50 protein-coding genes and 1 pseudogene (1 of these 51 running past the window's edge) are annotated in these 57,671 nt (G+C 41.0%); 16 read left to right on the top strand and 35 right to left on the bottom strand.

Annotated features, from left to right (window positions below; genetic code table 11):
- On the bottom strand, positions 1–22 hold the beginning of the coding sequence (locus BQ7997_RS06930) for a trimeric intracellular cation channel family protein (protein WP_073344941.1). It extends 617 nt beyond the left edge of the window; the window shows 22 of its 639 coding nt (coding positions 1–22); its start codon is at positions 20–22; the stop codon falls past the left edge of the window.
- A gap of 92 nt (positions 23–114) precedes the next feature.
- On the opposite strand from BQ7997_RS06930, the gene wecB reads away from it, so the two are divergent.
- From wecB to BQ7997_RS06910, 4 genes are all read left to right on the top strand, one after another.
- Positions 115–1,200: a non-hydrolyzing UDP-N-acetylglucosamine 2-epimerase gene (gene wecB / locus BQ7997_RS06925; RefSeq protein ID WP_022140209.1), complete on the top strand. Its 1,086-nt coding sequence runs from the start codon at positions 115–117 to the stop codon at positions 1,198–1,200.
- Between the two features lie 354 nt (positions 1,201–1,554).
- Positions 1,555–4,131 carry a DUF5686 and carboxypeptidase-like regulatory domain-containing protein gene (locus BQ7997_RS06920; RefSeq protein WP_073346408.1) on the top strand — a complete coding sequence of 859 codons (2,577 nt, stop codon included), beginning with the start codon at positions 1,555–1,557 and terminating at the stop codon, positions 4,129–4,131.
- Between the two features lie 5 nt (positions 4,132–4,136).
- A complete protein-coding gene (locus BQ7997_RS06915; protein WP_022140207.1) occupies positions 4,137–5,408 on the top strand; it encodes a replication-associated recombination protein A in 1,272 nt (423 codons plus the stop codon).
- 160 nt (positions 5,409–5,568) lie between these two features.
- Complete coding sequence (locus tag BQ7997_RS06910) at positions 5,569–6,525, top strand: D-2-hydroxyacid dehydrogenase (protein WP_073344940.1); 957 nt, start codon at positions 5,569–5,571, stop codon at positions 6,523–6,525.
- Positions 6,526–6,744: 219 nt separating this feature from the next.
- Here BQ7997_RS06910 and cydB read toward each other — a convergent pair whose 3' ends face one another.
- The 3 genes from cydB to BQ7997_RS06895 are packed head-to-tail and all read right to left on the bottom strand — an operon-like array spanning position 6,745 to position 9,727.
- Positions 6,745–7,887: a cytochrome d ubiquinol oxidase subunit II gene (gene cydB, locus BQ7997_RS06905; protein ID WP_073344938.1), complete on the bottom strand. Its 1,143-nt coding sequence runs from the start codon at positions 7,885–7,887 to the stop codon at positions 6,745–6,747.
- Positions 7,888–7,898: 11 nt separating this feature from the next.
- Positions 7,899–9,470 (bottom strand): cytochrome ubiquinol oxidase subunit I, encoded by a 1,572-nt coding sequence (locus tag BQ7997_RS06900; RefSeq protein WP_022140204.1) that lies wholly within the window; start codon positions 9,468–9,470, stop codon positions 7,899–7,901.
- A 20-nt stretch (positions 9,471–9,490) separates the two neighbouring features.
- Positions 9,491–9,727, bottom strand: coding sequence for a DUF4492 domain-containing protein (locus BQ7997_RS06895; protein ID WP_022140203.1), 237 nt, complete (start codon positions 9,725–9,727; stop codon positions 9,491–9,493).
- Between the two features lie 218 nt (positions 9,728–9,945).
- On the opposite strand from BQ7997_RS06895, the gene BQ7997_RS06890 reads away from it, so the two are divergent.
- The 9 genes from BQ7997_RS06890 (at position 9,946) to BQ7997_RS06855 (ending at position 18,841) form a co-directional block, all read left to right on the top strand.
- Entirely contained in the window at positions 9,946–11,343 is a 1,398-nt protein-coding gene (locus BQ7997_RS06890; RefSeq protein ID WP_083589193.1) for a TolC family protein, read from the top strand.
- Between the two features lie 26 nt (positions 11,344–11,369).
- A complete protein-coding gene (locus BQ7997_RS06885) occupies positions 11,370–12,599 on the top strand; it encodes an efflux RND transporter periplasmic adaptor subunit (protein WP_073344936.1) in 1,230 nt (409 codons plus the stop codon).
- A gap of 5 nt (positions 12,600–12,604) precedes the next feature.
- The gene (locus BQ7997_RS06880; protein WP_022140200.1) at positions 12,605–13,348 is read left to right on the top strand and encodes an ABC transporter ATP-binding protein; all 744 of its coding nucleotides are present in this window, start codon (positions 12,605–12,607) and stop codon (positions 13,346–13,348) included.
- A gap of 104 nt (positions 13,349–13,452) precedes the next feature.
- Positions 13,453–14,673 carry an ABC transporter permease gene (locus BQ7997_RS06875; protein WP_073344933.1) on the top strand — a complete coding sequence of 407 codons (1,221 nt, stop codon included), beginning with the start codon at positions 13,453–13,455 and terminating at the stop codon, positions 14,671–14,673.
- 18 nt (positions 14,674–14,691) lie between these two features.
- Positions 14,692–15,753 (top strand): sensor histidine kinase, encoded by a 1,062-nt coding sequence (locus BQ7997_RS06870; protein ID WP_073344931.1) that lies wholly within the window; start codon positions 14,692–14,694, stop codon positions 15,751–15,753.
- A gap of 40 nt (positions 15,754–15,793) precedes the next feature.
- Entirely contained in the window at positions 15,794–16,492 is a 699-nt protein-coding gene (locus BQ7997_RS06865; protein WP_073344928.1) for a LytR/AlgR family response regulator transcription factor, read from the top strand.
- Positions 16,493–16,858: 366 nt separating this feature from the next.
- The gene (locus BQ7997_RS06860; RefSeq protein WP_073344925.1) at positions 16,859–18,082 is read left to right on the top strand and encodes a tyrosine-type recombinase/integrase; all 1,224 of its coding nucleotides are present in this window, start codon (positions 16,859–16,861) and stop codon (positions 18,080–18,082) included.
- A gap of 97 nt (positions 18,083–18,179) precedes the next feature.
- Positions 18,180–18,350 (top strand): hypothetical protein, encoded by a 171-nt coding sequence (locus BQ7997_RS25690; protein ID WP_004313367.1) that lies wholly within the window; start codon positions 18,180–18,182, stop codon positions 18,348–18,350.
- Between the two features lie 41 nt (positions 18,351–18,391).
- Positions 18,392–18,841 carry a DUF5053 domain-containing protein gene (locus BQ7997_RS06855; RefSeq protein ID WP_004311570.1) on the top strand — a complete coding sequence of 150 codons (450 nt, stop codon included), beginning with the start codon at positions 18,392–18,394 and terminating at the stop codon, positions 18,839–18,841.
- Between the two features lie 172 nt (positions 18,842–19,013).
- Here the strand turns inward: BQ7997_RS06855 and BQ7997_RS06850 are convergent, their stop codons facing one another.
- The 30 genes and pseudogenes from BQ7997_RS06850 to BQ7997_RS06710 form a co-directional block, all read right to left on the bottom strand.
- A complete protein-coding gene (locus BQ7997_RS06850) occupies positions 19,014–20,117 on the bottom strand; it encodes a putative phage abortive infection protein (protein ID WP_235817268.1) in 1,104 nt (367 codons plus the stop codon).
- A 366-nt stretch (positions 20,118–20,483) separates the two neighbouring features.
- Positions 20,484–20,978, bottom strand: a complete 495-nt coding sequence (locus BQ7997_RS06845; protein ID WP_073344921.1) for a hypothetical protein — start codon at positions 20,976–20,978, stop codon at positions 20,484–20,486.
- A 102-nt stretch (positions 20,979–21,080) separates the two neighbouring features.
- A complete protein-coding gene (locus tag BQ7997_RS06840) occupies positions 21,081–21,272 on the bottom strand; it encodes a hypothetical protein (protein WP_024987001.1) in 192 nt (63 codons plus the stop codon).
- A gap of 169 nt (positions 21,273–21,441) precedes the next feature.
- On the bottom strand, positions 21,442–21,960 hold the full coding sequence (locus BQ7997_RS06835; RefSeq protein WP_073344919.1) for a histidine kinase: 519 nt from the start codon (positions 21,958–21,960) through the stop codon (positions 21,442–21,444).
- Positions 21,957–22,535: an N-acetylmuramoyl-L-alanine amidase gene (locus tag BQ7997_RS06830; protein WP_008999356.1), complete on the bottom strand. Its 579-nt coding sequence runs from the start codon at positions 22,533–22,535 to the stop codon at positions 21,957–21,959. The genes BQ7997_RS06835 and BQ7997_RS06830 overlap by 4 nt, the downstream gene beginning before the upstream one ends.
- Positions 22,519–23,046, bottom strand: coding sequence for a hypothetical protein (locus BQ7997_RS06825; RefSeq protein ID WP_004311566.1), 528 nt, complete (start codon positions 23,044–23,046; stop codon positions 22,519–22,521). The genes BQ7997_RS06830 and BQ7997_RS06825 overlap by 17 nt, the downstream gene beginning before the upstream one ends.
- On the bottom strand, positions 23,043–23,330 hold the full coding sequence (locus BQ7997_RS06820; protein WP_004300312.1) for a hypothetical protein: 288 nt from the start codon (positions 23,328–23,330) through the stop codon (positions 23,043–23,045). The genes BQ7997_RS06825 and BQ7997_RS06820 overlap by 4 nt, the downstream gene beginning before the upstream one ends.
- 203 nt (positions 23,331–23,533) lie before the next feature.
- On the bottom strand, positions 23,534–23,812 hold the full coding sequence (locus BQ7997_RS06815; protein WP_004300310.1) for a hypothetical protein: 279 nt from the start codon (positions 23,810–23,812) through the stop codon (positions 23,534–23,536).
- Positions 23,775–25,196: an RNA-directed DNA polymerase gene (locus BQ7997_RS06810; protein WP_073344917.1), complete on the bottom strand. Its 1,422-nt coding sequence runs from the start codon at positions 25,194–25,196 to the stop codon at positions 23,775–23,777. Before BQ7997_RS06810 ends, BQ7997_RS06815 begins: the two co-directional genes overlap by 38 nt.
- A 14-nt stretch (positions 25,197–25,210) precedes the next feature.
- Positions 25,211–25,618: a four helix bundle protein gene (locus BQ7997_RS06805; RefSeq protein ID WP_004300306.1), complete on the bottom strand. Its 408-nt coding sequence runs from the start codon at positions 25,616–25,618 to the stop codon at positions 25,211–25,213.
- A 146-nt stretch (positions 25,619–25,764) separates the two neighbouring features.
- On the bottom strand, positions 25,765–26,574 hold the full coding sequence (locus BQ7997_RS06800) for an Lcl domain-containing protein (protein WP_073344914.1): 810 nt from the start codon (positions 26,572–26,574) through the stop codon (positions 25,765–25,767).
- 25 nt (positions 26,575–26,599) lie between these two features.
- Positions 26,600–27,388: an Lcl C-terminal domain-containing protein gene (locus BQ7997_RS06795; protein ID WP_073344912.1), complete on the bottom strand. Its 789-nt coding sequence runs from the start codon at positions 27,386–27,388 to the stop codon at positions 26,600–26,602.
- A 2-nt stretch (positions 27,389–27,390) separates the two neighbouring features.
- The gene (locus tag BQ7997_RS06790; RefSeq protein WP_073344909.1) at positions 27,391–33,564 is read right to left on the bottom strand and encodes a leucine-rich repeat domain-containing protein; all 6,174 of its coding nucleotides are present in this window, start codon (positions 33,562–33,564) and stop codon (positions 27,391–27,393) included.
- An 11-nt stretch (positions 33,565–33,575) separates the two neighbouring features.
- Entirely contained in the window at positions 33,576–34,892 is a 1,317-nt protein-coding gene (locus BQ7997_RS06785) for a hypothetical protein (protein ID WP_073344906.1), read from the bottom strand.
- 3 nt (positions 34,893–34,895) lie between these two features.
- Entirely contained in the window at positions 34,896–36,806 is a 1,911-nt protein-coding gene (locus BQ7997_RS06780) for a hypothetical protein (protein WP_073344904.1), read from the bottom strand.
- 154 nt (positions 36,807–36,960) lie between these two features.
- Positions 36,961–37,851, bottom strand: coding sequence for a hypothetical protein (locus BQ7997_RS06775; RefSeq protein WP_139260890.1), 891 nt, complete (start codon positions 37,849–37,851; stop codon positions 36,961–36,963).
- A gap of 59 nt (positions 37,852–37,910) precedes the next feature.
- On the bottom strand, positions 37,911–38,384 hold the full coding sequence (locus BQ7997_RS06770; protein ID WP_073344899.1) for an RNA polymerase sigma factor: 474 nt from the start codon (positions 38,382–38,384) through the stop codon (positions 37,911–37,913).
- A 385-nt stretch (positions 38,385–38,769) separates the two neighbouring features.
- On the bottom strand, positions 38,770–39,351 hold the full coding sequence (locus tag BQ7997_RS06760) for a hypothetical protein (protein ID WP_073344896.1): 582 nt from the start codon (positions 39,349–39,351) through the stop codon (positions 38,770–38,772).
- 2 nt (positions 39,352–39,353) lie between these two features.
- Entirely contained in the window at positions 39,354–43,280 is a 3,927-nt protein-coding gene (locus BQ7997_RS06755; protein WP_073344894.1) for a phage tail tape measure protein, read from the bottom strand.
- Between the two features lie 2 nt (positions 43,281–43,282).
- Positions 43,283–43,444: a hypothetical protein gene (locus BQ7997_RS25685; RefSeq protein WP_004311558.1), complete on the bottom strand. Its 162-nt coding sequence runs from the start codon at positions 43,442–43,444 to the stop codon at positions 43,283–43,285.
- 30 nt (positions 43,445–43,474) lie between these two features.
- Positions 43,475–43,996 (bottom strand): hypothetical protein, encoded by a 522-nt coding sequence (locus BQ7997_RS06750; RefSeq protein ID WP_004300282.1) that lies wholly within the window; start codon positions 43,994–43,996, stop codon positions 43,475–43,477.
- A 49-nt stretch (positions 43,997–44,045) separates the two neighbouring features.
- Positions 44,046–44,201: a hypothetical protein gene (locus tag BQ7997_RS25680; protein WP_004300280.1), complete on the bottom strand. Its 156-nt coding sequence runs from the start codon at positions 44,199–44,201 to the stop codon at positions 44,046–44,048.
- A complete protein-coding gene (locus BQ7997_RS06745; RefSeq protein WP_004300278.1) occupies positions 44,198–45,037 on the bottom strand; it encodes a hypothetical protein in 840 nt (279 codons plus the stop codon). Before BQ7997_RS06745 ends, BQ7997_RS25680 begins: the two co-directional genes overlap by 4 nt.
- Positions 45,034–45,606, bottom strand: a complete 573-nt coding sequence (locus BQ7997_RS06740) for a hypothetical protein (RefSeq protein WP_073344891.1) — start codon at positions 45,604–45,606, stop codon at positions 45,034–45,036. Before BQ7997_RS06740 ends, BQ7997_RS06745 begins: the two co-directional genes overlap by 4 nt.
- On the bottom strand, positions 45,603–46,145 hold the full coding sequence (locus BQ7997_RS06735; protein ID WP_073344888.1) for a hypothetical protein: 543 nt from the start codon (positions 46,143–46,145) through the stop codon (positions 45,603–45,605). Before BQ7997_RS06735 ends, BQ7997_RS06740 begins: the two co-directional genes overlap by 4 nt.
- An 8-nt stretch (positions 46,146–46,153) precedes the next feature.
- A complete protein-coding gene (locus tag BQ7997_RS06730; protein WP_073344885.1) occupies positions 46,154–46,576 on the bottom strand; it encodes a hypothetical protein in 423 nt (140 codons plus the stop codon).
- Between the two features lie 4 nt (positions 46,577–46,580).
- Entirely contained in the window at positions 46,581–48,158 is a 1,578-nt protein-coding gene (locus BQ7997_RS06725; protein WP_073344883.1) for a phage major capsid protein, read from the bottom strand.
- A 17-nt stretch (positions 48,159–48,175) separates the two neighbouring features.
- Positions 48,176–49,237, bottom strand: coding sequence for an HK97 family phage prohead protease (locus BQ7997_RS06720; RefSeq protein ID WP_073344880.1), 1,062 nt, complete (start codon positions 49,235–49,237; stop codon positions 48,176–48,178).
- On the bottom strand, positions 49,191–50,633 hold the full coding sequence (locus BQ7997_RS06715; RefSeq protein WP_073344877.1) for a phage portal protein: 1,443 nt from the start codon (positions 50,631–50,633) through the stop codon (positions 49,191–49,193). Before BQ7997_RS06715 ends, BQ7997_RS06720 begins: the two co-directional genes overlap by 47 nt.
- 127 nt (positions 50,634–50,760) lie before the next feature.
- Positions 50,761–52,218: pseudogene (locus BQ7997_RS06710) on the bottom strand (PBSX family phage terminase large subunit); the annotation flags it as partial.
- 70 nt (positions 52,219–52,288) lie between these two features.
- Between BQ7997_RS06710 and BQ7997_RS06705 the strand changes: the two are divergent.
- Positions 52,289–54,010 carry a recombinase family protein gene (locus BQ7997_RS06705; protein WP_055278967.1) on the top strand — a complete coding sequence of 574 codons (1,722 nt, stop codon included), beginning with the start codon at positions 52,289–52,291 and terminating at the stop codon, positions 54,008–54,010.
- Positions 54,011–54,307: 297 nt separating this feature from the next.
- Entirely contained in the window at positions 54,308–56,179 is a 1,872-nt protein-coding gene (locus tag BQ7997_RS06700) for a hypothetical protein (protein ID WP_073343501.1), read from the top strand.
- Positions 56,180–56,268: 89 nt separating this feature from the next.
- Here the strand turns inward: BQ7997_RS06700 and BQ7997_RS06695 are convergent, their stop codons facing one another.
- A complete protein-coding gene (locus tag BQ7997_RS06695; RefSeq protein WP_073343503.1) occupies positions 56,269–56,454 on the bottom strand; it encodes a hypothetical protein in 186 nt (61 codons plus the stop codon).
- 759 nt (positions 56,455–57,213) lie between these two features.
- Here BQ7997_RS06695 and BQ7997_RS06690 point away from each other — a divergent pair.
- A partial coding sequence (locus tag BQ7997_RS06690; protein WP_139260881.1) for a DUF3871 family protein occupies positions 57,214–57,671 on the top strand: 458 nt, incomplete at its 3' end.

Below are 57,671 nucleotides of genomic sequence, written 5' to 3'. Positions count from 1 at the left end.
GAATTTGAACGAATGTGGGCATATATTTGTTATTTTGTATGCAAAGTAACGAATAAATTCCGTAAGAAAATGTACATTTGCTTCACGAATTAAACCGAATATGATAGAAACAATATGAAAATAACAATTGTTGCCGGGGCACGCCCCAATTTCATGAAGATAGCTCCCATTACACGCGCTATTGAAGCCGCACGGGCGCTGGGTAAAAGTATCTCTTACCGACTGGTCTATACGGGCAGAAAAGAGGATACGAGTCTGGATGCTTCTCTCTTTTCGGATCTCGACATGAAAGCTCCCGATGTCTATCTGGGAGTGGAAAGCAGTAATCCAACGACTTTGACAGCAGGAATCATGGTAGCTTTCGAACAGGAGCTGACCGAAAACCCGGCACACGTTGTTCTTGTGGTAGACGACCTGACTGCAACCATGAGTTGCGCCATCGTTGCCAAAAAGCAAGGAATCAAGGTGGCACACCTCGTAGCCGGAACCCGTTCTTTCGACATGAAGATGCCAAAAGAAGTGAACCGCATGATTACGGACGGACTATCCGACTACCTGTTTACAGCCGGTATGGTTGCCAACCGCAACCTGAACCAGACAGGAACGGAAAGTGAAAACGTATATTATGTAGGCAATATCCTTATAGATGCCATCCGCTACAACCGCAACCGCTTGCTCAAACCGATATGGTTCTCCGTACTGGGATTGCAGGAAGGCAATTATCTCCTGCTCACCCTCAACCGCCGCGTATTGCTCAATGACAGAGAGAATCTGAAACGACTAATGGAAACAATCATTGAAAAGTCTGCCGGCATGCCTATCGTAGCACCGCTGCACACCTACGTGCGCAATGCCATCAAAGAACTGGGCATCGAAGCTCCGAATCTGCATATCATGCCGCCACAGAACTATCTTTTCTTCGGTTATCTGATTAATAAGGCAAAAGGAATTATTACCGACTCCGGAAACGTGGCGGAAGAAGCAACCTTCCTGGGCATTCCTTGTATCACCCTCAATACGTATGCCGAACACCCGGAAACGTGGCGCATGGGAACCAACGAACTTGTCGGAGAAGATCCGGCTCTACTTGCCAAAGCAATGGATACGCTGATGAAAGGCGAATGGAAGCGCGGCGAACTCCCCGAACGTTGGGACGGACGCACCGCAGAGCGTATCGTACAGATTCTATCAAGCAAATAACAACAACCTTACTTGCCCTATTCTGTCAAGCGTAGGGCAAGTAGTTTCAACACGCCTTGAAACTAAGTGTTTCATGCCTTGAAACTTTAGTTTCATACTGTTGAAACTCTAGTTTCTCACCGTTGAAACTTTAGTTTCTTGCCGATGAAACTCCGGTTTCAAGTAATGGAACAAATAGTTTCAACGGATGAAACTAAATCTGAAACTAGTTGTTAAATATATATGTCCGAGGCTGACTTATTTGAGCATCGGGTGATATATGCTTGTAAACAACCAAAAACGATGGGTAAAAAAAGTTATATATTCTCTCATCATGAGAGTTATTTGTTAACTTTGCGCCCTACTACGAACGTTATGAGACAACGATATAACAAAATACTTATACTGCTCTTACTTGTATTGGCAGCTTCAAATGCGTTTGCACAGCAAATAAAGGGGGTAGTTACTGATTCAGTGACACATGAACCGTTAATGTATATCTCTGTTTACTATCAGGAAAAAAGAGATATGGGTACTATCACCAATATTGACGGGGAATATAGTCTTGAAGCACGCAGAAATGGGGGAACACTTGTTTTCTCCGCCATTGGTTATGTCAGCAAAACTGTGAAAGTCAGTTATGGCAACCAAACAGTCAATGTCCAGTTAGCTCCGGACAATGTAATCCTGAATGAAGTCGTTGTAAAACCACAAAAAGAAAAATACTCCCGCAAGAACAATCCGGCAGTCGAATTCATGAAAAAGGTTATCGAGCACAAGAAGGCGCAAGTCCTCGAAGTGAACGACTACTATCAGTACGACAAGTACGAGAAGATGAAAATGTCTATCAACGACCTCACCCCGGAAAAACTCGAAAAAGGTATCTACAAGAAATATTCCTTCCTCAGAGACCAGGTGGAAGTATCAGAAACTACGAACAAGTTGATTCTCCCCATTTCCGTACAGGAGACGGCTTCGCAAACCATCTATCGTAAAAATCCCGAAAATAAGAAAACCATCATCAAAGGAAAGAATTCCAACGGTATCGAAGAATTCTTCTCAACGGGAGATATGCTCGGCACTGTTCTGAAAGACGTCTTTGCCGACATTAATATTTATGACGATGATATCCGCCTGCTCCAACAGCGTTTCGTAAGCCCTATCGGCAACAATGCCATTTCTTTCTATAAATATTATCTGATGGACACATTGATGGTGGACAAGCGCGAATGCGTACATCTGACTTTCGTTCCACAGAATTCGCAGGACTTCGGATTCACCGGACATTTGTATGTACTGAACGATTCTACATATGCCGTCCAGAAATGTACGATGAACCTGCCTAAGAAAACCGGAGTAAACTTTGTCAACCGCATGGATATCGTGCAGCAGTACGAACAGTTACCGAACGGCAACTGGGTATTGTCCGACGATAATATGACCGTAGACCTTTCATGGAGTTCCAACAAAACAGCAGGGGGATTGCAGGTGGAGAGAATCACAAAATACAGCGATTATAAATTCGACCCTATCGAGCAACGGCTTTTCCGGTTGAAAGGAAGCGTGATAAAGGAAGCGGATATGCTTTCGAAAAGTGATGAATACTGGGCGAGTGTCCGACAGGTGCCGCTGACGAAGAAAGAAAGTACAATGGACGTATTCGTCAACCGTCTCGAACAGATTCCGGGATTCAAATATATCATCTTCGGAGCGAAAGCCCTGATTGAGAACTTTGTGGAGACAGGAAGCAAAGGACATCCGAGCAAAGTGGATATCGGCCCTATCAACACCATGATTTCAAGCAACTACATTGACGGAACCCGTTTCCGGTTGAGCGGTATGACTACGGCTCATTTCGACAAACACTGGTTCTTGAGTGGCTACGGCGCCTACGGTCTGAAAGACGAGCGATGGAAATACAGCGGTACGCTGACTTATTCGTTCAATAAACGTGATTATGTGGTTTGGGAGTTCCCGAAACATTATATTTCGGCAACGTATAGTTATGATGTAATGTCGCCGATGGATAAGTTCCTGTTTACGGATAAGGACAATATCTTCCTGTCACTGAAAACGACGACGGTAGACCAAATGTCTTATATGCGTGACGCGACCGTCAACTACGAACTCGAAACGCTTACGGGATTTGGAGTGAAAGCGATGCTCCGCCACCGTAACGACGAACCTACCGGAAAATTGGAATATCTGCGTAACGACGCTGCGCAAACCCGTGTACATGACGTTACGACTACCGAAGCGAGCCTGACGCTGCGTTATGCGCCGGGCGAATCTTTCGTCAACTCCAAGCAACGCCGTGTGCCAGTATCGCTGGATGCCCCTATCTTTACGCTTACTCATGCAATGGGATTCAAAGGTGTATTGGGCGGAGAATACAACTTCAACCGCACAGAAGCAAGTGTGTGGAAACGCTTCTGGCTTCCCGCTTCCTGGGGTAAGATAGATTGCAGCCTGAAAGCAGGGGCGGAATGGAATACAGTTCCTTTCCCGCTGTTGATTCTGCCGGAAGCCAACTTATCGTACATCACGCAGCGAGAGACGTTCAACCTTATCAATAACATGGAATTCCTGAACGACCGTTTCGCTTCCGTGTCCTTGTCTTATGACATGAATGGGAAACTATTCAACCGTATTCCGCTCATCAAAAACTTGAAGTGGAGAGAGATGTTCCGTGTCCGTGCATTGTGGGGGACGTTGACAGATAAGAACAATCCGTTCAAGAGCAGCAATCCCGATTTGTTCCGTTTCCCGACACGCGACGGTAAATTTACCAGTTTCGTGATGGATCCGAAAGTGCCGTATGTCGAAGCAAGTGTCGGCATCTACAACATTTTCAAGTTGTTGCACGTTGAGTATGTACATCGTTTCACCTACCGTGACAATCCGGGTATCAACAAGAACGGTATTCGTTTCATGGTATTAATGGTATTTTAAGAATTATGCAACCTTTAGCAGAGCGGCTACGGCCGAAGACTTTAGACGATTATATTGGCCAGAAACATTTAGTCGGGCCGGGTGCTGTCTTGCGCAAGATGATTGATGCAGGACGCATCTCTTCTTTTATCCTTTGGGGCCCTCCCGGAGTGGGTAAAACAACGTTGGCACAAATCATTGCCAATAAACTGGAAACTCCGTTTTATACATTGAGCGCCGTAACTTCCGGTGTGAAGGATGTGCGCGAAGTGATAGACCGTGCCAAGAGTAACCGTTTCTTTTCACAGTCCAGCCCTATTCTGTTTATTGATGAAATTCATCGGTTCAGCAAGTCACAGCAGGATTCTTTGTTGGGAGCGGTAGAGAACGGAACTGTCACGCTGATTGGCGCGACAACGGAGAATCCGTCGTTCGAGGTTATCCGCCCTCTCCTGTCCCGTTGTCAGCTTTATGTGCTCAAGTCGTTGGAGAAGGAAGATTTATTGGAACTTCTGCAACGTGCCATCGCTACGGATACCGTACTGAAGGAACGCAAAATCGAATTGAAAGAAACAACAGCCATGTTGCGCTTCTCCGGTGGGGATGCCCGCAAATTACTTAATATACTGGAACTTGTCGTTCAGTCGGAAACCGAAGAAACGGTGGTTATCACCGATGAGATGGTGACTGAACGGTTGCAGCAGAATCCGTTGGCATACGATAAGGACGGGGAAATGCATTATGATATTATCTCTGCTTTTATCAAGTCGATTCGCGGAAGTGATCCGGACGGAGCTATTTACTGGCTTGCCCGCATGGTGGAAGGTGGCGAAGACCCTGCTTTCATTGCCCGCCGACTTGTCATTTCGGCTTCGGAAGATATCGGGCTAGCCAATCCGAATGCGTTACTTATTGCGAATGCCTGTTTTGACACGTTGATGAAAATCGGTTGGCCGGAAGGACGTATTCCTTTAGCGGAAGCTACGATTTATCTGGCAACGAGCCCTAAAAGCAATTCGGCATATAGTGCGATTAATGATGCGTTGGAGTTGGTTCGTTCTACCGGAAATCTGCCTGTTCCGTTGCATCTGCGCAATGCGCCTACAAAATTGATGAAACAATTAGGATACGGACAGGAATATAAGTATGCACATAGTTATGAGGGTAACTTTGTAAAGCAACAATTCCTGCCGGATGAATTGAAAGATAAACGGATATGGCAACCGCAAAATAATGCTGCGGAACAGAAACATGCCGAACGGATGATACAGTTGTGGGGAGACAAGTTCAAGAAATGATGTTTTTCAGGCACGGATTACACGGATTTCACGGTTTCTTAAAAAATGATTTTGCAAAAAGCAGCAACGTTATCCGTGTAATCCGTGCCTGAAAAATCAATATCTTGTTAAAGAAAGACGTATAACAGACGTACAACATATTATTAATATAAAAATTGAAATGAAGATTGTAGTTTTAGACGGTTTTGCCGCCAATCCCGGTGATTTGTCCTGGGAAGGTATAAAAGCTCTCGGAGAATGCACGATTTACGATCGTACCGCTCCTGAAGAAGTATTAGAACGTGCAGCCGGAGCAGAAGTGCTTCTGACTAATAAAGTAATCATCAACGCAGACCACATGGCTGCACTGCCCGAACTGAAATATATCGGCGTATTAGCTACCGGATACAATGTAGTCGACACTGCTGCCGCCAAAGAACGGGGAATCATCGTTACTAATATTCCTTCATACAGCACCGCCTCTGTTGCACAGATGGTATTTGCGCATATTCTGAATATCACTCAACAAGTACAACACCATTCTGAAGAAGTACACAAAGGCCGTTGGGCAAACAGCAAGGACTTCTGCTTTTGGGATACTCCGCTGATGGAACTCAGAGAAAAGAAAATCGGACTGGTCGGACTGGGAAATACCGGATATACGACTGCACGTGTCGCCATCGGTTTTGGAATGCAGGTATATGCATTGACTTCAAAGTCACACTTCCAGTTGCCACCGGAAATCAAAAAGATGGATTTAGACCAACTGTTCAGTGAATGTGATATTATCAGCTTGCATTGCCCGCTTACTCCCGAGACACGCGAAATGGTGAATGCCCGTCGCCTTGCTATGATGAAGCCGACTGCTATCTTAATCAATACCGGTCGTGGCCCGCTAATCAACGAACAGGATCTGGCGGATGCATTGAACAGCGGTAAGATTTATGCAGCCGGGGTGGATGTTCTTTCTACTGAACCTCCTTGTGCAGACAATCCACTGCTGACAGCAAAGAATTGCTATATCACTCCGCATATTGCATGGGCAACATTGGAAGCTCGTGAACGCTTGATGAATATTGCAATCGGCAACTTACAAGCATATGCTGCCGGAAAGCCGGAAAATGTAGTAAACAAATAAGAAGTAAGGACTAGCAATAAATAAGAAGAGGGTGTTTCAAAACTCTCATAAATTAAAAGAGGGTGTGTCAAAACCCTTATAAATAAAAAATCATCCTCGCCACAGATAGTTGTAGCGGGGATGATTTCGTTAAAAGGAGAGTTTGGGCACTTCCCCTCCATCTATTTTATTATTCCAGATTATTTTTATTATTCCCGATTCTCCATCTCCGGGATTCCTTTAGTACGAATGTCCGCCTTCGTCCATCTCTTTCTCCGTAATCTTGTGACGGTCGATGCTACGCCAAGCGTAGAATATATAAGCTATCACAAACGGGACGAGAATGGAAACATAAGCCATTGTCTTCAAAGTAAACTCACTGGAACAGCTATTGGCTAACGTCAATGAGCTTTGCAAGTCTGTATAAGACGGATAATAAGCGGTGTTATTATATCCTGCCACCAACAGTAAAGACAATACGGTCAGCACCGTACCGATTCCCGTAAACCAAATTCCTTTATCGAACGTCTTTTTGAGTAAAGTCTTTCCGATGCCGAAGAGAACCAAAACAACTCCTATCAGGAATAAGATAAGAATTATCGGCATTTCGATAAAGTTAGTGAAATACTTGAATGGCTGCATATAAATCTCCTGCGTATCCGGATTCACTGCAAAGCCGTCGGAAACTAACGTGCGGATGACAAATGACAAGAAGAATACCAGAAATAAGACTGTATTGTTCCGCACAGCTCGACGGCATTTATCTGTCAGTTCCCTATCCGCTATATTATTGATAAAATAAAGCGCACCCAGGACGCGGGCAAGGAAGAATACAGCCAATCCTAAAATCACATTCCAGATATTAGTCAACGCATCCAGTCCGTGCCATCCATTTCCCCAATGGCTGATAACCGGCATAATGGTATCCGTCATATTTGCCTTATTGATATAGAAATCAGAACCCGTGAAGAAAGTAGCTACCGCTCCGCCAAGCAACAACGGGCCTACTACCCCATTTATCACGAGGAAAGTCTGATACGTCTTCTTACCTAACAGATTTCCCGCTTTACTCTGAAACTCATAGCTGACAGCCTGCAACACAAAACTGAAAAGAATTATCATCCAAAGCCAATAAGCGCCACCGAAACTGGTACTATAAAATAACGGAAAGGAAGCAAAGAAAGCGCCACCAAAAGTAACTAACGTAGTAAACGTAAACTCCCACTTACGTCCGGTAGAATTCACCATCATTTTACGATGTTCTTCCGTCTTACCGAGACAGAACAACAATGAATTACCGCCCTGCACAAACAATAAAAACACAAGGATAGCTCCCAGCAAGGAAACGACAAGCCACCAATATTGTTGTAGAAATATATACATAGTCTTTACGATTAATGGTTAGTATTAGCATTATCTCCCGTATCCGGGCCTTTCCTGATGGCCTTTACCATGATTCCGGCACCTGCAATCAACATTACCGTAAACAAGAGCAGGAAGATAAAGAAAGTAATCTGCACGGAGCTTACATCCAGTTTGGAGATAGCGGCCGACGTAGGCAGCATGTCACGGATAGCCCACGGCTGACGGCCGCATTCGGCAACCACCCATCCGGCTTGTCCGGCAATGTATCCCAAAGGAATAGTCAATAAAGCAATCCAATGCATCCATTTCATTTTACTCAAATCCTTCTTATAGACAAAGAAAAGGACAACGATAAAGAACAAGATAAAATATCCACCCAGAATCACCATTATACGGAACGCGTAGAAGTTCAGGGGAACATTCGGAACCAATTGGTTCACATCTTTAATATATCCGTAACCGAAATAAGGAATATTCTCCTGTAATACTTTGTAAGCCACTTGCGCATCTTCTTCATTTCCTGCGCTCTTGGCGGCACGGTAGGCAGCCAAGGCACCGATAGCCGTTTTTCCCCGTTCTATTTTCTCGGCAGCCGAAAGGGCTTTTGTACCGTCTTTCATCTGATAACCGCCTTCGATGATATTCGCGATACCCGGAACGTAACCATCCACATCACGTTCGGCAAGGAAAGAAAGCATGCTCGGTATTTCAATGCGGAAAAGGAACGGGTCTTTTCCGTCGTTATAAGTTTTCTTTTCAGGATTCAGCATGCCGATTCCTACCAGTCCGACATTCGTCCCCCCTTCATACAAACCTTCCACGGCAGCCAACTTCATCGGTTGTGTCTGTGCAATCTGATAACCGGAGCCGTCGCCAGTCCAGGCAGACAATAAGGATGCCACTAATCCGAAGATAGCGCCAATCTTGATACTGGCAAGCGCAAACTCACGATTGCGTTTCTTCAGCAAGTACCAACAACTGATACCGACTACAAAGATAGCGCCGAGCACCCAACCGGATAATACGGTATGAAAGAATTTATTGACAGCAACGGGTGAAGTTGCCACTGCCCAGAAATCGACCATCTCATTACGAACGGTATCGGGATTGAATTCCATCCCCACCGGATGTTGCATCCATGCGTTGGCAACGAGAATCCACCAGGCAGAAATCGTTGCTCCCAATCCTGTGAGCCAGGTAGAAGCCAGATGGAAACGCTTACTTACTTTCCCCCAACCAAAGAACATCACGGCAATAAACGTGGCTTCCATAAAGAATGCCAAAATACCCTCGATAGCCAATGGCGCACCGAAAATATCTCCTACAAACCAGGAATAATTACTCCAGTTCGTGCCAAACTCAAACTCAAGAATCAAGCCGGTTGCCACCCCGATAGCGAAGTTGATACCGAATAGCTTCATCCAGAACATCGCGGTTTTCTTCCAGAATTCTTTGCCTGTTTTATAATACAGCGTCTCCATGATGCCCATCACCACTGCCAGTCCGAGTGTGAGGGGAACAAAAATCCAGTGGTACATTGCTGTCATCGCAAATTGGGCTCTCGACCAATCTATCAGCGAAGTGTCAATACTTTCAATCATAATCTTATGTAGTTTAAGAGTTAAAAATCAGTCGATTTCTCCGGAATGGCACGTTGTATCAGTTCGTTGCCCACATAGGTTCCCTTGTCGGCATCCGTAGGATGGTCGCCGAGGAAATCAGGAAAAAAGAATAATTTGAGGATGAAGAACATAACGAATAATTTCAGCAGGATAATAATCCACAGCGTACGACCGAGTGTCATACTACGGAAACCTTCCAGATAGAAGTTCCAAATAGAAAGCAGTGTATTCTTCATATGTTGGCGTTATAGTTTGTAATGAGTACAAATATACAATTTTTATAATTAAAACAAACAAATACCCCGAATTGTTGCAGGTTTTGTTGTGTTTTTCTAAAAAAATCTACCTATCGACAGAAAAAAAACATTTAACGGCAAAATTCCGTATTCCGTCTATCGCTTTTGCAGCTAATATAATATGTACGTACCTTCGTTACCAGTAAATCAATAGAAGTATGAATATGATAAATGTAAGAAGATTGACAGTGATGGCATTTCTTGGTGCAGGTATGCTTCCGGGCATATCCGCACAAGAATCTCCGCTGCAAGCCGATACGCTGAACGAAGCGAAGCTCCCTGCCCAATGGGATTTGCAATCGTGCATCGACTATGCTTTGGAACAGAATATTACTATCCGCAAAAACCGTGTGACGGCGGAAAGTACACAGATTGATGTAAAGACAGCTAAAGCTGCTTTGTTTCCCAGCCTTTCGTTTTCTACCAGTCAGCAGGTGGTGAATCGTCCGTATCAGGAGTCGAGCAGCCGGGTGAGCGGCAATGAGATTATCAGCAGTAACAGCAAGACAAGTTACAATGGTAATTATGGTCTGAACGCTTCGTGGACTCTATATAATGGTAACAAACGGCTGAAGACTATCAAGCAGGAACAACTGAACAACCATGTAGCCGAACTGGATGTGGCAACTTCCGAGAATACGATTCAGGAATCCATAGCCCAGGTTTATATTCAGATTCTTTATGCAGCCGAGTCTGTCAGAGTAAACGAAAATACATTGCAGGTTTCCATTGCGCAGCGGGATCGCGGGGAACAACTGCTGAATGCGGGAAGTATTGCAAAAAGTGATTTTGCGCAACTGGAAGCTCAGGTTAGTACCGACCGTTATCAACTTGTAACGGCGCAAGCCACTCTGCAAGATTACAAATTACAACTGAAACAACTGCTCGAACTGGACGGGGAGAATGAAATGGACGTCTATCTCCCCAACCTGTCCGACGAGAATGTGCTTGCCCCATTGCCTACCAAGAAAGATGTGTATGTGAGCGCCCTCGCCATTCGTCCGGAGATTGAGGCAAGCAAGCTCAATGTAGAGGCTTCCGAACTGGGGATTGATATTGCAAAATCCGGTTATTTTCCGACTATCAGCCTTAGTGCAGGTATCGGGACGAATCATACGAGCGGCAGCGACTTTACTTTCGGCGAACAGGTGAAGAACGGATGGAACAATTCCATCGGCCTGTCCGTCAGTGTGCCTATCTTCAATAACCGTCAGACAAAGAGTGCCGTACAAAAGGCTAAGTTGCAGCGCGAAACGAGTATGTTATCGCTGCTTGATGAACAAAAAGCTCTGTATAAGACAATTGAAGGTCTTTGGCTGGATGCCAACAGTGCACAGCAGCGCTATGCGGCAGCCAACGAGAAGCTGAGGAGTACACAAATCAGCTATGACCTGATTAGCGAACAATTCAACCTGGGAATGAAGAATACGATAGAACTTCTTACTGAGAAGAATAACTTACTGCAAGCTCAACAAGAACAACTTCAAGCTAAATATATGGCTATACTGAACACGCAGTTGCTGAAGTTCTATCAGGGGGATAAATTAGCATTATAATAAATAAGTAAAAGCATAATAAACGAATGAAAACGAAAAAGATTATCTTAATCGCCGTGGCAGTCGTTATGGTGGCAGGTGCAGGGATTTGGTTCTTTGCAGGGTCGCCCGCCAAACACAAAGTCACATATGCCACTGTTACCGTGAGCAAAGGCGATATCTCCAATTCGGTGACTGCTACCGGAACCATCGAACCGATGACGGAAGTAGAAGTCGGTACGCAAGTATCAGGTATCATCGACAAGATTTATGTAGACTATAACTCGACAGTTACCAAAGGGCAGTTGATTGCTGAAATGGATCGTGCCACTTTGCAAAGTGAACTGGCTTCCCAACAGGCAACTTACGATGGTGCCAAGGCCGAATATGAATATCAGAAGAAGAATTATGAACGCAGCAAAGGACTGCACGAGAAGTCTCTGATCAGTGATACGGATTTCGAACAGGCTCTTTATAATTATCAGAAGGCCAAAAGCAGTTATGACAGCAGCAAGGCGTCTTTGGCAAAAGCGGAACGTAACTTGTCTTATGCAACGATTACTTCGCCGATTGATGGAGTCGTTATCAGCCGCGATGTGGAAGCCGGACAAACGGTTGCTTCCGGATTCGAGACTCCGACGCTTTTCACCATTGCTGCGGATTTGACGCAGATGCAGGTGGTAGCCGATGTGGATGAAGCCGATATAGGCGGTGTGGAAGAAGGCCAACGTGCGAGCTTTACGGTAGACGCTTATCCGAATGATACGTTCGATGGTGTAGTGACGCAGATTCGTTTGGGAGATGCAAGCAGTACGAGCAGTACAAGTAGCAGCAGTAGCACGGTAGTTACTTATGAAGTAGTAATCTCCGCTCACAATCCCGACCAAAAACTGAAACCACGTCTTACAGCGAATGTTACGATCTATATTCTTGATAAAAAGGATGTATTGTCCGTTCCGAACAAAGCCCTGCGTTTCGTACCGGAAAAACCTCTGATCGGCGCTAATGACATCGTAAAAGATTGCGAAGGCGAACATAAACTCTGGACGCGTGAAGGAATGACATTCACCGCTCATCCGGTAGAAGTCGGAATCAGTAACGGTATATCTACGGAAATTATCAGTGGAATCGCTGAAGGCACGAAAGTGGTGTCCGAAGCTACTATAGGTGCATTGCCGGGCGAAAATATAGGGGGTGAGCCCAACAAAGAAAGTGGTGGCGAAAGAAGCCCGTTCATGCCGGGCCCTCCGGGCAGTAAGAAGAAAAACAATAAGTGAAAACCATGAAGAAAGTAATTGAAATACAAAATATCAAACGAGACTTTCAGGTGGGAGACGAAACCGTCCATGCGTTACGGGGCGTTTCGTTTACTATCAACGAAGGGGAGTTTGTCACCATCATGGGTACTTCCGGTTCGGGAAAGTCCACGCTGCTGAATATACTAGGCTGCCTGGATACTCCGACAAGTGGAGAATATCTGCTCGATGATATTCCCGTACGCACGATGAGCAAGCCTCAACGTGCGGTACTGAGAAATCGTAAGATTGGATTCGTGTTCCAAAGCTACAATCTGTTGCCTAAAACGACGGCTGTGGAGAATGTGGAACTACCGCTTATGTACAACTCGTCCGTCAGCGCATCCGAACGTCGCCGCCGGGCTGTGGAATCCTTGCAGGCCGTGGGACTGGGTGACCGTTTGGAACATAAATCCAATCAGATGTCCGGCGGACAGATGCAACGTGTTGCCATTGCGCGTGCGTTGGTGAACAATCCGGCTGTGATTCTTGCCGACGAAGCGACCGGAAATCTCGACACCCGTACCTCTTTCGAGATACTTGTCCTGTTTCAGAAGCTCCATGCCGAAGGACGTACAATTATCTTTGTAACGCATAATCCCGAAATCGCGCAATATAGCAGCCGGAATATCCGTCTACGTGACGGTCATGTCATTGAGGATACTACTAATCCGAAGATTCTGTCCGCCGCCGAAGCATTGGCTGCGTTGCCGAAAAATGACGAGGATTAATAATCATTCAATATGCCGATGTGCCAGTGCGCCCCATAGATTACGCAATCATAGGGCGGCAAACCGGCAAATCAGTATATTGACCAATTAGCAAATTATTTATTATGAATGGAACTAATTTATTCAAGATAGCTCTCCGGGCGTTGGCGAACAATAAGCTGCGTGCTTTTCTCACCATGCTTGGTATCATTATCGGTGTTGCTTCCGTCATCACGATGCTCGCCATCGGACAGGGTTCGAAGAAAAGCATCCAGCAGCAGATTTCCGAGATGGGATCGAACATGATTATGATTCATCCTGGAGCCGATATGCGTAGCGGCGTGCGGCAAGACCCGTCGGCCATGCAGACCTTGAAGCTTGCCGATTATGAAGCCTTGCGAGATGAGACAAGTTTCCTGTCTGCCATCAGTCCCAATGTATCCTCATCTGGACAGCTTATTGCCGGCAACAATAACTATCCGGCATCTGTGAATGGCGTGGGAACGGAATATCTCGACATTCGCCAGTTGACGGTGGAAAATGGGGAGATGTTTACGGAAGCCGACATACAGAGTTCGGCAAAAGTATGTGTGATAGGAAAGACGATAGTGGACAATCTTTTCCCGGACGGAAGTGATCCGGTAGGCAAGGTTATCCGTTTCAGCAAGATACCCTTCCGGGTGGTAGGTGTGCTCAAAGCAAAGGGATACAACTCTATGGGACAAGACCAGGATGCCGTAGTGCTTGCTCCCTACACTACCGTAATGAAACGTTTGCTTGCCGTTACGTACTTGCAGGGTGTGTTTGCCTCTGCTCTCACTGAAGATATGACGGAATATGCTACGGATGAAATCAGTACGATTCTTCGCCGCAACCATAAACTGAAGGAATCGGACAATGATGATTTCACCATCCGTACGCAACAGGAATTGAGTACGATGCTCAACTCCACTACCGATTTGATGACGACTCTGCTTGCCTGCATCGCAGGTATCTCACTGGTGGTAGGCGGTATCGGAATTATGAATATCATGTATGTATCTGTAACGGAACGTACCCGCGAAATCGGTCTGCGTATGTCAGTTGGCGCACGAGGGGTCGATATTCTGAGCCAGTTCCTCATTGAAGCCATCATGATTAGTATCACGGGTGGCATCATCGGCGTGATAATCGGCTGCGGAGCCAGTTGGATTGTGAAAAGCGTGGCGCATTGGCCTATCTATATCCAACCGTGGAGTGTGTTCCTTTCTTTTGCGGTATGTACCGTCACCGGAGTCTTCTTCGGATGGTATCCTGCCAAGAAAGCAGCAGATTTAGACCCGATAGAGGCCATCAGATACGAATAAAAAACTATCTTTGTCTTTATGAAACAAAACTTTACATCCGCACGTCGTCCCCTGGAGATACTGATACACATTATCGGCTGGGGGATTATGTTCGGTTTCCCGTTCTTTTTCGTTGAACGCGGGAACGGGAACATCAACTGGATGGCGTATATACGCCATCTTGCCGTACCACTTTCTTTTATGATTGTGTTCTACGTCAATTATTTCTTATTGGTTCCCCGCTATCTTTTCCAAAGTCAGGCTAAAAGATATGTTATCTATAATATTATCTTCCTATGCGTTGTCGGACTTTTACTTCATCTGTGGCAAAGCCTGACATTCGACCCGTCCTTCGCTCCCAGACCCAAACGACCGGGTATGCCGCCGGGATGGTTGTTCTTCCTCAGGGATATGTTGAGCCTTATCTTTACCATCGGACTGAGTGCCGCCATTCGTATGAGTGCCCGATGGACGCAGAACGAAGCTGCCCGCAAAGAAGCTGAACGAAGCCGTGCGGAAGCCGAACTGAAAAACCTGCGCAACCAACTGAATCCCCACTTCTTGCTGAATACGCTGAATAATATCTATGCTCTGATTGCGTTTGACTCGGACAAGGCACAGGAAGCGGTGCAGGAGTTGAGCAAACTTCTCCGATACGTATTGTATGATAATCAGCAGACGTATGTACCGCTTTGCAAGGAAGTGGATTTTATCCGCAACTATATTGAATTGATGCGTATCCGCCTGTCGGCCAATGTACGGATGACTACTCAATTCGACATTCAGCCGGATAGTCAGACGCTTATTGCGCCGCTTATCTTCATTTCGTTGATAGAGAATGCATTCAAGCATGGCATCTCTCCTACCAAACCGAGTTTTATCAGTATTCATATTTCAGAGAATGCCAAGGAAGTGGTTTGTGAAATCCGGAATAGCAATCATCCCAAGACAGTGGAAGATAAGAGTGGTTCGGGTGTCGGATTAGAGCAAGTGAGCCGGCGGTTGGAGATACTTTATCCGGGGGCTTACACTTGGTCGAAAGGCAGTTCAGAGGATGAGTCTGTCTATGAATCGAGATTGAGTATTAAAATCAAAGAGTAGGTGGAAAACGTTAAGTATAAAACTTTAGATATAGAATAATATGGTATTACGATGTGCAATTGTCGATGATGAGCCTTTAGCTCTCAGCTTGTTGGAAAGTTACGTGGACAAGACTCCGTTCCTGCAACTGGCGGGAAAGTATTCCAGCGCGGTCCAGGCAATGAAAGAGTTGCCGGATGAAGAGGTAGATCTTCTGTTTCTGGACATTCAGATGCCGGAGCTTAACGGACTGGAATTCTCGAAGATGGTGGATTCACGCACCCGCATCGTATTTACCACCGCTTTCGGTCAATACGCCATAGACGGTTATCGTGTCAATGCACTCGATTATCTGCTGAAACCTATCTCATATGTAGATTTCCTGCAAGCGGCCAACAAGGCGCTTCAATGGTTCGAACTGGTGCAGAAGCCGGAAGAGATAGACAGCATCTTTGTGAAAAGCGACTATAAGCTAGTGCAGGTAGACCTGAAGAAAATCATGTATATCGAAGGGTTGAAGGATTATATCAAAATTTATACAGAAGACGTTCCCAAGCCTATTCTGTCACTCATGAGCATGAAAGCGATGGAAGAGCTTTTACCTTCCAGTCGTTTCATACGTGTACACCGTTCCTTCATCGTGCAGAAAGATAAGATACGTGTAATCGACCGCGGCCGCATTGTTTTTGACAAAACATATATCCCTATCAGTGACAGTTACAAGCAAGTTTTTCAGACTTTCCTTGACGAACGGAGCTAATGTTGGTTATTTTATCGGTGAAAATGCGATTTTTGTCGATTATGCTTTGTCAAAAGCCGTTTTATCCCTACCTTTGCAGAGAACAGAAAGGGATTGTGAAATTCCGAGAATAGAATAGTTTAGTTAAGTCTAGTTTAGTTTTTGTGTTGATCGGAAGCCTGCGAGCGAGCATGAGCTTCCGATTTTTATTTTATTGATATACAGAATATTAAAAGCACAATCGAACTATTTTTCCTATCAATTAGTAGTCTATAATAGAGAGCAAAAACGTCACTTTTGACGCTATAAAATGGTCGGATTATGGTCGGAAAATTTCCGGTTTAGAATCTGATTATAAGTAAATTACAATAGGATGTTAAAAAAATAATGGTCGAAAACGCCATTTTTATAACAAAAACACAAATTATGGCTACATTAACATTGGTAATAGTTCCCGCAAAAAGGTTATCAGACGGGACACACAAAATAAGAATTCGAGTCGCACACAACTCTGAAACGAGATTCATCACCACGGATATAGTGGTAAGGGAAAACGAGTTTAAGAACGGTAAAATAGTACACCGTCCAGACAAGGATTTTCTCAATACAAAATTACAACAGCTATACAACCTTTATTTCAAGCGATACATGGAACTGGACTACCCTGATTCGCTCACGTGCACGCAATTAGTCAAAATGATAACTAACCCGTTAAACGGAGAAAAGCATCGTAAGTTCGAAGATGTCGTGGATGAATATCTGTCCCAAATAGATGAAGAAGAACGTACCAAGACATACAAGCTCTATCGGCTGGCCACAAACAAGTTTATGCAATTCATCGGGAACGGTTCTCTCATGGAACATATTACCCCTATCAGAATGAACCAGTACATATCATGGCTCAAAAAGACAAAACTGTCAAGCACCACAATCAACATCTACATAACCCTGCTAAAGGTTATCATTAACTATGCTATAAAGATGAGATACGTCACCTACGATATCGACCCTTTCATCACAGCCAGAATTCCATCAGCCCAAAAGAGGGAAACGCAAATCACCGTCGAAGAACTCAAGACAATCAGGGACGCCAATTTAGAGCATTACAATCTCAACGTCACACGGGACATTTTCATGCTTACTTATTATCTTGCCGGCATGAACCTAGTAGACATACTAGCATACGATTTCCGGACGGATGAAATAAACTACATCCGAAAAAAGACCAAAAACACCAAAGAGGGGGACTCCCTGATTTCCTTTTCCATTCCCGAAGAAGCAAAGCCCATTATAAAAAAGTATATGAAAAAGAATACAGGGAAAATCATATTCGGGAAATACAAGAACTATACCTCCTGCTATAACCTGCTGGCCAGGAAAATCAGTCAATTAGGCAAGGTGGCAGGAATCAGGCATAAATTCACCCTATATTCAGCCCGCAAATCTTTCGTCCAACATGGATATGACCTGGGAATTCCTCTTAGTACACTGGAATACTGTATCGGGCAGTCAATGAAAGAAGATAGACCAATCTTCAACTATGTCACAATAATGAGAAAACACGCTGATAAAGCAATCAGGGAAATACTTGACAACTTGAAAAATGAATAATCACATATAAAATAAATCACTAAGAATTTGCATAATAACCAAATGCTTATTATCTTTGTAGTGTCAAATAAGAGTTCTTAATTTTAATGTTTAACTGATGAAAGATGAAGAAAAAAAAGAATTAGAACAAGAGTATGAGAATTTAAAACTTCTCGCTTCATTTCACGAGGCCTATGGGGTTCCTGAAAATGCCAAAGAACGGGAAGCGCTTATAAATGACATACTCGATCGGATGAACGAAATCCAAGAGAAATTAAAAAAGTTGTAATTAACATCCCTCCCTTCGGGGAGGGACAAACATTAAAAGCTATGATAGATTGGAATGATTGCCTGCCAACAAAAGAAATGCAGGCTGACTTTGAAAGATTCAAAGAACTAAAAACCACAGAAGAAAAAGAAGCTTTCAAAAAGGAAATGCAGGATAAATATAATAAACTACCGGAAGCCCAAAAGGAAGCCTACAAAAAAGCATCTGAAGCTGGGCTAAAAGCAACGGTAAATGCCTGCAATGATTATATAGAAAGAGCGGAAGAAGCCATATTACGTGATAAACTTGGAGAATTGCCCGAAGCAATCTCATTCAGTTATATTGCAAAGAAATATTTTGGTAAAAGTAGAAACTGGCTATATCAGCGTATTAACGGGAATATAGTCAACGGGAAAAAGGCTCGCTTTACTGACAATGAACTCAAAACGTTCCTGAACGCTTTGAACGATGTTAGCGAAATGATTCATCAGACATCATTAAAAATCAGTTAAGCTCTTATTTGACACCATCCCTGCATTGAGCCGATGCAGGGATTTTTATTGTCTAATCGAAAAATAATTGTATCTTTGCAACATCAAGATAATACGGACATAATTCGGATTATTTTGGTTTGACTTTGGTGAGGGGGTGGTTCCCCTCACTTTTTTATTTCTACCGAACATTCTATAGTATATTATTTTCTGAAAGAATCACATTGTACAATTTTTCCAACAAATCACTAGACATATATTCGTTTTTGTTTGCCTTTTGAAACAAGACTGGTGGAAAATGTATATATTCCATTCGGCGGAATACAGATTCATCATTTATCCCCTCTTTCAATCGCACATCTTTCAACTCAAGGTTATTGAACAAATCGGCATTCAAGTATAACCTTCGTGTCTCAATTGTTGATAATGAACTAAATGAGTTAAAAAACAACAACACAAGTTCATACTTTGACAGTTGCGCTCGAAATATATTCGAATATTTTAGGGGCGAAGTGAATTCCGAAGTCATTTCCAAAATATAATAAGCATTCCTAAAATATGTGCCAAGTTGATTTTTATATGGGGCAAAACAATGATCAGCGGCTTTAGCACAAGCTTCAGCTATGGGCTTGAAATTATTCTGTTCAAAATAGATCTTAATCGCACTTAAACAGAGGTAATCATAAGTGTTTATATGTACAGGATAAATATTAATCTTTCCTTTATGTATTCCAAATTCATGCTCTGAATAAATGTTGTTAATGGCAGCATTCAATTGACCATATATAAACATCCATTGCTCTTTAGACATATTTTTGGGAATAACCCTCCTTACAAATTCCTCTTTGGAAAAATTTTCAGGAATACCTCTTCTTATTTCCAAATAGAAAGTATGGTATAACTCTACATAAATCTGTCGATAAGTTTTATCTGGTGTACAAAACTCATTGTAAGGAGTTATTTTCCATTCAGATTGTTTTTCATCATATACCCAATCTATTCTTTTCACTTGCAAGGCATCCCGATATGAAATAAAAATCCTAAGCAACTCAAAAAAGACAGCTCTATCCTCGCTATTCAAGAATTGCTGTTTATTCTGTCTTAATGTAAATAAAACTCCGACGAATGCTATTAATCCTGCAATCGCTCCTAATAGACTTCCAAACTCACCCCAGTCGGTCTGTTTATCCGCAAACTTACCTTTGGTCTGAATAAAATAGAAAGCTAAAATGACTATTATAATTAATATGAGGATGACAGTTCCCCAAACGAGCCAACCTTTTACATTTCTTTTCATTCTTATCATAAATCAAAATCTAATAAGTTTTAAAACAATATTATCAATTCAAATATAATCATGATTTTGATAAATAAAAAATATTTCCAGAAATAATAGATTCCAAAGGTACTAAAGTTTGTTCTTATTTATCACAGCAAACAATATAATATAAGTGCTCACCAATTATAGCTATACTTGACTTAAAAGAAAAGTGCTCACTTTTTTATATCCTTACCGAACTTTTCAATTATATATTAGTACTATCTTATGTAACCCTTCTGGAGAGTTTGTTGATTCATGTGTTGTTGATTAGAAGGATTACAAAATAAAAGAGGTAGCCAAATTGTGGCTACCTCTCATTTTTTCTTGTACAATAATGAATTATTAATCAGTTTCTAAAATAACCGCATCTATTAATTTTTGCATATCTTCGATAAGATACAGAGGAACACAAACTATAATATCTTTCACACCAATGTATTGGGCCATTATAGCTCGATGTCTTCCTTCTTTTATGATGAGATCGTCTTGTTTCATCTCCAAAATAGGAGGATCAACATATTCTTTATTAAGCCATCTGTTTATAGTTCTGGCAAAACGAGATTCTTCAGGCCAATATCCATCAAATGTTTTGTTAAAAACCACATCATCCAAATTACTTGAATGTTCTATCAACTTTTCAAGATTACATCGCATAAAAACACAATTTGAACCAGGATATGCAGGATGATAAATTGGCCCTTGCATTTTTTCAATATTAGTTGTCCAAACAGGAACTATGTTTTTAAGTTCCTCATCACTCATTTCTCGACATTTATTCCTTAATAAAATATCTTCTTCATCTAAATCTTCATCATCATTTTTTTTCCAATCTTCCATAGTTATCACATTAGTTATAAAAAATAGCAATATTATGCTATGTTACAAAATACAACTACAAATTTAGAAAGCCCCGTATCCTTGAACGGGGCTAAATTCTAACTAATCATTTTCAGCTAATTTCCGAATAGCTTTTAGTCTTTCTTTTATAGCTAAAATTCTTTGTTTATCATCCGAAGAAGATAAGGATTTTAGCTCATCTTTAAGTAAATCGGCTTGTTGCCTTTCAAGTTCCCGAGCATCTTCCTGACTTATCGCTCCAAAGCCAGTAATTCTACAATTGTCATGTTCCATACAAATAATTATTTAAGTTAAACATTTGTATTCCGAGCAAAAAAATATGCCGGAACACATTTTCTTTGTATTCCGGCACGAAGGCACTTGTTTATACAGTTGCAAATATATATATTATTTCTCAAATATTGTATTTTTAACCATATATTTTTAATCAAGAATTGTATTCTCAACAAAATGGCTTCTTTCTTAATCCATACGCTAGCCAACAGATAATAATCAAAATAATTACTCCTATATAAACTTTATCTTTATGTAAATCCCACCAAGATAACTCGACTACCTTCTCTCTTTGATTTAGTAAAGCATTCAACTTGTTACTTATAGTATCAAGTCGATTCGAGAACTGCTGCAAAGTAATGGATAATGTTTCATCAACTTCACTCCGTTCTTGCTCCTGTTTGGAAGCGGTGGTAGTACTTTCTTTGACTAGATACTGTTTTCCGGTTGAATCCGGAAGCGACAAGTAAACTGTTTTATTCTCAATTTTCAGATCACTCAACTTGTCAGTAGTAACTTTCGTTTGCTTATTCACATCCAGCTGTAATGATTCAATTAAGTTTCGCAAATACAAAAAATCCCCTGAATAGTCAATCTGCTTTTGTGACTCAATGTTATGAGAAGTTTTGCAGGAAGTAAACCATATTCCTGACATCAGGAACATGGTTATATAGATTAGCATTTTCATACTTTCAGATATTTACAAATACCTTTCACATGAAGAGAGACAATAGTCCGTTTCCCCTCCTCTGACAGCAGGAAATCCACATCTTCTTTGTTATCCTGAAACAGATTCTCCGTCAGAACAGCCGGACACTTCGTATGTTTCAAGATATAAAAACTACTCTCCTTATCTGGATCACCGTCTGCCATATCCTTCCGTATTTTCATTCCAAACAAACATTCTTCAGCAGTAGCATACAGACAGTCAGCCAGCTTATCGGCTTTTGTCTGTCCCACACTGGTCCATGCTTCCCAACCACGTGCTTGCATCCAATTTGAACCATTACCGGCTGCATTGCAATGGATAGAAATAAGAATTGCTTCAGAAGTTTTATATTCATTCACTCGCCTACAACGTTCTGACAAAGGAACATCTATTTCCTCTTTCACGACCAGTTCCGCATCAATACCTAATTTACGCAATTCAAATACTACACGCCCAGCAATTTCACGGGTATAGGAGTATTCCCTTAACCTGCCATCTGGAGAACACTTACCCGGAGTATTACTACCGTGACCGTTATCAATCAATATTTTCATATCTTTCCTCTTTATCTAGTTCGTTTTCGATTCTATCAATAATTCCTTGTACATGTGTAGGCGTAGCCCGCTTAAATTCAAAACGTATTACATGGTAAATTATACGAAACCCTTTGTTTCTAGGATAAGCAATAATCAGATTCTTAAATGCGTTCTGAAGATATACATAAGAAAATACATACGTAATAGTCTTAATAACTAACAATGAGTTCTCACCATCTCCTATCAAGCTCATAAAGGAGAAGACTACTTCAATGATTATAAGATAGAGGAGAAGTTCGACCAAGGCATTTTTAAACTTATCCCACTTAAAGTTTTTACAACGTATAATTGAAACACCATCAGCCCTCATTCCGCACCAAATATTAAATCCAAACATTACAACTAATGCTATAAGAAAACCTTTAGTCGGCGTTAAATAAGCAAGAAGAGAACTGAACATCGAAACGAAAATAATTCGTATCTGGTCTACATTAAATAACTCATATAACCATCTCATAATATTAATCATAAAGTTACTACCAATATTGAAAACACAGTAATCAGCCCAGGAAGCAAAACAGTAGCTAATGCGTCAAGCCAATCAAAGATGAACCCGCACTTTTTCTGAATGTACTCAACCACTATTGCGGCAATGGCGGTTGTCGTTAAAGAAACAATAGCAGATTTACAGAAATCAATGCCTAATAGAAGGAAACAGAAAACAAGCATTACAACAAAGACGAACATCCCGGCTTTGACGTGTGCCGGTCGGTTAGATTGCAAAAGCCAATCATACAATACTTTTATACCCATACTCATAGCGTTTAATTATTAATAAAATATTCTGTATGGAACAAATGTATTGAGTATAATAACGAGTTTTACAAAAATGGAAAATCTTGGAAATCAATTCTATGATAAATATCTATAAAACAAGACATTATAATTTTCACTTTTTCCATAAATAAAAAAGGGATGCTTGATAAGCACCCCTAAACAACCAACAGATTGAACTATTAATCCGTAAACATATACACGGAAAGATCAACCTTTTCTATTTCGTCTGAAATTGTATCTCCATACATTGTTAGACACACCCGATAACGGTCAATACTTCTTTGAATCTGTTGCAAGGTAGGTTTCTCGGGATATTCCGAACTGGCAAAAGTTACCAGTTCTTCACCATTCTCACTGGTACCAACCACCCGGAAGTGATGACGTACAATCCAAGTTCCGTCCGGCTGTTGCTCGATAGGCTTAGCAATCCCACGCGGTAAGATATTTTTTTGATCCATGTTTTTTGATATGTTTAATTAGTTGTTTTCTATGGTTATATTTATTCTTCAATACAAACTTTTCAAAATGTCCTTCGATATAAACATATTCCCACCATTCAGGAAGCAACATCGCTGCAATTTTACGGCGGATATTGTACGTTGCAAAGTGTTTCATCAGGCCATAATAAGAGTTCATCGTACTCACAAACTTCTCAACATACGCTTCTGCAAATCCATTTTCAGCTATTCTATTAAATTTCCTGACAGCGTTATATGTGTTACCAACCACCCTGTTAGATACATAAATTCTACCAGGCAAAATGAACGCCCCTACAAACAAGACTCCTTTTTTATAATGCTGAAGATACAGTTTCTTCGGATGCAACCGTAAAAGGAGCTGTTCTTTCAGGAAACCATCAAGAAGATGGACTTTGGACAATATTTCTTCCGGAGATTTCACCACGATACAAAAGTCATCAACAAAGCGTACATAATATATGAATCCCAGTATTTCCATCACGAAATAATCATATACAGACGCCAGGAAGTTGGCTATGAGTTGTGACGGCAGGTTCCCGATAGCCACTCCCCTGTCAGGATCATTATGAAACAGACTTTTATTACTGGGAAGTCTGTCCCACATGGAGACGGGAGAGCGTCTGATACACTTATTTTGTGGACAATGAAAGATAGTAACGGCTAGAAGGTAAAGCAGACATTCAATATCATCGCCTTTATAATTGTCCCTTACGAATATGTTCAGCATTTCCCATACCAACGATTTCGAGATAGACATGAAGAAACTGAACAGGTCATCTTTGAAAATGTACGCATCGGCAGTATAATTCTCACTGACCTCGACTATCATGTTATTCAGATAGTGCACGGCAGACAGACATCCCTCACCTTTCCGGCAGTTCTTCGAGACGTTCCCTTGTTCCCGAAAACGTTCCTCTAAAATCGGCTCGATACGAAGAGCGATCCAGTGATGGACAACACGATCAATGAAAGCGGCGGCAAAAACCTCCCGATATACCGGGTAAGTCCGTATGAATACTTTTGAAAAGTCCGGTACATATTCACCGTAAATAATAGAATACCATAGCCGCACCAATGCAGACTGATAATCATTATAGAACTCAACACAATCCGTACTCGTTCTTTTCTGCCTGGCACAATCTTCGGATGCTTCGAAAATACTGCTAAGAAGTATGTCATAGATTATATTACCTGTTGCGGCGAGGGGACGAACCCGGTTCGCGTTCTGGCGGTTGTTCGTGTTGACGTTGCCGTTGTTGAAGTTCACGTTCCAACTGCTGGAAGCCGTTGCATCCGCTATCTTAGTCTTTCCCGGCTCATCACCGGGGGGATGCCCAATAAATAATTCTAATTGCTCACTCATAATCCCCTTGGCGATTATGACTCCGGCTTTGCGACTTGTTGCGATCCGTTAGCTTTTTGCCGTTGGAGATCTGCAACCGTTTTTTTGTACCAACCGGTACTTTGCTTACCGATGCTCTCTGCAAGCAGACAGATTTCGGCAGTTTGAGTCAGGCTGGTCAAATGTCGTTCTTCACACACTCTTAGCAGTAATTTCAATGCATCAAACTCACACAAAAACTTCATCAGATAATCTGCACGGTGCTCAAGGTTCATATCTGTATTTGCATAACGGATATATTCGCAACAATGAACGGCAAGCATCATCAACTCCGTACCAAATTCATACCGGAACGCCTTGGGGAATTGTTGCCGGGCATCAATGATAAGGTTCAGAAGCTTATACATCGAATTTGATATAGGAAGGTCTTGTGTAAGTGCCATGTTAATTTTTTAATATTTTAATGTATGTATTAGAGGGCGCAAAGTTAATAACTGTAAAGCAATTAACACAATTTTAGCTCAAAAAAGTGAAACTAAAAAGCCCCTGCCGGGGCTTTTATTTAGATAACTCTCTAAGGGATAAAGAATTAAAGGGATAAAGTGTTTATTGCGGCGAGGGGACGAACCCGGTACGCGCACTGGCGGCCGTTCGTGTTGACGAAGCCGCTGCCGAAGCTCACGTACCAACTGCTGGAAGCGTCGTATTCGGTACTAGACCAATACCAGTCGTTTGTAAATATATTTTGATTACCAAACATAGAAGTTATGAGCTCATTGATTTCGGTTTTATACTTGGCCATAAGCATAAGTTCACCCAGTGCGGGCAGGTTCCACACGGTTGTATCTTCAATTCCGTCAGATTCAAGCGTACAGGCTTTATAGGCTCTGGCAACTTCGGCGGCAGGGGCGCCGACAGTTCCCTGGGTGTCCTTGACGCCTGCAAGGGTTTCTATTATAACATCGGTATTTTCCTTGCCGTCAAAGGTATCATAGAGTCCTTGGTTACCACTGCCGTAGTTTTTCAGGCCGCGTAGGTCAGTTCCGTAGCCACCCCATTTGAACGTTTTATTGCCGCCTGCGTCAACGCAGTCGCTTTTGGCGATAATGAACTGGTGGCATTCGGCGCGAAGTCGGATGCCGATACGGATATACTTGGAGCGATTATTCGCGCTCATGGAGTTCCATTCGGAAGCCGTGAAAAAGACTTGTTCACCGTCTTCAATCCGGAGCGTAGCCAAAGAAAGGTCAAGAAGCGTACCTGACCATTGCATATATTTGGCGATGTCGCTTGCGGGGGTATTTTCATTGACGGTTGTAAAACCGATTGATTGCAAAGCTGCAACTTGGTCTTGTTTATTCAGGCGCATAAGCATTGCGTTAGCGATATTTTTATCCATTTTATTATATAATTTTAGGTTAATGCTATTCAGAAGCAACAGCTCTCACATGGAGAAGATTTGAATTTTTGTTTTGGTTCGTAATACGTCCGGTATTCAGTTCGAAAGTCCAGGCGGAATTATTATCCCAAATCGTACTTGACCAATAATACTTATCGGTCATCAGCATGGAATCACTGCTCCAAAAGGTACGCATCATCTCATTGATTTTATCACGGTAGCGGTACATCAGAAGCATTTGACCGGATGACGGAAGGAACCAGTTGGATTCGTCTTCGATACCGTCACTTTCCAAAGTGTAGGCACGGTAGGCGCGGGCGGCTTCGGCAGCTGGCGCACCGATCACACCACTATTATTTTGGTCTTTCAGAGTAGTGATAATCAGGTCGGTATCTTCCTCACCCGTGAAGCAGCCGTACATGGCACCCAGTCCTTTTTGGTTCAGGCCGTCTATGGCTTTGCCCTGACCGCCCCAATAGAAGGTAGTAGTCATGTCGGCATTATAACACTCCTGAGCGGCGATTACGAAGGAGTGTCCATGGGCACGGATACGAAGCCCACGTTTGATGTACAGTTGTTTGTTGGCAGCGGTTAGGGAGTTCCATTCGGCAGCGGTAAAGTATGCCTTGGAGTTATCAGAGATGCGGTTACAGGCAAGACAGAGGTCAAGAAGCCCGGCGGCCCACTTGATACGTTGTCCAAATTCAGATGCACGGGAATTCTCGGTGATATCCGAGAATCCAACGGCGTTCAGTGCTGCTACTTGTGCCTGTTTGTTCAAGCGAAGCAGCGTGGCGCTTTGTTCATTAGTCATAGTTACTTGTTTATTAAATCATTAATATCCATATTGTCTTCAGCAAACCGTTCGAGATATTCTTCGTAGGTTTCGCCGTTATAATATTCAAGGACTTCATTGATGTTGTCCAGCGTTACGTTATCGTAGTACGGTTCCCCGCCATAAGACTCATTATTGAACCAGTTGATCAGGTCGATGTAGGCATCTATGACGGTAAGGATGACAAGGCCGTCGATACCGGATTCAAGGGATTCGATTTCATCCGTTTCACGGATAACTGTCAGTTCATACGTGCCGTTGACTACCGGTTTATCCTGTCTGTTACCGTCCTCATCCATACCGGCGACTCCATATTCGAGAATGGCAAGAAGCTCGGAGCCGTCAGCCTTCAGGGTCATGTTCGAGATACGGAGCATGGAAAGTTTACGGGATGCCGCTTGTGAAGCGAGGACGTCACGGAGCATCTGAATGGCGTCAAGTTGAGGCGACGTTTCAAGACGCAGGCGTTGGACGTTCGGCATGGATTCTATTTGCAGGCCGGACGGGGCGGAAAGACCGGTATAGGTCAGTTCAGGAAGACCGACAAAACGGAGGCTTGTCATTGTTGGTGGAAGAGAGATGTCATTAATCGGAGAAGTCTCTGCAAGAGTGATGTTCTCCAGTTTGCTACCGGACGCATTGATATGGGCGATACGTGGGCATTTGTCGGTAACGAGCGTAGCGATTTGTGTGTTCCGGATATCGAGTGATACGAGGAAGGGCATTTCGCCGCAGTTCAGCGAGGTAAGCGGTGCGTAAGAACCGATGGATTGTTCTGTATGGGTGTCAGAGCCCAAGATAAGGGTTTCCACAAGTTGCATGGCGGAGAAGCTCACCGTACTTGACAGGGAGATTTCAGACAGGTCGAGCAGCTTCATGCGGTCAGCCTGATAGATATACAGCAAGGCGCCTTCCTCATGTGAGAAGTTGGTGAATACATATTCTTCGCCCGCTTCAAGGAAGCAGCTTTCGGAAAGGTTGCCGCTAGCGTCATTGCCGACACCGAAGTAACCGTTTTTAGCAGCGACAATCCGGATGGTGGCGTTTGATTTGGAAGATACGCGCCCGGAAATTACACCGCTGAAGAAATCACCGGTTTGGAAATAGCCGTCACGAATACGCCAACGTCTTTCGATGAAAGACGGAAGGGCGGTAAGTCCAAGACCTTGCAGGGCATAGAAGTAAATAGCATCAGAGGTGGCGGTATAGGAGATGTATTTCCGTTCACCGTCGTAAGAACTAACCAGTTTCTGCCATTTTTTGAGCCGTTTGTCAATGAAGAAATGCGTAGCTCCTTCGGGTGAGAACGGGTGCAGGGTGACGCCGTCAATGGTCGCCTGAACGTTACGCATGGCGGCGGCAACGGTACGCAGGGAGAGTTCCGTACCGGATGAGTCAGTCCACACTACTTGCTGGAGATAGATGTTATTAAACAGAACGGAGCCGTAGCCAGCATAAGGGTTAGTGAATGTTTCATCGCTCGTCCGGTTGGGGTCCACCTCGGCATCAACCGTGCAACCACCGTCGTTGTCCTTGCTATTGAGCGTATCGCAGTCATAGATTTTATTCAGGTACATGCGCATGGCATCCTCGGAGCTGTACACACCGTCTGTTACGGAAGCATACTCTTCCAAGAACCACATCGGCTGCATATTCTTGGCGCGTTGGTCAGTGGCGGCAAGGTAGTCGGTGAAGATGTCATAACTCAAGACACTTTCTGGGCAGGCGTATTTATACAGGTTTTCCTTCCATGTTCTTTGCCAGTTCCCGCCTTTGGAGTAATCGCAGGAATCACAGAAACGCAACCATCGGTAGAGGTTATAGGGCACTTTCTTACCCAAAGCGTAATCAATGGCGAGCTGGTCATCATCGACAAGCGATTCAAAGTAGTAAGTCCATGCCGGGAAGGTATCAGCAGAGATAGTTCCGTTATCCACGAGTTTTTGAACCCATGAGGACTTGTCCGTTTTCATGGCCATCATGTCCTGAACAGAACCGACGCCCTGAAACCAGTCCATACCTTGGTAGTTAAGAAGTTCGAAACCTTCAACCGGATTCAGGACGTCACCGGTGACATTCCATTTGCCGTTTTCATACTTCATGGAACCGGACTGCTTTTTCCATGAGCTGTCCTGATACCTCATTATCCGGTACGAACTACCGCAATACAGGGAAAGCAGGTACACGCTGTCCGTATCGAGTCCGTCAGTCTGTTTGAAGCGTATCTCAATTGCGTCTAAAGTTTCGTCAGGAGTACCAAAGAACTCTATGAAGTCACCATAATTCAGGCAACCTTTGTTATAGCCGGGGGTATCTTTGAAGCCGAGGGCGAACTGTTCCCCTTTGTCTTCTTTCCAGTTGCCTTTGGCATGGAAATAGACGTTTTGCAGGCTGTCATCCTTACACCGATAGGTGGCTACCGGGTGATTGGCGGTAGAGTGGTTCATCTGCAAGTCTTCGATATGCAAGTCACCGCTGTCAAATGTTCCGTCAAATGCACGTTGGACAGGTGTCATATAGTTACCACCCAAGGCACGGTATGTAACGTTCATCATTTCACAGGCGCCGCAGTCGTTCGCATTGCCGGAATCGGAGTAATCGACTTTTACGGTAATGACATCAACCGGGATTGTATTATCACCGACCTGTACTTTGTTGATGGCGGCCAAGGCTATTGCACGGCGTCCTTCCTCCGTCGTATCGTCCGGATTAAGTAGTATGATTCGAGTGTCCTTGTTTTTGCCTTTGCTCTTGGCGAGGTAGTAGCGTTTATTCTTGACCGGGCGTTTGGCAGAGGTGGTTCCCTGGTTGCGGGTTTGGACACTCATGGCCTTGAAGTTACGCCACGGGCGTTCGGGGTCAAAGTAATAGAGCGTGATGTATATCTTCGTACTGGTGGAAGTGGTGCCGTCCAGTGCTTCTATATCGGAGCCTTCATAGGGGCATTCGACAATGTAAGGCATACCGCGTGAATAGATTTCGGCAGCCGACGGGCGGCTTTGGGTACTACCCTCGGCTGTCTGGCTTTTAAGGACGTCCTCAAAGGCGTATTCCTTCACCATTACCTCCGTATCGGTCAGACGGACAAGGTAGTTCTTGAACGCCTGTGCCCATTCCATATAAGAGTTCCAGGCCATCATGTAATAAAGGTACAAATCACCCAGCCTGCCGTCCATCGTTATATATTTGGTCTGAATCAGGGAGCCGCTGCCCGGAACATAACCAAGGCAGGCGACTTCCTCACCGTTGAGGAAGAGTTTCATCATAGAATATCGTGTACCGTCACGTTCAACGTAGTTGCTTGCAGGTTCAACAACCACGGCTACAGTTATCTTTTCACCCTGCCGGTAGGCGCGTTCTTCACGACGGGAAACACCATTGTTACAGAAGATGCCGACCACCCGGCCAGTGACATAGAAGCCGGCACCGGACGTTTCATCATAACAGCCAAGGAGCAGGGCGTCATCATTGGTCACGTTCTTGGAAGCGAAAGCGAACTGGATGGCGGCACCGTTGGATTCGATGGACGAACCGGCAAACGGGGCATGGTTTAATGACACGCCCACATTCTCGGCTACGCGAAGGCAGTTCTCACCCAGGAATGTGCCAAAACCGTTGGTAGTCCAGTTGGCACCGTCCACTTTCATTTCATAATTACCGCTGACAATGCTATGGTCGGTTTCCTGATTGGTACGGGATGAGAAGTCAAAGTTATAGATGGAGCCTTCTTTTATGGCGGCGTCAATGGCGGAACCGCTAACTGTCACCCGGACAGGTTCGCTGGTTACGTCCTTGCATACGGCGGTATAGTTGACCGTATCGGTGCCGTCAGCCTTGTAGCCCTGCAGTTGTTGTTTGACCTGATAGGTTTTGTTACGACTGGCAGCAATTTGTGTTACCTGCACGTCATTGGCTTTCACGCTGACGGGTAAAGTCATTTCCAACGGGTCATAACAAGCAACATCAAGTTCTACGGTTTCGTACAGTCGGACTACTCCACCGTTTTTATCATCGTATCTCAAGGCGACAAGAGGTGTGGAACTATTCGGGTCAATTACCATGACAGCCGTGTAAATGACATTTCCTTTCACTCCGGATGCGACATCCGTTCCTTGGATGCGCAAGGGATAGGTACCGTGTTCTAGGCCGAGGGAAGCAGGACGGATTACGACAGAGTGCGAGTAGTTGTCATTGACAACAGCGGTAGACAGGGATTGCCATTCACCGTTAATCTTGATGTCAACCTGGGCACTGATACCTTTATCAGAGGTATTGTTTCCGAACTTATAGAGTGGAAGGCTGAAACTTTCAGTTGTCGGAGTAAGCAGAGTTTCAGGGGTATAGTTGAGCACCTGCACACAGGTACAGGTAATATCAACAGCTGTTACATTGACATTCTTGGAACCGGTGTTGCCGCTTTCGTCAGTGGCTATCAGCTTGAATTTCCGAGTACCGGCAGCCGTAAAGTATGCGGTGAAGTCCAGTTCAAAGGAGAAGTCCTTCATGTCACCGGAAGATGCTTTGTTGACGGTTTCAGTCCAGACGGTAAGCCCGCTTTCACGGTCTACGAGTTCCAGTTTCTCAATCAGGTTGTCAGAGGATTCAACACCGTTCGAGGTCACGGAACGAATGGCGGCAAAGGTTCGTAGCGTGGAGCCGTAAGAGCCATAGACAGGTGTCGACTGGAAAGCAATGGCAACAATGGTACCACCAGTTTGACCGCCGCCACCCGTGCCGATAGCGAACTGCACTTCATCGCCAAGGGTTTCACCGGCAGCGTTCTTCATCTGAAGTTTTACGATGCCTTCTGTTTCAACGTTTACGTCGAGGTTGGCCGGAACATAGGCATAGGCGCCACCAGTTGAAAAGGCGTCCTTTCCCCCTTCCGCCGGTTCATCGGAAGTTTCAACAACGGAACCGCCGCCACCATTCCCGAAGGGTTTCCAAAGAGAAGGGGTCGCAAAATCGGACACGGCACCCTGGAATTGCCGGGTTTCCATTTCATACTCGCCTGTTTTGTAAGTGATGATGAGACCCGTTCGCTCATAATTGATACCTGATTCCTGTTGATAGGACACTATAGCAGCAATGGCTGTTTCAAGGGTATAATAGCCATTTGATAATGGTGCAATTTCATCGACAATGACGACTGGGTGTGTCACATCGTCGTCAGGCGTACCGTTCTTCATATCCTCAAGGGCTTGCTTATCCTCGGCGGACAAAAGGCCGGCTTGTTCAAGGGTAGCAGAAGGCAGACGGAAGCTGTCATCCGTTTCTTTACCGGTTGTTTTGGACACTTTCTTAAAATACACATTGAGATAGGAAGCGTCAGACAGGACGGAGAAAGAACCCGGTTTGATTATATCGGAAGGGATATTTTTCATTGTATCTTCCAAAGACTTTCCACGGTTGCCGGGGAAAGCTTCTTCTTCACCTTCCCCAAGAGACAACGGTTCAGGCAGACATTCAGAAGGAACTTTACTTTCTTCGTTCAAAGGAGCGATACCGTTCGCTTTCCCTATTCTTTCCTCAAAGTCACTAATTACAGAAGTCCATTTGTCCCATGTAACACTCCCACCGGAAACAATACCGATTCGTGAGATAGTACAAACTGTACCCAAATACACACCTTCGGCATTGTCTGACATGGTAGCCAGTTGTATACACGAAGTGAATGATTGACAAACCCTATCAAGTTCCAACCGTTCAATCTGTATATTTACAGGAATCTTAGACGAATCAACAGACAAAATACACCGATAATTCCCAATAGAAGAATCACCGGAATACATTGTTTTCAATTTATCCTTAAAGCTACCAATAGCAGTAAAAGTACCGATACTCTTAAATGGGTCAGTCAAAGGGCTGGATTTATCAGACACTCCTGTTAAACGTTTCAACAACTCGGTGTCTCCATCCGACAAATCTTTCGCAATCTTATTGACATTCTTCACTAATGCATCAAAATCACCATTCACCATTTTAGCAATGGTGCTTGAAAGTAAATCAATAGATATCTTCCGACCACCACTAACCTCAACATACATATCTTTAGATAACTCGGTTGTATCAGTCAGTTGCTCTATTGTAAGACTGTTTGTTTTCAACGCTTGCAGCACAAGGCTAACAATCTGTTGTTTTTCTGTTTCTGTCATAATTCTCATTTTTAATCATTTTCATATACCCATACAAGCTCAATGGTCATACCAATATTATCTATATCGCAGTCATAGACATTATCAAGATAAAGTTGGAACTCCTTCAGAGCACCAATATCTCCACCGTTAATTCCTTTCAAAACACATACACCATCCCTACTGATTACACTCCCTTCAATGAGGTTACTGTACGAATCTCCTTTATTATATAGTACAGCACGCAAATTTATCGAACCGTTATCCAAATCGTCCTTTAGTCTATCCAGTCCATTAACAATAAGCTTACCGTAACCTCTTCTGCCAATATATTTGTTGTCTATGTCAGTCGTCCTGATTGCAATCAAATCCCAGTATGAATTCTCGTCGCCACCTTGGTGATGAATACTGTTAACCATAACAGTAGTATCACCATTGATAGAAACTCCAACATTCTTAATAACCTTAGTCATGTTGATATACGCCCCGACTTCCGCGATTGCACTTTCTGAACCATACTTGATACTACGCATTCCTTCATCATCTGCCGTCCTATAAACACCGTTTGATACACATCTCATAGCAAGCTGGTTATTCCATTCCAGGACAGGATTTATAGTTTTCACCTTCTGCAACATCTGATTGAATACAAAACTCTTCAATCCTTCAATTTGCTGATTTAGTTCTGGAACATTACTTTCCTTTCTTGCATATCGAATACCATCAAAGTAGACGTAATTACAGCATAAAACACGATTCAGTAATTCAGCAAACCACACAGGGCATCCCATCCCATTTCCAAGCGTAAATAATACTGTTGTATATTCGTGGCTGAATAGTTCAACAATATCCTCATCAGCAGTCACAAACTGCTCATTATCCACACCGAACGTCCATCCGTTATCTTTGAAGCCGCCAGGAACTCGAAAATCAAAAAAGTATTGCATTCCATCTATCCACCATACAGCATCAAGACGCTGCTTATTATCTTTCATTGAATACTGGATAAGACTGGTTTCTGATAATTCACATTCATCGTCTGTAACTTTAAAAATCTCACTCGTATTCCCATTAATTGTTACAGTATAATATCCACATGGAAGCAGCGAAATATTATAGAAAAAGAGGATCTTATCATCATTCATCTTCCATGAGCTCAATGTTACAGGAGTAGATATATTACTTAAAAGATTATTAATGTAAACAATAGGAGCCTGTTCTTTGGGCGTTGAAATCAGTTCAATAAAAATCCTGTCTGTACGTGCGAATAACTGCACATATTTACTCTTCGCTCCAAACTTATCGGTAGACGGAGAAAAAAACAGTGGGGTAAACGGGCTTATAATCATATTCTAGTTTTTTGTTATTGAACGGACAAATAAATCATACTTTACTCCCTCATTTCTCTCAACCACACTACTCACCTCTTTGATATAACCCTCATAAACCAAACCATCCTTCAAGATTTTAATCGTTTCATCATCTGTTGGGGGGATTTCCTCATCAAAAGTTTTAAATGAAACATCTCCACAAGTAATAATTCCACTCTCAATTCTAAAATCGTCTTTCATCCCTATACCATTGACAACAACATCACTATTGCCATCAGAAGAAGAATAAGACAGTTTGTTAGTAAACATACCGATATAGCCGGCATTTGCCTGCAACATGGCACCCTGCCAATACATAGTATTAAACATCGTATCAGGACTAAGTACACCATCAACATTCCAGCCGGTTCTTGTCAATTTATACTTCTTGTCATTGGGAGATAGAGTTGCACCGACAAAAAATACATCATTGTCACTTTCGTCATCTGTAGTATCCTTACCTCTATTTTGCGCCAGGGACTCAATACCATAAGCATCTGCACGGTAAGGGCTGATAAATTCAAGTACATTGTCCGTTATGTCAACGCCAGTGGTATATTCAGTAGTGAACCGGAATTCGTCACGCCCATTCATACTCTCATACTCCTGTTTGTCATACCCGACCCTCACCCGGGAATATATCCTGGACTCTTCTATCTTATATTCAAAATCAGCGATATTACTCCCCAAATCTTTTACATTGTTTTTTCCAAATAAGTTATTCCGATGCCTGAAAGATACTACTCGCCCATTAATCACGGGAACAAACCCAAATTCAGCTTCCATCCAATTAACGAATTTTGTATATGAAGTATATAGCTTAGCTTTTGGTATGCCACGAATACTCTCAGCGGTCAATATTACACAATTATCCAGTCTTTCATCAATCCCGGAAGAAATCTCACCATCAATACCATCATTCCCGCCATTCATACTTTTAAGCAAACGCTTTAAGATAGTAACAGGCTTTATAGCATCTATATCAATAGGTAATCCAATAGAAGGAAATTCCATGGTTATTTTCAAGCTAGAAAAATAATACAACGCAAACTTTGTATTATAAGCTGCGAGCAAAACAATCCCATCATTGGCAGATAATGTTACTTCCCCATCCCAATTTACAGAAATTGATTCTCCTCCCCATCCCCCTTTCCACTCTTTCAAGAGTGTTCCGGATTTTGTTTTTAGCTGCATATCAGCAGAAAGGCTTGCTCCATCCCATGAATACGAGCCCTTTATTGATATTTTGACAGACGTGTTTTTTTCTGTATAAATTAAACATGACTCCAAGTTACCACTTGCACCAACATCCTTCACCTCTATGCCACTACCCGGCACTATTTCACTACTCCCTATATACATTGGAATAGTCATATAATGGTCACTCCCACTTACTGCATCTACAAGAATGCTTCCACTTTCCAGGGTTCTCCCACCACAATAATATGTGGCACTTCCTACATAAGACAATCTATCATAATAAAGCCGGGCTTCATCTTTCAGTTCATCTACCGAATATTCGTATTGTGTTCCTTTATTTGCCTTTATGATATTAGCGACACTATCATCTATCGAATTGATAGAAACGGCATTTCCATCATAGGTCAATGAACCGAAATCCAGTCGGCAACTGAAGAATTCTTCATAAGTATGAGAATTAGTTATGGTATAAACAGTGATACTAGCATTAGAAGCCAGGTATTTGCTCAAATACTCCTCCAATATGAGATCATAGGCTTCTCCCACAAACTGGAATTTTGAAGTAAAGGTTCTAGTTATTCCTTCAAGTCCGGAGCGTTTACGGGAAAACTTTATTTCATCCCAATTCTGAATACAAGATTTGGGAATATCATAGGAAATACTATCAACTGTAAGTACATATTTACAAAGCATTTTTCAGTCTATTTGAACGTTCACGAGCAAATATATAGAAAAAGCCAACCGGTTTCCCAGTTAGCTAAATTCTTGAAAATTGCGCTTTGCAAAAAGCGCAGACTAACTATCTATTTATCAATTATATACCTACATAAAAACAAAAATAGTCTTTTTATATTACACCTATCTTCTTCCCTACCTTACATTTATTATCTTTTTCAATCTCAAGCCTATTAGGTATAGAAGGCCCTAAATTATACTGTTCTTCTAAATATTGACTTAAAGATTTTATAGCATCCAACGCTTTGCTTATATTATCTCTTCTTTTAAATTCTCCAACATCAATAAAAAAATTTATTAGTTGTTCAAACCAAACTGAGCGTTTCTTATCTAAAAGGATATTGGTAAATTCAGAATAACTTAGCAATTTATCTTCAGATTTGTTGTACATAATTTGGCCAATATTATGTTGCAATACGTAGTATATCCCTTCATTATTTAAGAATGCCAAACTAATATTAAATGCCTTATGGAGTATCTCTGTATCATGTTTTTCTTTTGTAACTATGTATGGAAATTCTTCTCTCATCTTTTCAATAACTCCAAAAAGACAGGCAATAAGATAGCATGTTGAAATAATATAATATCCATCATGTATAAACCAATCTCTATTTTTACCTTTTACATCATTAAACCGACTAATTCCAGAAATCTTACTATATCTAATATTGGATTTATTAGATATATATTCATTTATCTCATATAACCGCCAATATGTTTCTTCCAAGTATAGTCGTAAACCATTTAAATACCTTTTATTTAACTCACTCACTTCTTTTTCCCTATCTTTTAACTTATTAAGGTAATGTCCTAGAATAAATATAACAAATGGAATAAAAGACGTGATAATACTTAAGTATATTTTATCTTCCGAACTATAACTATTGAACTTGTTATTTGAATGAATAGTCTCTTTGGGAGTACAATTATCATTGTCTATATTGCCACACACTTTACCATTCACACAAAACAAAAAAAGTAGTATGAGTAACGTATTTTTCATAATTGCTGATATAAAAATGTACTTTACAAAGATAACATAAAAAATATCGCATTTCCCTATTAATAGCCAATTTCTTGAAGTATAAACTTCCGAGCAGAAGAAATACGACTTCTTACAGTTCCGACAGGAATGTTCAGGATTTCACTTATCTCATCATAAGAATATCCACTAGCATAATACATCACACTATCAATACAACGGGATTTTTTAGCACACCGTTGTATTGTGGAAACCAAATCATCAAACAGTATTGAATGAGCTGTACAATTAGAAATGGCACTTCCGTCTACCATATCAAGCCCTGTAAAATGTATAAGGGAATTTCTATTGTATCTTATTATATAAGTATTCCTCATTATAATAAGGCACCACGGTTGAAGTGGTTTAGAACAATCAAATTTATCACGATTCACAAGTAGCTTATAAACTGTATCACCGGCTAAATCTTCAGCATCTTGCATGGAACAGCAGAATTTTCTTGCCACCCTTAATATCCAAGGATATATTTCTGATAATTCCTTTTCAAAGTCCATTGTCAGCCCTCCTTATTAGGTGTATCTTCGGTTCGCCATTAATGCACCTTTCCACGTATTCCCTGTGCATGATACTTTGCTCATGCATTTCCTTAGCAGAACGCTCGATTGAACTAATAAGAGTGCCTATATCGGGGGGCAATAAGGCAATCATTTTTTTTACCTCGGACACTTCTGCTGTTATCCGATTACACTTCGTCTCTAATGTACGTAATTCTGACAATAAAACATTGTATAAATGCCTATTTATACAATGGATGCTGTTTTTTCTATTCATAAAAAAGTCGTTTGTGATTCTAAAGGAGATGTACAAACGACTGTATGAAATAATTCGCTTTAATTAAAAATTAATCGAATTACAGCATATATGTAAATACCAATATTATCATGTGCTTCTTTTTCTTATCGATATTTCAACATCAGCTTGATGAACGATATTTGCGTAGACAGCAGCGTTAATTACACGGGAATCTATACTCATTTTAAAGAATGTCATTAGAAAAGCAATCTCGGCATCGAAAGAAAAACGAATTTGTTCAGGAGTAACCTTATTTCCTTTATGTTCCTCACTGCGTCTTTCCTCGTTCCGTTTTTGCTCAAAAATTGCAGAATGAAGCAAATAGTCAATCTTCGATATTACTTGTTCATCACTCATATTTCGGGTATCTACATTTAGTTGACCCAATACCTGACGAACATCATCATAAAAGCCAAGAGAAACAAGAGCCTGACAAATACGAAGACTCAATAGTTTGGCACATTCTTTCAGCATATCCTCTTTGTCCATTATCATAGCCTTCATACTTGAGGGATTAACAATACTTCTGTATTCGACGAGTAATTTAGACGCCATTTTTTTAAGCGTGCTTTCGGACATAGATTTGCAGTCCGAGAGCAAACAAGCATAGTTGCCGCATGAAAGTTCAATGAAATCATTCAAGGTTATCTGATTTAATCTTTCAATCATGGCTATTTCAGTTTAGATAACTTATACAGTTCAAATTCACGGTTAGAAGCATCCTGACGTTGCATTTTTAGACTCTTCATCAAAAGGAAATTTGTTCTATCAACCCTTTTTTCTAACCGGGAATAATCATTGAAAACAATGGTTTCACCGGAAGAAGATGCAAAATATGTCGGTGAAAATGTAGGAAAGTCCCAGTCCGGCATATCAAAATTAGAGATATCTACCTTATCAACATCAGGAAAGACTTGCGCACCTTTAGGAATATCAACTAAAGTTGGAGTATCAGGAGTAATCCATGCTTTTCCGGAATACATGATAACTTCATGTTTACCGGCATCACCAACCAGAGCAGCACCGCCGGGGTGCCTATCATTACCTTTAGTACCTTCTGCATAAGAAGGAATAGGAGTAGCAAGAATTGTTGCTACTTGCATAGCCCCCATCGCCCCAATAACAGCAGCCATTACAGCACCAGCAATCGGACCTAACTGGAAAGCTTCCATAATACCACGAGCTGTTGCAATTCCAGTTTCTGCAACTTGTACTCCCTTATGCCAAACAGCTTGTTTATGGGCAATCTCTTGCTTTTGTTTTTCCAACTCCTTATTCTTGGCTTCTGTCTGATCCTTTGCTGCCCGTTTACGCGCTTCCGCTTCCTCTTCGGATATAGCTCCAGACTCTGCCAGATTCTCAATTCGTTCAATATCCTCATCATACTTTTCCTCATTAGCTTCCCGCTCTTCTTCTATTTTCTGAATCTGACCATCATAAATAGAAGAGACTAAGTTTCCAATAGCTCCCACAGCTTGAGATGCAGTTTGAAGCCATTTTTTCAAGTTCTTCTGACGTTCTTTCTGTGCTTTCTCATCCGCTTTAGTAACTTTATTGATAGCATCTATTTCTGTTTCTGCTTCTTTTTTGGCAAGGTCCGCTTTCAATTTTGCAAGTTTCTCCTCAAGTTTCTCCCTTTTGTCCGTACTCAAGTTGGCAGTAGCAAGTTCGGATTCCAAAGCGTCAATGGCAGCTTCCGAGGTTTTACGTACATAATCTAATTTTAACTGATACTCAAGTTCTGCATACTCCTGCTGGGTTATTTCCTTAGAAGCTAACTGTTTTTTAAGAGCAAGCGTATCCATAACATAGGCAGCATCCCGGATTTCCTGCTCATGCGCTGCATTCTCTGCAATTAACTGCACCTGATCGGATGCATGTCTTTCGTAAAGTTCTTGTTTCTTTTTTGCATATTTTTCGTCAATGAGAAAAACATCTTCACCTGTTTTCTCCGCTGCATCAATTTCTGCTTCACGTTGCAACTCCAACTGGTGCAATTTCAAATCAAGTTCTTCCTGGGACCCCTTTTTTACAACAGCAAGAGCGTTCTCAACATCTTTCTTTTCACGGTCAGAATTATACTTAATAGAGAATTCATCTAATTTATCCTGCATTTCTTTCGCCAAATTCTGACGAGTAGCGATTTCTTCTTTACTATAACCCTTAACAGCAGCAATCTTCTTTGAGTACGCTAAACCAATTTTAGCAAGTTCCTTTTCTAAGCCTTCATCCATGAGGGCGAGTTCAGACTCTTGATAGGTTTCCTTAATCTTTTGTTTTTCCTTAGCAGCTTTCTCCAGTTCACGTTTTTCTTTATCTGTGAGAGGTTTGTTGAATGTACTTCCCGTATTTTCCTCTTGATAATCATTGGTAATACCTTTGATTTGCTCCATTTTTTCTTTCAACCCAGCAACATATGCAGTTTGCTCTTCAACAAGCTTGAAAGACTCATCTATGTCTTTTTTCATCTGATTAGTAGTTTTTTGAAGCCCTAGGCCTTGTTTCAATAAACTACGATTATTATACTCACTCCACTGCTTTTGGTTTCGTTTAGTATAAAGTTGTAATCTAGCTTCTTCTTGCGATAAAGTTCTTTCTAATATTTTAAGTTGTTCTCCTCTAGCTTTCTCAAAAGCTTCTGCACCGTCAACTCCCTCTTTTCTATATTTCAAAGCGACCCTATCAATACTTTCCTCCTTAGATTTAACCCATTCCTTATCCAGTTTAGCAGCTTCTTGACCATTACGAGCTGCATTAGCTAATCTTTCCTCGCCAAGTTCTTCTGCCGTGGCTATTACGGCACGCATAGAACGGACAAGGTCGGTAAATTCGTTTATTATCCCAGATAAAACGCCTGTGTTTTTACCTAAAGAGATCATCAGGGCTTCCCAAGCAGATTTTAAACTATCAATTGCACCTTTGGCATTATCTTCCATAGTATGAGCCATATCACCCAATTCACCTTCAACACCTGTTATTTGTTCGCGTAATGGAACAATCTTATCGGCAGCGGTAAGAAATGCATTGAAAGCAGCAACACTCCGTTTATCAGTCATTTCAAGAGTACTATTCAAATCTACTCCCTGCTCTTTCAATTTTTGTAATCCAGCCACCAATTCAGGCAGCGTTTTAACCGGACCACCTAACGACTTAGCAAGTACACCGTTTGTATCAGCTAAATTTAGAAGAATATTACGTGTAGCAGTAGCAGACATTGAAGCGTCAAAGCCGGCGTCTGATAATTTACCTAGTAAAGCCAAAGTATCTTCAATAGAGAAATTAAAAGCCTTAGCTACCGGTCCAACGATTGGAAGTGCAGTAGCAAGATATGAAAACGATAACGCACTCTTTGTTGTAGCAACAGCCATTGCAGATACATAACGTTCTGTCTCACGAGTATCTGCATTGAACATTCTCAATGCAGCTCCAGTTAGCGAAGCAGCTTCCCCTAACTCTGCACCGGTAGCTTGAGCAAAACGTAAAACCGATTCTGTTGCATCTAATATTTCTTTCCGTGTAAACCCCAACTTGGCTAATTCTATCTGCAATTCGGTAGCTTCAGAAGCTGTATATTTAGTTGTAGCTCCCAACCTTTTAGCATCAAGAGTTAATTCTTTTATTTGGTCTGATGTGGTACCGAGTATTGCGGCAAGCCGGCTATTAGCAAACTCGAACTCGACAACACTACCAACCCCTTCCCGAAGTTTAGTAAAAAGAGCTACAACGCCACTTACAACAGCTTGTGCACCAATATATCCAGCAGCCCACCCTTTCAATCCTGCACCAACTTTGTTTAGCCCAGGAGCCATCTCCGTTTTAAGCATCATTCCAGCATTCCGGGCAATAATTCCCATGTTCTGCATGGACTTATTACCGTTCTGTATTTCAATCCATGCCGCCTTTACTTCTTCCCGATATGCACCAATGGTCATTTTCTGTTGACTATATCGATCGGAATTTCGCTTTATGTAATCAGTGTTGATTCCAATAGTAGAATTAAGACGGGCAAGTGTACGAATATAGTTTTCATCCGTATCTTTCAAAACATCAACAGCCTTTTGCAGCTGCTTATTCATTTCCTTTGCTTGTGAACGGCTATGTACTTCCTGATTAGTCAAGATAATAGCAGTTCTGATAAGTTTTAAACGTTCTTCTTCAGATAGAACAGCTTTCTTACGAGTAGTATTACCGGCATTCTGCGCTTTTGTCAAGTTAGCTTCTGCTTTAGCAGCCTTTTCCAAGGACACAGCATTATCCGAGTTTGCTTTGGTTAGTTTCTTCAGTTCAGCAGCAGATAATTTCTCTACATTTAGCTTTTCCTCTATCTTCTTACTGACAGTTTGAGTTATTTCAGACTGTCTTCTAAGAGCTTCGGTTAATTCAGCAGATGCAGAACCAGCCGTTTTTGCTTGAGTATTATAAAGGTTACTCAACTTTTCAAGATCAGCAACACCTTCTACATTTAGTTTCAAACCTTTTGCTAATTCTTTGGCCGCATTAACATAATCAGCCCTCACACGCTCAATAGTATTATCAAGCTCCACCAATTTCTGCAAATCGTTCTCATCAACGAAATCTTTTAATTTTAAATCTGCCATAATTACAGGTAATGTCTATATTCAACAATCTTTCCTTTTATCTCAACTCCTAGTTTATCAAAAGCATAGGTACCATCTTCTTTCTGATAAACGACATACATGCAACCATCCAAGACAGCTGCTTTCTTTGCAAGATCACTGATACGTTCCAGTTCACTCTGCATCTTTTTTATTTCGCAACTACAAGCCATTTTCTACCGATATCCACATTCTGAAAAGAAACGTTCCATCCAGGGACGGAGATACATAATATTAAAGTACTCTTTAGCTGTATCACCAATGCCTAAAATCTGCTCACCGTATTTCTTCTCAATAGAACTACCGTCCGTAAATCCTTTCGTTGAGAATCGAAGCCCGGAATCAATTCTATCGGCAGTTATGCTATCATAGAAAGTACCAGTAATAAAGAGGTTAGGTACCTCAACCGGACGCGGTGGCAAATAAAGCATCTCACTTCTAAGAGGTGGAGTTATCCTCTCCTTCCATCGTTTATATTGTTCCGCACGGTTCTGCCAGGGACCGGGCTCGTTAAAATAGGTGTCAGTATCATAATCAGGATTCAATAGATGTTCAGTACCGTCCAGACCGGAATATAATTGTTCCTGAATGCAATCAACGAGTACATTCTTATGTTCTTCCATACACCTAATACATTCCTCTTCAAACCCGGATGCAATGGAATGAATAACTCTATGTAATTCATCAAAATCTGCCATACAGTAAAAATATAACGGGCCGGGCTGTAATCACACCCCAGCCCGTCGGTTACTTAGTTATCGCATCGTACACTTCCGAGAGCTTCTTCTTGCGGTCAGCTTCCTTCAGTTCCTGCCACACGACTTTAATGTGCGCATTAATAAACTCTTCCTTCGTCATGCCCTTCACAGCAACCTCGACGAACGTAACATTATCTACCTTCATGACACCTGCTCGATACCTCTGATTCCTTTTTCATACAATACAGAAGGAGCTTTCAACGAAGGAACCGCCCCGGCTTTAGGAACAATGGTAATGATACCATCCGAATATGTAGCAGAAGTTACGTTATTCATAACTTCAGCAGCACCATCAGCAATAAGACTGCCAAATTCTTCTGTACGGTCATAACCACCAACAACTTCAACTATTTTGTAAGTATTTTCGGCCTCCAACTTTTGAAACACAACATCAACCAAGCCTTTAACGAAATTCTTGGGATTGAAGTCTAACTGCACGTAGTCAAAGTGCAATTGGCTGTCTTCCACATCTTCATGTGAAAAACTAACAGTCATCGCAGACTTAGCACTACTGGTCGGGTACTGTGTCACGGTCGGGTAAACAGTAGACATCGGAATACCGGCAAGGATATCAGTGTCATCATTATAACCGATCAACATATTATCCTGATTCCAAAAGTAAACATCCCATCCTTTATTGGCACATTTCAGAAGCTGGGCATTCAAAACCTCATCAAATTTCTTCAAAGTGAAGGTGTCTGTTTGAGCGCTAAGCCCGTTGTATTCACTTGCACCGTACCCTACAGGATTAACTTGAGGCTCTCCACCATTCTTGGCATACTCCAGGAATGGCAAAATAGGGTAAATACGCCCGGGACGGTCTGCATGGCACAATTCGAGCAACTTCTCACCTGTTATATCAGCAGGGAGTTTGACACCATGTTCTGTCAAGATAGCACCTTTGACTTTTTTCCAGTCAATGCTACAGGCAGAACTACCAGTGTTCATCCGGGAACCCTTACACGTTCTAATCTTTCTCATTTTCTTCTACAATTAAGATTATTAATTTTTATTTCCATCGAGCGTATATTTATGGCATCAATCGGCTCGCTCACAGCCTCACCGGAATCTGTATAGGCTCCGTATCTGCCATATGAATAGTTTTCTGAATAACTATGTTTCACTTTTTCGTCATAGTCGCAGTCGAACCGAGAATCTTCATATAATACTTCCAATAAACGTTTATAGATTGGCCGAAGGATATTTTTAAAAGATGTGGTTCTGCGCATCTCATTGCTCCACTCTTTACAAGAAGAACATGCTATAATTAACGAAACCTTTGCTTTTGAAAAATAATCCGCATCACCTCTATCCTCACTAATTGGAGTGAATAGTGCAACCAATGGAAACTTCCTTTCAGACTGGGCAGAAGACTTACTGTATTCATCTAAAATATCTTTGATATATTGACTGCTACCGAAGACGTAATTCAACCTTGGGGACTTCATAACTTTAGTTCCCCCTTTCCCATTTGGATAGAGAATTTCAAGCCCTTCTGGAAGTTCCTTTACAATCTCCTCAAACAGTTCTGTTATATCTAAATCTATCATAAATTGAAAGCATTAATTGGGGTCAAAAGATTCTTGGTTATTTTCACATCGAAAGGACAATCATTCGACATAGCCCATTCAACAAACTGTTTATTCTTCTCTACCATGCTATTCCATGTGCTTACTTGTCTCTTCAAAGGAGCCATATATTCATTAGCACATTTCAAACGGACAAGCCCGGTTATTGTAGCCTGGGTGTTTGCGTCACGAAGAATATGATAAAAGACATAGTCAGCGAACGGTTCACACAGCTTCTCGCATAATACTGCATATCCGGACTGGGGGGCTTCCTTCTCTTCTGAAATATCAACTTCATCTGAAGAATCTTCCTTTTCCCGTTCAATAAGCTCCAAATAATCTGTGATAGCTTGGGAAAGAGTCACACCAACAACATTCCGGAGAAATTCGGGCTGAAATACCTTAATATACCCATTTATCACCTCATTCACAGCAAGAGATTGGGGCGAAGGCATTTCAGCGACCGAAACATTCTCAATATGCCTGGGACCTGACATAAAATATGAAACATCAATCAACATAGCGATAGTTATTTAGAAGTCTTGCCTTTCCCGGTTTTCTTTTCATCTTCCACGGAAACGGCTTTATCATCTGTAACAGTTACCTCCTTGGCATCTTCCTCTTGCAAATCTTTTGAATCGGCAACCGGAAGATTCTTTTCATCAGAAGGCACCTGTACTTCAAGTTCTGCAATGCGAGCTTTCATTGTTTCACGCTCTTCTGTCAGTTCAACAATTGTCTTATCTTTCTCTACAATGGATACAGTAAGCCTGCCAATCTCTTCATTTTTCTCTGCAAGCATACATTCCAATGTCTTTCGGGCATCTTCTTCTGTAACAAGACCACATTCGGAAATAGGGATGAGTTGAATCATCCCTCTATTAATCCGAATGCGTTGCTCTTTAAGCACATTGGTTACATCCTTATCGTTACCTCTAAGTATGTAATCCATAATCCTACGCTTTAGTTATTGCAGTCTTCAATGCGGCCAAATCCCCATAAGCGAAAGCCCACGGCATATAAATCGGGAAGATAACTTCTTCTTGTGCCATCAATACAACCTCGTTGCAAAGCTTGGTCTCCACATCTTCAGCCCATTCAAGTGTCAAAGTGGTATAATCAACCAAATTTGCGGCTTGGTTGAAGTCACCCAAAAGATACTTACCAGGAAGAATACCACCATACTCGATAATCGGGCGACCGGCAATATATTTCACCCCATCAACCATTTTAACGATACCAAGATTACGTCCTGTCGTATCTTTCTCTGATTCCATACCGTTAACAGTCATTGGATTAAGAATAATAGCATTCGGAAAATACTGGGCATATGTCATTGCGGCGAAAGCAGTTTTCACTACATCTTCAGAGTTGGGTTCCTCAATATTCTTAAAGCCGGCTTCATGAACACTGAATGTCATCTTATCCGTAGCAGTTTCAGCACCGGAGAACGCGACACCAGGAATAAGGATACGCCCATCTTCCATTTTCACAAGAGCGTGTGTTTTGTTCAGTTCTGTAAGAACAGCGGCACCAGCGAACGTGATACTCATTCCATCAAGAATCAAATCCTGTGGTTCTGCAAACTCTACAATCACATCCTTATCACCGTTATATCCGGTAATAGCTTTTACAGCACCAGCAGCACCTGTAACAATGGCTGTACTAATAATCTTCTCTACAGAAGTCACCCCAGTATTATTGACAATACCAAGCAGATTCTCCCCATTACCGTCACCAAACAAGATGTTCCAGTCTTCTGCCATCCAAACAGCTTCAGGAAGCATGTTCAAGATGTAGGAACGAATGTACACTCTTGATTTCAACATACGTTTTGAGATACGGATATGAGTACCAAGGCGCTTAGTTCCTGTCTGTATCTCTTTTACCTTGATGCTTGATTCAGGCAAACGCCCATTCTCTGTTACAAAACGGGCATTGCGGTTGAAAGCATATACTTGCGCATAGGCAAGTTGAGGGTATGCAGGATCAGCAGTCAGCGTCGTTAATACATCACGCATATGCAACTTTTTGTTGGCAACCTGAGTCACAACACGTTTCTGTTGTTGAGTAATCAACAAATCACCGGTGTAATTGTCAGTCATGGAAACGACATCTTTCAAGGAGAAGCCGTCAAATTCTCCTGATTTGCGTGTTTTTCCTTCTGCGAAATCTCTGAATTTTTCAGAATCAAGCATCTCGTTCAACTTCTCATCGAACTTGTTGATAGTATCCATAGAAAGACCTTTCTGCTTCATTTTCTCGATACTTTCACCAAGAGTTTTAACTTGTTCTACAAGTTGCTCGTTGTCCTTTACCAATTGCTGGAACTTTTCTCCATCATAGGCTTTCAATAGATTATTGATGTCACCAAACTGTTTCGTTACCTCCTCCGGTGAGGCAAATCCTTCAAGTGACTTGTTAACTACTTCACACATCATGCCGGCGATGTTTTCCATGAATGTTTTCTGTTCTGCCGGCAGACCGTCTGTTTTCAGATTAAAATCTGATACTGTAAATTTTCTAATTGGCATAAAATTTAAATTTTAAATTATTTATTCTCAAAACAACTATTCAAACTCTTGAAATCGAGTAAAGTGCCATTATCAGCGGCTTTAATCGTTACTTCATCGTTCCCATTTTTCCCGTCATTCTTTTCTTGAGTGTCAACAGACGGCTCATTTTTTCCGGTGGTATCTTCAGAAGTGTTTTGCAGAATAGCATTCGAACGATATACTTTTCCCCAACAGTGGGGACATCTTACATAATTCATAAGGTCTTGTAGACCCTTTTGAGTAAATTCTTTCTTTTCTGATTTGACAGAATCAATAAGAGAAATTACTTGGGTTCTAATCTCCGGAGTGAGCTTCTCCATTTCTTCCCTTACAATGTCCTGTGTTATCCATCTCTGATAATCAGCAGCATAATCTAATACCTGTTGGGCAAAGGTATGCTCCGTTTCTGCATCATAATCAAATTGATGACCACAATGAGGACATGAGACAACGGCACCACCGTTGAGGCTCTTCAGTAATAAACTTAATTCCATATCGTATCCTTTTAAACGTTCATCACTATATCCATGCTGCAAGAACGCTTTCCGGACGAAATCAACAGCTTCCTTTACCTGGTCGGCAGTAGCAGACTTAATATTCACAAGGAAAGTCTGTGGATTACTCCCCCAACTTGTCAATGTTGAATATTCCATCATACGCCATTCAAGTACCTTACAAGGATCGATAGAATCCCTTTTGATGGCTTTTACTCCGATAGAATGTTCAAGTGTTCTGCCATTCTCTGCAAACAGCTTATAATCAGCCAACGTGTCACGTCCAATCTGTTTTTCAAGATTTAACTGACCGACCATAACCAAATTACCTTCTGTTTCCTTACCACTCAACGGAACACCTAACAACTGGTCTGTACGATGATTCAGGAACCAACGCATCCGACCAATATTTTCTTTCAATGTCTTATTGAATGAGCCGGGCATAGATATGTCATTTTGTGAGTCCTTCACACCGATACCGTTCACCGCAACGGTAACGATACCCTTCTCATCAACATCATTTGCCTTTGTCTTGTACTGAAGGCTTTTGATTTTCTCTTCCATCTTTTTCATCTCCACTTTTAGTGTTAAAAACTCGATTTACTTTATCCAGTTCCTCATCTGACATATCAAATTTCAATTTGTCAAACAAGGGATTTTCTATCATACTTTCACCTATTTGGGCACGCCAGTCATTGAGCGTTATAAGCCCACATGAGAATTGTTCCCGACAACGTTTATTTATATTGGTCTTTACGTCCTCGGATTCTTTCAATCCTTCCTGCAAACAATCAACATCAGAGAAATCACAATCCAAATAATATCCCCCTCCTTCAAGACCAAGGAAAGCTGTAAAATCCTTGCAGAATTGTTTGGCCATAGGAATAACAGTTGAACAATATACGCTCTTTTCAGCAGTAGCCTGATTGCTAAATGTAGACTGGTCTTTTCGCGGAACAAGAACGGCAGGGATACCATATGCTCCTGCAATATTTATTGCATCAGCCAAGGTTTCTTCAAACGGTTGTAACTCTGCAATAGAAAGATTAGTACGAACAAAGTCAATATCTGCGTCTGAAATTCCATAAGGTACCTGGCCCTTTCTTACACCATACTTCTCGAAGTTTTGCTTCAAAAGTTGTTCTTTTTCATCGTCATTTAACGCTATTGAACCGGTAGCATCCGTTTTCTTACTTACAATAAAACCTAATCCACCCCGCTTTACATAAATTACATTTCTAGCTTCATATACAGCAATTAGGTTTGATATTGGCTTATTTTGTGAATCCAAGCGACTTTTGGACTTCAAGAACATAGCCCCTGAATAGAACTCTGCACTTCCGTCTCTATCATGCCATATTTGGTATGGGGGAATTTCCAAACTACCATTCCAACCATATTCCAAACGATAACTACGAATAATATCTTCTGTTTGAGCAATACCAAACAATGGCACATTTCCATAAACCGGTTCTACAATAGTCTTATCAGAAGGTATTACCCAATAATTATCACAATACCGCCATTTTTCAGCATTAGAAAAGGCATCAGACATAGCAGCACGAATAAAACTATTCCCAGTACACAATTTATAAATATGGTGCTGATAAATCAATTCTTTCCAACGCATCAAACAATTAGGACGGCTAAGTATGCCATTCATTCGTCTGTTTGCCCATACTACACTATCATCCTTAGTTTTCTTCAATTGAAAATTAGCACCTGCAATTCGCGATGCAATATAATCGATCGGGAAATAGACTTCAGGTATCGCACTGAATAGCGTTAGATAGTTACTGCCCGCTACAATAGGACTAGTAAGGTCCTCAATGTATGCAACTGACCATTTTTCAGCCTTACCACTTTGAGTATCTATATCCTTATTTTCAGATGAAGAAACAATTTCAACTTCACCTTTAGTCTTAGATTTCTTTCCAAATAGATTATCAAAAATATTCATCGAGTCTCCTTTTTGAGCAAAGCTAAGTAAAAAGGAAAACCGTTTTCCAAAACTCTAAAATCTTGAAATTACGAGAGTATATCAATTCTAGTATAACACATTTATTTTCAGATACATAAAACATAAATCAATTCAAACCTAATTTTACAACGAACTGCACCAACCCGCTCAAAACTGCACTGGCCTCTTTTGTTTCACTATCTTTATTATAGTCCATCAGGTTATTCATGAAGGCAACATATTCTGTATCAGATTCTACTTTTGATGCAGAAAAAAGAATACTATTTTTCACATAATCAGATGTTGCAGCAATACGCTTGTCTACATCCGGAAACTCTTTCATTACACGAATCTCCTTGTTTGTACTAGAACGGAGTTCCCGGATAAAAGGGAAATAAGCATCCATACATTCAATTACACATGAATCAGATTCATGGGACAAAATAGAAGAACGTATATCTTCTGTTGAAGTAGTATCCATAAATACTACATCAACAACATGCCATTTATTCCCACATCTAAACGCTTGTATAAGGACAAATTTCCCATTAACATTCGGCATCACATATAGAATCTTCTTAGTGTATTTACATTCGGTATCTGGATTGAAGAAATTAATAGTGCCATTACAAGCATACAAGTTCCTTTTTCGCCGGTTACTAAACTCTATATACTGCTCACTACACAAATCTACAACGACATATCGGAACGTATCAGACAGGTGCCCGTGCTCCTCATAAGTCTGCAAGGTAGTTTTATTCTTGACCTTAGTTTTAAGAATGGCACCGTTAGCATCTTTCTGTACGCTCATGTAGTCCTCAATAGATACCGAACATGATTCGTCAATGTATATCTCTATACCGGGAACTGTACAATCAAAAATGGCATTAATAAACTCACCGGTCATCGCTACACTCGGATTCTTGTTGCCTACCTTATCTTCAATCTCGAACCCTTCTTTTTGCAATGTATCTATGAATAAGTCCATCCAAGAACGTTTTTCATCATCAATGCTATTGGCCGCCTTTGTTGAGGCATCCCCGTGTAGGTAGACTTTATCACTATACCTGATATCTTTCAGATACTTGGCTACAAGTTTAGAGGACTTCTTTACTGTATTGTTAGGACTTTCGGCGCATGTCTCATGGAACTGCCAAACCTTGATACCGGTAGTGAAATCTACTTGCCAGTACGACACACTGATATATGGCAGTACGTTATTATCTACTGATATATGAATAGGCAGGTCCGGGATATATTTATGTTCACCGGAATGTTTGCCACGATTGAAAGAACCGAAGAACTCGCTACCGGTACGAATGACACCCCATTCTCCCAATGCGTACACATTGTAATAGTCCGGGTCGTGAACTCTATCATACTCAAAATCGGCAACACATTGCTCATCATAGAAACCATACGTACCGTCAGGACTACCGACAACCCAAAAATTATTCAAATAGGTAGATTGGATAATAACTGTATTAGGTGCCTGTTCCTCGATTTGCTTAGTACGAAGATTAAGTATTTGCCTGGGTGCGTTCTTTCTTACGGATTTGACCTTGGTAAGTTCTTCCGGCAACTCATTACAATAAACAATTGTAATACTAAAATATAATTACTATCTTTGCAACATTAGAACTAGAATATTTATTATGACAAAAAAGGCTGCTATATATCTACGTGTCTCTAGTATCGACCAGAATTATGAACGACAAGAAATAGAGTTAAAAGCACTAGCTAAGTGTTTAGGATATGAAATCAAATACATATTTGAAGAAAAGCGCTCTGCTGTCCTTAAAATGGATACTAGAGATGAATTAACTCAAATGCGAAAATTAACAAAAAATGAAATAGATAGAATATTTATCTGGGACATCACTAGACTTAGCAGACGAGCTATAGATTTTATCACCCTAATTAACGAATTTACAGACAAAGGAATTTGCCTGCATTTCAAAGATAAAAATATAATTACATTAGATGAAGACGGCAAACAAGACATGTTCGTCAGCATGTATCTCTACATATTAGGATTATTTGCACAAATGGACGCTGAAAACCTAAAAGCCAAGATGCGTTCAGGAAGAGAAAGAGGACTAGCCATAGGTCATGCCTATACAGGATGTGCGCCGTATGGATACAAATTAATTAACAAACAATTATATATAGACGAAAAAGAAGCAGAGACCGTACGTGCTATTTTCAATAATTATGTGGACGGAAAAAGCATACAACATATAATTGACATTCTAAATTCCAATAAGATTCCAACAAGAACTGGTATATTATGGACAAGAAACAGTATTTATGCAATAATCACTAATCCTGTTTATAAAGGCAAACCAGAGTTAACAAGCATTACAAAAAGGGATGAAAATAAGAAACCGTTAGAAAAAATAACGAGAGTCTTCAAAGCTCCTGTAATAATAGAGTCACCAATTTGGGATGAAGCGCAAGTACAAAGAAAAAAACACAAAAGTTTCATTGATAAAAGTAAAGAGAGAGAAGCACTCTTAAGAGGAATATTGCAATGTGGAAACTGTGGAAAAGCATATTGTACCGCTATCAATGGTAGTGGAGTACCGACATATATTTGCAGTGATAACAGAGCTAATATAAACCAAAAACTAAATTGTAAGAATGGCGGAGTAGCATGCTATTTCCTTGATTCAATATGTTGGCAAACAATTAAAGATATTTATGCATACAAAAACTTTCAAGATACATTCACTAAAGAAAAAGCAAAAAATCAACAATTATTACAAGAGAATCAAACACAAATCAATAATTTTATTGATAAACAGATAGAGTTAGATAAAGAAAATGAAAGAGTAAACAAAGGTTATAGAATTGGTATATACACTGATTCAGAAGCTATACGAGCTAAAGGAGAAATTAATAATAATAAGGCTAGATATGAGAAAATGATTGAAGAATTAAAAGCTCAAAATTCAATCCTTACAGCTAAAATTAAACAAGACTTCAGCCATTATAAAATCCCAACAGTCGAACTATCCTACGAAGAAAAGAAGGCAGTGTGTAAAGAATTAATAGAAACTGCAAAGATTTACTCATATCCACCTAACAATAGAATTGTACAACTACAACTCAAAATGGGATTAATATTCAATATTGTGTTAAACCCTAAAAGAAGACTATACTATATAATAGACAACTCTACAGTTACCTTCAATAATCCGCAATCTGCCCCTATTTTCTTAAGGGAAGAATTAAAAGATAAAGATTTTACAGTTACATGCGATAATAATGACTACTTCAATGAAGAAATTTTTGGTGAATACAGCTTTGCACAAATGTGGAACATCATGGATAAATATGGTTACATACAAGATTATCCTAAAGTAAAAAAATAGTCAAAAGCATCTCATACTCATATTCTAGAAAGTTAGAACAAACTATCTTGATATAAAATATATTCTACAAATACGTCTAGTCATTTTTTTAGTTTGTGGCAGGAACTTTAAGCCAGTTTCCTAGAAACTTGCTACTTTTGTTCATGAGAAATAATCTCGACTGGTGACATGGTTGGAAATATTATATTCAGATAGTTATAAAGTGAAAATTTAATGGGTAGTGGAAAAATTTCGATGTCCCCATATTCAGCCCGATATGGTCAGATTTTTCCACTACCATAGAAATATAAGATAAACATGGAAATAGAACAAATAAAGCTTAATGGTGACGAACGTCTAATTGATGCGCTTAAATCGAAGGGATATACAGATATACCAAGTAACGTTATTTTAGACAAGACGTTGACAGGGATAGGTGCTACTTATGCAGAGTTACATTCATGCCGTAATTCAATCATTATTGAACCCAATGTACCAGTTATTGTAGGTAAAACTGCCAAAAATGGCGATTGGTTGGCTGTTTACAGTAATACGACAGTGGCACAAATAAAAAAGTATCTGAAAAGAACTGATGTCAAGTACAAGAAGATTCTAACTACTCCCGAAGGATTTAAGAAAGTTAGGAAAGCAGCAGATAAGTCTTACAGTCTAATTCAAGAAACCTATTTCTGTTTATTTGATGAGTGTGAGAAGTTGACGCAAGATTGTGACTATCGAGCAAGTATTTTACAGCCAGTCTACGATTTTTTCGACTTTAAAGAGAAAGCGTTTGTATCTGCAACTCCATTGGAAGTGTCACACCCTGCATTTGAAGGGCAAGGGTTTAAGAAGCTGGAAATTGTTCCTCAATATGATTATAGGAAAGATTTACATTTGATTGTAACTTCAAGTTATGAAAGAACAGTTCGAGAAGAATTTCAGCGACTGAAAGACAGTTCCTGTGTCTGTATATTCCTCAACTCCGTAACTGGAATTAATGAATTGGTTAATTCTCTGCATTTAGAGGGAGAAAGCCGTATCTTTTGTTCAGAAGAAGGGGTTGGAAAGTTGAAAGACGCAGGCTTTACTAATGCCGTATCGTCAATAGATTATCCATTGGCAAAATACAATTTCTTCACATCAAGATTTTATTCAGCAGTTGATATTGAATTGAATGTAAAACCCGATATTCTGATACTTACTAATCTGAATAATGCTGTATATACAACCGTTGACCCATACACCGAAACAATACAGATTCAAGGACGATTCAGAAGAATGTTTGAGGATAAACAGACATTTAATAGTTTGACGCATATAACAAATACCCGTGATTTGGGAGCTTTATCACGTGAAGAACTGGATAGACAAATAGAGGAGTATAAAACTACTTATCAGTCTCTCATTGAAAGATATGATAAAACAACAAATTCAGCCCGTAAAACATCTCTAAAACAACAACTTAAACAAATCTGTAAGGATTACTTATTGGATGAACGATTAAATATTGATTATTTTGGTATAGATAATAAGTATAATGAGGAACGGGTTAAAAGCTATTATCAATCAGGAGAGAAGTTGTATGCTGCTTATGAAGCAACTAAGTTCTTTCGAGTTAATTATGAAGAAAGACAAGAAATAATCGGAGAAGATGATATCTTTAGAATAAAGAAAGCTCCAAATGAGAAAGAGCGTATTCGTATATTTGCCACAAAACTAATCCAGTTGAATGAACAATGCAAGGAGAATCCAAGTATTGACAAGCAGTTTTTTCTAAAGCTACTTCATGATTCATGTGATTTTGCAGATTTAATCATTGAAGCATACGAAGTTATACCGTTTGAATTGCAAAAACAAGCGGTATGGAACTGTTGCGATAAAAAGAAATTGGAAATAGCATTGAGAGACCAAAAGAATGAAAATAAACGTTTTTCTCCAGAAGTTCTACGTGATATAGAATCATCTTTTAGACCATACATAGGACATAATATAGCTAAGGAAGAAACTAAAAGAATGTTTGCTGACATTTACAGTAGGCATTATATACTTCATAATGAAATAGGCATTACAGCAAAGGTAAATCAGCAAACTATTTGTGAATATTTTGAAGCAACACCACAAAATAAGAAGAAACCGAATGAGTGGAAAATCAAATGTATGTTGCCCCAATATGCTGCATTGGTAAGTTAGTTTTTATCAGTTAATACAGTAAGTACAAAAATAGCCGCAAGCGAGTACACTTACAAATGTGCTCAACTGCGGCTTTTTTTGTGTTGATATTATTTCTTCTTGTAAGAGGGTGGCAGCTTTATTTTTGCCAGTCGCTCGTATAGTTCCGCATACTTCTTTTTTAAATAATCTCTGTCTATTTTGATTGTTACCTTGCGATTAACAATGTGCTCTGTTGTTTCATCCGTAAGGGTGGTACTTGTGTCAGGTGCTATTGGGATTCTTGTCTCAATCATGGGATTTTAAATAAAATGTTTTTCTAATGTGGTTAATCTGTATTCTCTGTTTTTGATAGCCTTGTGTCTGTATCCATACACCGATATGGACTTTATTATCTCTGATTCCGTGTTTCAAGGCTAATTCACGCAATTCTTGATAGGTATATACTTCTGACATGGTAGGTAATAAGAAAAAAAATCATAGCCACAAGCAGTAGGGCAGACGTCAAATTGCCCTACTTTTTATGGTTACGCTACAAAAATGAAAAAGGTCGTCTAATACTAGTATATAGGCGACTGCAATAAAATCTATCAAACATGGCTTTATCTATGAAAGACTGCGAAGAAATGAATTTACCACATTGGTAGTAATTGGGAAATGGAGATAAAAAGCCCTCAATGCAATACGGTAATCCTTCCTTCATGGGATACACAAATTTACGAATAATTGGGGAAGCTAAAAAATGAATGATACTCATTTTTCAAACATTGGTTGTATGGTTATGCCACATTCTGTAATGGTCTAAAGTAGTTCCATTTGTGGTGAGTAGAAAGATGTGCGTGCAATAAAGTACAGGTACTTATATATAATCCCCCCTACCTATAAAAATAGGAGCTTAAATATATATCAGCTCATTTCTCCTATGATTTACAGAATTGAAAGTTACATGAACACATGAACAGTAGTTCTAACGTCCCCCTAGGGTAGTTGGAGAGAAACGAAATATATTTCAATCCACGTAATCAATTTATAAATCATTTAAAATTTTATTCGTTATGAGAAATCTACAAATTATTGGCAATGTGCCACAGGTAAGAAGAGAAAGTAACTTTGGTGAGTATGCAGAAGAAGCGGTAATAATCGAAGAGCCAGTAAAGCCCAAAAGGGTAAATCACTTTATAGAAGCAAACTCTGTGGAGGTTACTTTAGACCATTTAAAGAATGATAATGTGATACCAGTTTTCAGCAAGGATAATGAACTGACTATTTCGCATCCACAATTTATTGAAACGGTTTGGGAAGCGGCTAATTCATTTTATAGTGGTGAACAAATCGAGCAACCAGATATAAGGTGCAGTCATGTGGTAAAAGGGAGACGTCCAGAATCCATTAACAAGCCAAAGAACCTGTTAACGGAAGCTGACACTACCCAATATTACGAAAGATGCGCTTTTGCCATAGATATTCCATCTATCTATGAAGATGTATCTGGCAACAGGCTTAATCTTTCTAT

It is taken from the genome of Bacteroides congonensis (assembly GCF_900130125.1).
In the GTDB taxonomy this organism is placed as follows: domain Bacteria; phylum Bacteroidota; class Bacteroidia; order Bacteroidales; family Bacteroidaceae; genus Bacteroides; species Bacteroides congonensis.
This window is presented reverse-complemented; position numbering and strand designations above follow the sequence as displayed.

Coding starts and splice junctions, on each gene's coding strand:
- wecB (WP_022140209.1), top strand. CDS start 115: ATGAAAATAACAATTGTTGCCGGGGCACGCCCCAATTTCATGAAGATA.
- BQ7997_RS06920 (WP_073346408.1), top strand. CDS start 1,555: ATGAGACAACGATATAACAAAATACTTATACTGCTCTTACTTGTATTG.
- BQ7997_RS06915 (WP_022140207.1), top strand. CDS start 4,137: ATGCAACCTTTAGCAGAGCGGCTACGGCCGAAGACTTTAGACGATTAT.
- BQ7997_RS06910 (WP_073344940.1), top strand. CDS start 5,569: ATGAAGATTGTAGTTTTAGACGGTTTTGCCGCCAATCCCGGTGATTTG.
- cydB (WP_073344938.1), bottom strand. CDS start 7,887: ATGTATATATTTCTACAACAATATTGGTGGCTTGTCGTTTCCTTGCTG.
- BQ7997_RS06900 (WP_022140204.1), bottom strand. CDS start 9,470: ATGATTGAAAGTATTGACACTTCGCTGATAGATTGGTCGAGAGCCCAA.
- BQ7997_RS06895 (WP_022140203.1), bottom strand. CDS start 9,727: ATGAAGAATACACTGCTTTCTATTTGGAACTTCTATCTGGAAGGTTTC.
- BQ7997_RS06890 (WP_083589193.1), top strand. CDS start 9,946: ATGAATATGATAAATGTAAGAAGATTGACAGTGATGGCATTTCTTGGT.
- BQ7997_RS06885 (WP_073344936.1), top strand. CDS start 11,370: ATGAAAACGAAAAAGATTATCTTAATCGCCGTGGCAGTCGTTATGGTG.
- BQ7997_RS06880 (WP_022140200.1), top strand. CDS start 12,605: ATGAAGAAAGTAATTGAAATACAAAATATCAAACGAGACTTTCAGGTG.
- BQ7997_RS06875 (WP_073344933.1), top strand. CDS start 13,453: ATGAATGGAACTAATTTATTCAAGATAGCTCTCCGGGCGTTGGCGAAC.
- BQ7997_RS06870 (WP_073344931.1), top strand. CDS start 14,692: ATGAAACAAAACTTTACATCCGCACGTCGTCCCCTGGAGATACTGATA.
- BQ7997_RS06865 (WP_073344928.1), top strand. CDS start 15,794: ATGGTATTACGATGTGCAATTGTCGATGATGAGCCTTTAGCTCTCAGC.
- BQ7997_RS06860 (WP_073344925.1), top strand. CDS start 16,859: ATGGTCGAAAACGCCATTTTTATAACAAAAACACAAATTATGGCTACA.
- BQ7997_RS25690 (WP_004313367.1), top strand. CDS start 18,180: ATGAAAGATGAAGAAAAAAAAGAATTAGAACAAGAGTATGAGAATTTA.
- BQ7997_RS06855 (WP_004311570.1), top strand. CDS start 18,392: ATGATAGATTGGAATGATTGCCTGCCAACAAAAGAAATGCAGGCTGAC.
- BQ7997_RS06850 (WP_235817268.1), bottom strand. CDS start 20,117: ATGAAAAGAAATGTAAAAGGTTGGCTCGTTTGGGGAACTGTCATCCTC.
- BQ7997_RS06845 (WP_073344921.1), bottom strand. CDS start 20,978: ATGGAAGATTGGAAAAAAAATGATGATGAAGATTTAGATGAAGAAGAT.
- BQ7997_RS06840 (WP_024987001.1), bottom strand. CDS start 21,272: ATGGAACATGACAATTGTAGAATTACTGGCTTTGGAGCGATAAGTCAG.
- BQ7997_RS06835 (WP_073344919.1), bottom strand. CDS start 21,960: ATGAAAATGCTAATCTATATAACCATGTTCCTGATGTCAGGAATATGG.
- BQ7997_RS06830 (WP_008999356.1), bottom strand. CDS start 22,535: ATGAAAATATTGATTGATAACGGTCACGGTAGTAATACTCCGGGTAAG.
- BQ7997_RS06825 (WP_004311566.1), bottom strand. CDS start 23,046: ATGATTAATATTATGAGATGGTTATATGAGTTATTTAATGTAGACCAG.
- BQ7997_RS06820 (WP_004300312.1), bottom strand. CDS start 23,330: ATGGGTATAAAAGTATTGTATGATTGGCTTTTGCAATCTAACCGACCG.
- BQ7997_RS06815 (WP_004300310.1), bottom strand. CDS start 23,812: ATGGATCAAAAAAATATCTTACCGCGTGGGATTGCTAAGCCTATCGAG.
- BQ7997_RS06810 (WP_073344917.1), bottom strand. CDS start 25,196: ATGAGTGAGCAATTAGAATTATTTATTGGGCATCCCCCCGGTGATGAG.
- BQ7997_RS06805 (WP_004300306.1), bottom strand. CDS start 25,618: ATGGCACTTACACAAGACCTTCCTATATCAAATTCGATGTATAAGCTT.
- BQ7997_RS06800 (WP_073344914.1), bottom strand. CDS start 26,574: ATGGATAAAAATATCGCTAACGCAATGCTTATGCGCCTGAATAAACAA.
- BQ7997_RS06795 (WP_073344912.1), bottom strand. CDS start 27,388: ATGACTAATGAACAAAGCGCCACGCTGCTTCGCTTGAACAAACAGGCA.
- BQ7997_RS06790 (WP_073344909.1), bottom strand. CDS start 33,564: ATGACAGAAACAGAAAAACAACAGATTGTTAGCCTTGTGCTGCAAGCG.
- BQ7997_RS06785 (WP_073344906.1), bottom strand. CDS start 34,892: ATGATTATAAGCCCGTTTACCCCACTGTTTTTTTCTCCGTCTACCGAT.
- BQ7997_RS06780 (WP_073344904.1), bottom strand. CDS start 36,806: ATGCTTTGTAAATATGTACTTACAGTTGATAGTATTTCCTATGATATT.
- BQ7997_RS06775 (WP_139260890.1), bottom strand. CDS start 37,851: ATGAAAAATACGTTACTCATACTACTTTTTTTGTTTTGTGTGAATGGT.
- BQ7997_RS06770 (WP_073344899.1), bottom strand. CDS start 38,384: ATGGACTTTGAAAAGGAATTATCAGAAATATATCCTTGGATATTAAGG.
- BQ7997_RS06760 (WP_073344896.1), bottom strand. CDS start 39,351: ATGATTGAAAGATTAAATCAGATAACCTTGAATGATTTCATTGAACTT.
- BQ7997_RS06755 (WP_073344894.1), bottom strand. CDS start 43,280: ATGGCAGATTTAAAATTAAAAGATTTCGTTGATGAGAACGATTTGCAG.
- BQ7997_RS25685 (WP_004311558.1), bottom strand. CDS start 43,444: ATGCAGAGTGAACTGGAACGTATCAGTGATCTTGCAAAGAAAGCAGCT.
- BQ7997_RS06750 (WP_004300282.1), bottom strand. CDS start 43,996: ATGGCAGATTTTGATGAATTACATAGAGTTATTCATTCCATTGCATCC.
- BQ7997_RS25680 (WP_004300280.1), bottom strand. CDS start 44,201: ATGAAGGTAGATAATGTTACGTTCGTCGAGGTTGCTGTGAAGGGCATG.
- BQ7997_RS06745 (WP_004300278.1), bottom strand. CDS start 45,037: ATGAGAAAGATTAGAACGTGTAAGGGTTCCCGGATGAACACTGGTAGT.
- BQ7997_RS06740 (WP_073344891.1), bottom strand. CDS start 45,606: ATGATAGATTTAGATATAACAGAACTGTTTGAGGAGATTGTAAAGGAA.
- BQ7997_RS06735 (WP_073344888.1), bottom strand. CDS start 46,145: ATGTTGATTGATGTTTCATATTTTATGTCAGGTCCCAGGCATATTGAG.
- BQ7997_RS06730 (WP_073344885.1), bottom strand. CDS start 46,576: ATGGATTACATACTTAGAGGTAACGATAAGGATGTAACCAATGTGCTT.
- BQ7997_RS06725 (WP_073344883.1), bottom strand. CDS start 48,158: ATGCCAATTAGAAAATTTACAGTATCAGATTTTAATCTGAAAACAGAC.
- BQ7997_RS06720 (WP_073344880.1), bottom strand. CDS start 49,237: ATGGAAGAGAAAATCAAAAGCCTTCAGTACAAGACAAAGGCAAATGAT.
- BQ7997_RS06715 (WP_073344877.1), bottom strand. CDS start 50,633: ATGAATATTTTTGATAATCTATTTGGAAAGAAATCTAAGACTAAAGGT.
- BQ7997_RS06705 (WP_055278967.1), top strand. CDS start 52,289: ATGACAAAAAAGGCTGCTATATATCTACGTGTCTCTAGTATCGACCAG.
- BQ7997_RS06700 (WP_073343501.1), top strand. CDS start 54,308: ATGGAAATAGAACAAATAAAGCTTAATGGTGACGAACGTCTAATTGAT.
- BQ7997_RS06695 (WP_073343503.1), bottom strand. CDS start 56,454: ATGATTGAGACAAGAATCCCAATAGCACCTGACACAAGTACCACCCTT.